The sequence below is a fragment of the Collinsella aerofaciens genome (assembly GCF_028207065.1).
GTDB lineage: Bacteria > Actinomycetota > Coriobacteriia > Coriobacteriales > Coriobacteriaceae > Collinsella > Collinsella aerofaciens_AR.
Map to the genome: position 1 here is coordinate 1 of NZ_JAQLFP010000017.1, position 56,366 is coordinate 56,366.

General features: G+C 61.4%; 37 protein-coding genes. 11 read left to right on the forward strand and 26 right to left on the reverse strand.

Going from position 1 to position 56,366, the window contains the following annotated elements; genetic code table 11:
* Positions 1 to 285 precede the first annotated feature (285 nt).
* Entirely contained in the window at positions 286 to 1,086 is an 801-nt protein-coding gene (locus PMX72_RS06105) for an SDR family NAD(P)-dependent oxidoreductase (RefSeq protein ID WP_006235414.1), read from the reverse strand.
* A 294-nt stretch (positions 1,087 to 1,380) separates the two neighbouring features.
* Here PMX72_RS06105 and PMX72_RS06110 point away from each other — a divergent pair, with 294 nt between their 5' ends.
* Positions 1,381 to 3,144 (forward strand): coiled-coil domain-containing protein, encoded by a 1,764-nt coding sequence (locus tag PMX72_RS06110; protein WP_271729652.1) that lies wholly within the window; start codon positions 1,381 to 1,383, stop codon positions 3,142 to 3,144.
* A gap of 332 nt (positions 3,145 to 3,476) precedes the next feature.
* Here PMX72_RS06110 and queA read toward each other — a convergent pair whose 3' ends face one another.
* From queA to PMX72_RS06125, 3 genes are all read right to left on the reverse strand, one after another.
* Positions 3,477 to 4,688: a tRNA preQ1(34) S-adenosylmethionine ribosyltransferase-isomerase QueA gene (queA, locus tag PMX72_RS06115; RefSeq protein WP_271729663.1), complete on the reverse strand. Its 1,212-nt coding sequence runs from the start codon at positions 4,686 to 4,688 to the stop codon at positions 3,477 to 3,479.
* 70 nt (positions 4,689 to 4,758) lie between these two features.
* Positions 4,759 to 5,334: an epoxyqueuosine reductase QueH gene (locus tag PMX72_RS06120; protein ID WP_161156292.1), complete on the reverse strand. Its 576-nt coding sequence runs from the start codon at positions 5,332 to 5,334 to the stop codon at positions 4,759 to 4,761.
* Positions 5,335 to 5,396: 62 nt separating this feature from the next.
* Positions 5,397 to 5,966, reverse strand: a complete 570-nt coding sequence (locus PMX72_RS06125; RefSeq protein ID WP_161156290.1) for a DUF3267 domain-containing protein — start codon at positions 5,964 to 5,966, stop codon at positions 5,397 to 5,399.
* 132 nt (positions 5,967 to 6,098) lie between these two features.
* On the opposite strand from PMX72_RS06125, the gene PMX72_RS06130 reads away from it, so the two are divergent.
* Positions 6,099 to 8,249, forward strand: a complete 2,151-nt coding sequence (locus PMX72_RS06130) for a class I tRNA ligase family protein (RefSeq protein ID WP_271729653.1) — start codon at positions 6,099 to 6,101, stop codon at positions 8,247 to 8,249.
* A 36-nt stretch (positions 8,250 to 8,285) separates the two neighbouring features.
* The gene (locus PMX72_RS06135; RefSeq protein WP_271729654.1) at positions 8,286 to 9,389 is read left to right on the forward strand and encodes an RsmB/NOP family class I SAM-dependent RNA methyltransferase; all 1,104 of its coding nucleotides are present in this window, start codon (positions 8,286 to 8,288) and stop codon (positions 9,387 to 9,389) included.
* Between the two features lie 24 nt (positions 9,390 to 9,413).
* On the opposite strand, the gene PMX72_RS06140 is transcribed toward PMX72_RS06135, so the two are convergent.
* Entirely contained in the window at positions 9,414 to 9,584 is a 171-nt protein-coding gene (locus tag PMX72_RS06140) for a hypothetical protein (protein WP_158558677.1), read from the reverse strand.
* A 191-nt stretch (positions 9,585 to 9,775) separates the two neighbouring features.
* On the opposite strand from PMX72_RS06140, the gene PMX72_RS06145 reads away from it, so the two are divergent.
* Complete coding sequence (locus tag PMX72_RS06145) at positions 9,776 to 10,867, forward strand: beta/alpha barrel domain-containing protein (RefSeq protein WP_117583993.1); 1,092 nt, start codon at positions 9,776 to 9,778, stop codon at positions 10,865 to 10,867.
* Positions 10,868 to 10,947: 80 nt separating this feature from the next.
* Here PMX72_RS06145 and PMX72_RS06150 read toward each other — a convergent pair whose 3' ends face one another.
* Positions 10,948 to 11,838: a DegV family protein gene (locus PMX72_RS06150; RefSeq protein ID WP_117839725.1), complete on the reverse strand. Its 891-nt coding sequence runs from the start codon at positions 11,836 to 11,838 to the stop codon at positions 10,948 to 10,950.
* Between the two features lie 320 nt (positions 11,839 to 12,158).
* On the opposite strand from PMX72_RS06150, the gene PMX72_RS06155 reads away from it, so the two are divergent.
* The 3 genes from PMX72_RS06155 to PMX72_RS06165 all read left to right on the forward strand — a co-directional run bounded on the left by PMX72_RS06155 (position 12,159) and on the right by PMX72_RS06165 (position 15,175).
* Positions 12,159 to 14,075, forward strand: a complete 1,917-nt coding sequence (locus PMX72_RS06155; RefSeq protein WP_055250890.1) for a fructose-bisphosphatase class III — start codon at positions 12,159 to 12,161, stop codon at positions 14,073 to 14,075.
* A 78-nt stretch (positions 14,076 to 14,153) separates the two neighbouring features.
* The gene (locus tag PMX72_RS06160; RefSeq protein ID WP_055250892.1) at positions 14,154 to 14,549 is read left to right on the forward strand and encodes a GtrA family protein; all 396 of its coding nucleotides are present in this window, start codon (positions 14,154 to 14,156) and stop codon (positions 14,547 to 14,549) included.
* A gap of 218 nt (positions 14,550 to 14,767) precedes the next feature.
* Positions 14,768 to 15,175 carry a GtrA family protein gene (locus PMX72_RS06165; RefSeq protein ID WP_055250894.1) on the forward strand — a complete coding sequence of 136 codons (408 nt, stop codon included), beginning with the start codon at positions 14,768 to 14,770 and terminating at the stop codon, positions 15,173 to 15,175.
* Between the two features lie 158 nt (positions 15,176 to 15,333).
* On the opposite strand, the gene PMX72_RS06170 is transcribed toward PMX72_RS06165, so the two are convergent.
* From PMX72_RS06170 to PMX72_RS06200, 7 genes are all read right to left on the reverse strand, one after another.
* A complete protein-coding gene (locus PMX72_RS06170) occupies positions 15,334 to 16,242 on the reverse strand; it encodes a DUF4430 domain-containing protein (RefSeq protein ID WP_231500726.1) in 909 nt (302 codons plus the stop codon).
* A 9-nt stretch (positions 16,243 to 16,251) separates the two neighbouring features.
* Positions 16,252 to 20,064: a DUF4430 domain-containing protein gene (locus tag PMX72_RS06175; protein WP_271729655.1), complete on the reverse strand. Its 3,813-nt coding sequence runs from the start codon at positions 20,062 to 20,064 to the stop codon at positions 16,252 to 16,254.
* Positions 20,065 to 20,495: 431 nt separating this feature from the next.
* Entirely contained in the window at positions 20,496 to 22,259 is a 1,764-nt protein-coding gene (locus PMX72_RS06180) for an ABC1 kinase family protein (RefSeq protein ID WP_271729656.1), read from the reverse strand.
* Between the two features lie 8 nt (positions 22,260 to 22,267).
* Entirely contained in the window at positions 22,268 to 22,684 is a 417-nt protein-coding gene (locus PMX72_RS06185) for a hypothetical protein (protein WP_271729657.1), read from the reverse strand.
* A 99-nt stretch (positions 22,685 to 22,783) separates the two neighbouring features.
* The gene (locus PMX72_RS06190) at positions 22,784 to 24,307 is read right to left on the reverse strand and encodes a C69 family dipeptidase (protein WP_271729658.1); all 1,524 of its coding nucleotides are present in this window, start codon (positions 24,305 to 24,307) and stop codon (positions 22,784 to 22,786) included.
* Positions 24,308 to 24,406: 99 nt separating this feature from the next.
* Positions 24,407 to 25,261: a bifunctional 5,10-methylenetetrahydrofolate dehydrogenase/5,10-methenyltetrahydrofolate cyclohydrolase gene (locus PMX72_RS06195; protein WP_271729659.1), complete on the reverse strand. Its 855-nt coding sequence runs from the start codon at positions 25,259 to 25,261 to the stop codon at positions 24,407 to 24,409.
* A gap of 2 nt (positions 25,262 to 25,263) precedes the next feature.
* Entirely contained in the window at positions 25,264 to 25,896 is a 633-nt protein-coding gene (locus tag PMX72_RS06200) for a cyclodeaminase/cyclohydrolase family protein (protein WP_271729660.1), read from the reverse strand.
* Positions 25,897 to 26,273: 377 nt separating this feature from the next.
* Between PMX72_RS06200 and PMX72_RS06205 the strand changes: the two genes are divergently transcribed.
* The 3 genes from PMX72_RS06205 (at position 26,274) to PMX72_RS06215 (ending at position 30,511) form a co-directional block, all read left to right on the forward strand.
* Positions 26,274 to 26,873 carry a hypothetical protein gene (locus PMX72_RS06205; protein ID WP_271729661.1) on the forward strand — a complete coding sequence of 200 codons (600 nt, stop codon included), beginning with the start codon at positions 26,274 to 26,276 and terminating at the stop codon, positions 26,871 to 26,873.
* A gap of 241 nt (positions 26,874 to 27,114) precedes the next feature.
* A complete protein-coding gene (locus PMX72_RS06210) occupies positions 27,115 to 27,708 on the forward strand; it encodes a hypothetical protein (protein ID WP_055250912.1) in 594 nt (197 codons plus the stop codon).
* A 304-nt stretch (positions 27,709 to 28,012) separates the two neighbouring features.
* Positions 28,013 to 30,511, forward strand: a complete 2,499-nt coding sequence (locus PMX72_RS06215) for a phosphatidylinositol-specific phospholipase C (RefSeq protein WP_271729662.1) — start codon at positions 28,013 to 28,015, stop codon at positions 30,509 to 30,511.
* A 94-nt stretch (positions 30,512 to 30,605) separates the two neighbouring features.
* On the opposite strand, the gene PMX72_RS06220 is transcribed toward PMX72_RS06215, so the two are convergent.
* Together PMX72_RS06220 and PMX72_RS06225 are read right to left on the reverse strand one after the other, a co-directional pair.
* Complete coding sequence (locus PMX72_RS06220) at positions 30,606 to 30,875, reverse strand: hypothetical protein (RefSeq protein WP_022095134.1); 270 nt, start codon at positions 30,873 to 30,875, stop codon at positions 30,606 to 30,608.
* 228 nt (positions 30,876 to 31,103) lie between these two features.
* A complete protein-coding gene (locus PMX72_RS06225; RefSeq protein ID WP_271728959.1) occupies positions 31,104 to 32,441 on the reverse strand; it encodes a TFIIB-type zinc ribbon-containing protein in 1,338 nt (445 codons plus the stop codon).
* A gap of 218 nt (positions 32,442 to 32,659) precedes the next feature.
* Between PMX72_RS06225 and PMX72_RS06230 the strand changes: the two genes are divergently transcribed.
* Positions 32,660 to 33,841 (forward strand): cation diffusion facilitator family transporter, encoded by a 1,182-nt coding sequence (locus tag PMX72_RS06230; RefSeq protein WP_271728960.1) that lies wholly within the window; start codon positions 32,660 to 32,662, stop codon positions 33,839 to 33,841.
* 110 nt (positions 33,842 to 33,951) lie between these two features.
* On the opposite strand, the gene PMX72_RS06235 is transcribed toward PMX72_RS06230, so the two are convergent.
* From PMX72_RS06235 to PMX72_RS06285, 11 genes are all read right to left on the reverse strand, one after another.
* A complete protein-coding gene (locus PMX72_RS06235; RefSeq protein ID WP_271728961.1) occupies positions 33,952 to 34,941 on the reverse strand; it encodes a chromosomal replication initiator protein DnaA in 990 nt (329 codons plus the stop codon).
* A gap of 180 nt (positions 34,942 to 35,121) precedes the next feature.
* The gene (locus PMX72_RS06240; RefSeq protein WP_271728962.1) at positions 35,122 to 36,789 is read right to left on the reverse strand and encodes a formate--tetrahydrofolate ligase; all 1,668 of its coding nucleotides are present in this window, start codon (positions 36,787 to 36,789) and stop codon (positions 35,122 to 35,124) included.
* Positions 36,790 to 36,935: 146 nt separating this feature from the next.
* Positions 36,936 to 38,003 carry a Holliday junction branch migration DNA helicase RuvB gene (gene ruvB / locus PMX72_RS06245; RefSeq protein ID WP_118079537.1) on the reverse strand — a complete coding sequence of 356 codons (1,068 nt, stop codon included), beginning with the start codon at positions 38,001 to 38,003 and terminating at the stop codon, positions 36,936 to 36,938.
* Positions 38,003 to 38,623: a Holliday junction branch migration protein RuvA gene (gene ruvA, locus PMX72_RS06250; protein ID WP_118079535.1), complete on the reverse strand. Its 621-nt coding sequence runs from the start codon at positions 38,621 to 38,623 to the stop codon at positions 38,003 to 38,005. The genes ruvB and ruvA overlap by 1 nt, the downstream gene beginning before the upstream one ends.
* Positions 38,623 to 39,144: a crossover junction endodeoxyribonuclease RuvC gene (ruvC, locus tag PMX72_RS06255; protein ID WP_035137351.1), complete on the reverse strand. Its 522-nt coding sequence runs from the start codon at positions 39,142 to 39,144 to the stop codon at positions 38,623 to 38,625. Before ruvC ends, ruvA begins: the two co-directional genes overlap by 1 nt.
* Positions 39,145 to 39,281: 137 nt before the next feature.
* The gene (locus tag PMX72_RS06260) at positions 39,282 to 41,267 is read right to left on the reverse strand and encodes an NAD(+) synthetase (protein WP_271728963.1); all 1,986 of its coding nucleotides are present in this window, start codon (positions 41,265 to 41,267) and stop codon (positions 39,282 to 39,284) included.
* A 116-nt stretch (positions 41,268 to 41,383) separates the two neighbouring features.
* On the reverse strand, positions 41,384 to 41,746 hold the full coding sequence (locus PMX72_RS06265) for a desulfoferrodoxin family protein (RefSeq protein WP_271728964.1): 363 nt from the start codon (positions 41,744 to 41,746) through the stop codon (positions 41,384 to 41,386).
* A gap of 101 nt (positions 41,747 to 41,847) precedes the next feature.
* The gene (locus PMX72_RS06270; RefSeq protein ID WP_271728966.1) at positions 41,848 to 45,321 is read right to left on the reverse strand and encodes a DEAD/DEAH box helicase; all 3,474 of its coding nucleotides are present in this window, start codon (positions 45,319 to 45,321) and stop codon (positions 41,848 to 41,850) included.
* A gap of 135 nt (positions 45,322 to 45,456) precedes the next feature.
* Positions 45,457 to 49,260 carry a DNA polymerase III subunit alpha gene (dnaE, locus tag PMX72_RS06275; RefSeq protein WP_118079527.1) on the reverse strand — a complete coding sequence of 1,268 codons (3,804 nt, stop codon included), beginning with the start codon at positions 49,258 to 49,260 and terminating at the stop codon, positions 45,457 to 45,459.
* 178 nt (positions 49,261 to 49,438) lie between these two features.
* The gene (locus tag PMX72_RS06280) at positions 49,439 to 53,062 is read right to left on the reverse strand and encodes a UvrD-helicase domain-containing protein (protein ID WP_271728967.1); all 3,624 of its coding nucleotides are present in this window, start codon (positions 53,060 to 53,062) and stop codon (positions 49,439 to 49,441) included.
* Positions 53,063 to 53,065: 3 nt separating this feature from the next.
* Positions 53,066 to 56,215: a PD-(D/E)XK nuclease family protein gene (locus PMX72_RS06285; RefSeq protein ID WP_271728968.1), complete on the reverse strand. Its 3,150-nt coding sequence runs from the start codon at positions 56,213 to 56,215 to the stop codon at positions 53,066 to 53,068.
* Positions 56,216 to 56,366 lie beyond the last annotated feature (151 nt).

The following is a 56,366-nucleotide window of genomic DNA, read 5'->3' on the forward strand; positions in this document are numbered from 1 at the left end:
GACCGATTGCAAGCGGTCGGCGTGGCCATTGTGGCTCTTGACAGCGGATTGGGTCATATGAGCGAAAACCCGCCAGATCGAGCAAGGTGCCTTCAAGCAAAATGGCGCCGCAGGTTGAGCATAAGTCAGCGAGCGGGCCGCATTTGAGACAAGGTGATGTGAAACGAAAGGGCGCTGACCTTCTGGTCGCGCCCTTGAAGTTGAACGTCAGATTGTCCAAATGCGGCCCGCGCAGCGTCGGCTGGTCCGCCGTTCGTTAGAACGGCGGAACCTGAGACGTAACCCCTAAGGCCGCTGGCCCATGCCGCCCTCAAGGGTGACAGTCTCGCCGTTCATGTACTTAAAGTCGGGGCCGCAGAGCTGAACGACCACGCGGCCGATTTCCTTCTCGACGTCGCCGTAGTGACCAGCCGGCGGCATGTGGACGTTGGCCTTGAACGCCTCGGGATAGGCATCCTGGAAGTTCTCGAGCGCAGCGGTCCAAGCAAGCGGGCAAACGATGTTGACGTTGATGCCGTCCTTGCCCCACTCGTTGGCAGCGACGCGGGTCAGACCGCGGATGCCCTCCTTGGCGGCAGCATAGCTGCACTGGCCATAGTTGCCAAACAGGCCGGCGCCCGAAGCAAAGTTGACCACGGAGCCCTTGGTCTCCTTCAGGTGCGGATAGGCCTTCTGCATGTACAGATAGGTAGCATACAGACCGGAGTAAATGGCCAGGTTAAACTGATCCATGGTGTGGTCGGCGATGGTCACGCCCGAGGCGCTGGCCTGAGCATTGTTGACGACGGCGTCGATGCGGCCGAACTCCTCAATGGCCTTGTCGATGACGTTCTGGACGACGGCCTCGTTGTCCTGACCAGCCGAGACATCGGCCTGAACAGGCAGAACCTTGACGCCGTACTCGGCCTCGAGGGATTCCTTGGCAGCCTCGAGCTTGGCGACGTTGCGGCCGGTGATGACGAGGTTTGCGCCCTCCTTGGCAAAAGCGATATCGATGCCGTAGCCGATGGAGCCAGCGGAGCCGTCCTTAAGCGTGGCCTTGCCGCCGCCGGTGACAATCACGGTCTTACCAGTGAAAAGTCCCATACAAAGTCCTTTCAAATCGCGACGGGCGAACCCGCCGACTGCGCGCATCCAAATAAACGCGCCAAAAGCTGAGATGCAACTTTAGCGTGTTCAAGCGAAAATAAAAGACCACGGTAGGCGAACGGCACCACGTCGTTCGGCGAAGGGATTGTCAAGTACAAACTGGATATAGCGACCGAGTTATTGTTATCAGATCGAGCCATCGAACACGTTTTGAAACTTTGCTGCGGCGCGCGGGATGTCGGCGCGAGACTTTATCATAGGGTGACAAACAACGATGAGGAGCACATGCCTATGACAGACGAGCTGGACCCCCAGACTCAACAGCATATTGATGATTCCGCAGACGTCACCGCAGATACTGACGCTGTGACCTGCGATGGTATCGACATCGACGACCCCATCTTGGACGAAAGCGCTACGGCGGAAACCCCCGAAACAGAAAACGCCGATGAGCAAAACGACGATGCGCCCGCTCAGGACGACGCCCCTGTACAGGACGACGCCCCGCAAGCAGCGGGCCCCATCGAGGTGTCTTCGGAAGAAGAGCTCGATGCCGTCATGGACTCCATGATGGATGCTGTCAAAGCGATGAAAGACGCCGTCGCCGATGCCGATATTGATGCCGAGGAAGAGGAGGCCGCCGAGGCGGCCTCGACCTTTGTGCCCGGAGAGACTCCGGTTGCCGACCAGGGCAGCACCATGCCCTCGTTTCTGCAGCTCGAGCACCCCACGATTGGCGCCGATGCGGTCGATCCGCACGCAGCAGGCTTTTCTGTGGTCGAGGGCGGTACCGGCAATATCGCCGCGCCGCAGGCTGCCGATGCGGACGCCGCCGACACCGCTCGCCCGACCGCCCCGCACTCCCCCGCCGCGAGCCGCGATCTGGGTACCGCCGTCTCGAACACTGCGAACGCCGTGGGCACCTTTATCGCCCAGGGTGCCTCGGCCATGCGCGAGATGAACGCCGCGAAAAAGGCACTTGCCGATGCCCGCACCCACCTGGCCGAACTTGAGCAGCGCATTGCCGATCAGGCCGAGGAACTCGAGACGCGCCAGGATATCGCAGGCCGCTACGACCAGATCGTCGCCGACCAGCGTCAGGCGATTGCCGCGGCCCAAAAGACTGCAGCGGCCGCTGAGATTGACCGTGATGCCCACGCCGCCAAGGCGACAGAGCTCAAGGGCCAGCTCGAACAAATGAAGACAGAGGATGACGCGACTGAACTCCGCTTGAAGGCCGCGCTCGACGCCGTGGAGGCCCGCGAGGCGAGCTCGCGCGAGACCGGCAACCGCCTCGTTCGACGTCTTGAGGATTCCAAGCGCATCCGCGACAAGGTGAAGGCCGAGCGAGACGCCGGCATTGCGGCCGCACAACAAACCGTCGACGCCACGCGCGCCCAGCTCGAGACGCTGCGTCATGAGTATGCCGAGCTGCAACGCAATCCCTCGGCAAATCCCGCCAACTATACGGTGCGCACCAGCGAGCTCTCGATGCAGATTTCCGACACGGCAGATGCCCTGCGTAAAGCCGAAGAAGATGTCCCGCGCATCACCGCCGACCTTGAGCACTCGCTTGCCGCAGCCGAGCAGGCCGTCGAGCAGGCTCAAGCCCCTATCGCCGACGCAAAACGCGCGCACCAAGCCGTGACGACCGAAGCCGATGCCGCGCGCGACGAGCTGCAGACGGCGAAGACCGCCGCCGCGACTCGTCAGCGCGAACTGCGCGAGAAGATCGCCGCGGAGGACAAGGCACGCCGCGAGCAGGAGCAGACCATCGCCAACGCCCAAGCAGATGCCGCACATGCACAGTCGATCATCGAACAGGCGACCGAGGTGCACGACCACCCAGAAATCACTGAGTCGCTTGCAGGATCCTTGGCCCGAGACAAAGCCGAACACGCCGAGACCGAGCAAGAAGTCGACCAGCTCGAGGCCGCCGAAGACGACGTACGAGAGCGCACCCGCGACTCACGCATCAAATTCACCGGCGCCATCGTCTGCATCGTCGCCGCAATCCTGGTGATCATCCTAGTCTGGCTGTTCGCAAGCAAGTAGTCATTGGGGACGTTCTTAAACGACTAGTCAAACAAGAACGTCCCCAACGACTAGCCCAATGACGAGAGTGGATAATCTCCCACTTTGAGCCCCCAAGCAGGCCAAAAACGGGAGATTATCCACTCTCATTCTGCAGGCACTCATTTAAGTACGTCCCCAATGAGTACCTGCCGATGCTTTGGCAAAGTCAGCGAAAACGCCCCTAAGCGAGCAAGGTGACGTGAAAGAGGGGGGCATTGACCTTCTGGTCATGCCCGACGATTGAACATCAGATTGCCGCTTAGGGGGGTTTGCAGCGTCGGCCGGTTACGGCGTTTGTAAAACGCCGTAACCTACAAAATGAGCATCGCGTCGCCAAAGCTGAAGAAGCGGTAGCGCTCTTCGATAGCAGCGGCGTAGGCATCCATGATCTGGTCGCGGGTGGCAAGCGCGCTTACGAGCATCATGAGCGTAGAGCGCGGCACGTGAAAATTCGTGATCAGCGCGTCGACCACGTGATAGGTCGAGCCGGGCATGAGGTAGAGCTGCGTCGTCGCGTTCTCGCGCACCACGATGTCACCGCGGCCGAGCGTGTCGGCGCCGTCCTCACGACCCTCAAAATAGCGCGCCGTCACAGCCGGATCGGACACCGGCGCGTCCGCGTCAAACGCGCTCTCGAGCGAGCGCACCGCCGTGGTACCGACGGCGATCACGCGATGTCCCTCGGCCTTCGCCCTATGCACGGCGTCGACAACCTCCTGCGACACGTGGTAGCGCTCGGTGTGCATGACGTGCTGCGTGGGGTCGTCCTCCTCCACCAGACGGAAGGTATCAATACCCACCTCGAGCTCGACGGCGGCAAACTTCGCGCCCTTGGCCTCGATAGCCGCCATGAGCTCGGGCGTGAAGTGCAGACCCGCCGTGGGAGCAGCGGCCGAATGCTCCTCCTTCATGGCGTAGACGGTCTGGTACTTCTCGGGGTCGCCCTCGTAATCGGTAATGTAGGGCGGCAGCGGCACGTGGCCGGCAGCATGGATGGCCTCGTCGAGCGTGCGCGGGTCGCCGGCGGCATTGCAACCGGCCGGCTCAAAGCGCACCAGACGGCCACCACGGCTATCGGTGACAAAGTCGATGACCTCGGCCGTCAGCACCACGGGAGCCCCCTCGGGCGCATGGGCGCCACCGGCTCGATACTCAATCTGAGCACCGGGCTTCAGACGCTTGCCCGGCTTGACCAGACACTCCCAAACGTGACCCAGCGGGTCAACATCCTCGCGACGCTTGAGCAGCAGCGTCTCGACCACGCCACCCGAGCCGGCTTTGCGACCGATCAGGCGGGCCGGCATCACGCGCGTCTTGTTGATGACGAGCACATCGCCCGGCTCGATATAGTCGATGATGTCGCGGAAGATGCGGTGCTCGACGGTGCCGCCATGCTCCAGCGGCGTTCCTGCCTGGGAGCCTTTGCGATCCACCACCAGCAGGCGGCAGGAGTCACGCGGCTCGGCAGGAGCCTGGGCAATCAGTTCCTCAGGAAGGTTATAGTCAAAATCATCGGTACGCATAGACACGTCGGATTCTCCTTATATAGCTAAAGTCCGCTCTACATCCTAGCAGGCTAACGTCCCAAATGAACTACTTTTTGGCAGCTTTGCGCTCGTCGCGGATGCGGGCGCGGTCCATGGCCGCCTCGACGGCCGAGAAGCGGCAACCACAGTAGTTCTGCCGATACATGCCAAGCTCGCGCGAACGACGCGTGGCCTCGGGGTAATACGGGCGAAAATCGCGGATCACCGGGGTAAGCCCACGTGCCGCCGCCAGGCGCTCGAGTACGTCATTGCAGGTGTCGAACAGCTGGTACGGCGAGACGGCGAGCGTCGTACCCACATATTCAAACCCGCGCTCCTGGGCAACGCGGCATGCCTCGGCCAAGCGCAAGGCATAGCACACGCGACAGCGACGGGGACGATCGGCACCCAACGGGGCCACGCCGGTCTCCCAGCGTTCGCGGTCCTCCCCGGCCTCGATGAGCTCGATGTCGCCGTCGGCACACCACCGGCGCAGCTCGTCCAAACGGCGCTGCCATTCATCGCGCGGCTGAATATTGGGATTGGTCCAGCAAATCGTGGGCTCAAACCCCTCCTCGCGCAGCAGGCGAACCGGCTCAAGCGAGCATGGCGCGCAACAAGCATGCAGCAACAACGGCTTCATCGACATCTCCTCCCCCGCAATGATTTTTTAATCCCCGTCCCAGAAAAATCATCCCAAAAAGACTACCTTGCGAAAAAGCGCACGCCAAAGGACGTGTCCTCGCAGGCGGCAATGCGGCGGTCGCGCAGGATCGTCCGCACGTAATACCAGTCGCCCGTGCATCCCGAAAGGTGCAAACCAGCCGCCAGGTAGCACAGCAGCGGATACCCAGAAAACGCAAATCCCAGGGCAAACGCCGCCGTCACAACAACCGTCGGCGCCAGGCAAACCGCCATATACCGCCGGCGCGAATACACAATCCCCTCGGCGCAGGCATAGATCATGCACGTCTCACGGTTCGCTCCAAAAGTCACGTGCGCACTCGCGGGCGCCAGCAGCTTAAAAAACACACCGTGCACCAGCTCGTGCACGGCAAACGACGCCATTGAGACCGCAGCCAAGCCGACTATCCAGCCCAAGACCGCCGTCCAGCCGCCCGCGTCAGCCGCATCCAAGTCTGCAGGCCCGCCCAGCAGCATAAACACCGGCACCAGGCACACGGCAAACACGCCGACTACGACCATCCCCCACACAAAGCAGGCGTGCAGAAAATCCTCGTCCTCAAACGCATGTATGTTGGAAATCTCATTCATAGCATCTTAGGATAGCGCCCCTGCCACGTACCCGTCCGCATGTGCGATAATGTCGAACGATATGCACGAATTGACCACCGCGCCGCCGAACCCCGTGCCCGGCTGCGCTCTTACAATATGCGAAGGAGTCCCATGGCATCCAAATACTCCATGAACGACCGTCCCAGCTGGCCTCGCCGCGCCATCGTTACCGCCGGCGAGCCCTACGGCAACAAGGGCCTTCACTTTGGCCACGTTGGCGGCGTCTTTGTCCCGGCCGACTTCTTCGCCCGCTTCCTGCGCGACCGCCTGGGCCGCGAAAACGTCATCTTCACCTCGGGCACCGACTGCTACGGCTCGCCCATCATGGAGAGCTACCGCAAGCTCAAGGAGAACGAAGGCTACGATAAGTCCATCGGCGAGTATGTCGAGTCCAATCACTCCCGCCAGGCCACGACCCTCAACAACTACAACATCAGCTGCGATATCTACGGCGGCTCGGGCCTTGAGCCGGCGGCCCAGATCCACAACGAGGTGACTGCCGAGATTATCGAACGCCTGCACGAGCAGGGCACCATCTCCAAGCGCTCCACGCTGCAGTTCTACGATGCCAAGGCCGGCACGTTCCTCAACGGCCGCCAGGTCATCGGCCGCTGCCCCATCCAGGGCTGCAAGTCCGAGAAGGCTTATGCCGACGAGTGCGATCTGGGCCACCAGTTTGAGCCCGAGGAGCTCATCGCGCCCAAAAGCCAGCTCACCGGCGAGGTGCCCGAGTTGCGTCCGGTCGACAATCTCTACTTTGACCTGCCGGCCTACCTCGACTTCATGAAAACCTACACCGCCAAGCTCGCCCAGAACCCGCAGGTTCGCTCCGTGGTCTCCAAGACCATGGAGGAGTGGCTGCTGCCGGCTCAGCTCTACATCCAGAACAAGTTTCGCGAGGCCTTCGACGCCGTCGAGGACCAGCTTCCCGAGCACACCGTGCTGGAGCCCGAGGGCAACAAGAGCAGCTTTACCGTCACCTTCCCCAGCTGGAAGGAGCGCGACGACGCCCACGCGGTGCTCGCCAACGGCGGCGTGCGCTTCCGCAGCGGCAAGGCGCTCGTGCCCTTCCGCATCACCGGCAACATCGACTGGGGCGTTCCGGTGCCCGAGGTCGATGGCGTCTCCGACGTCACCTGCTGGTGCTGGCCCGAGAGCCTGTGGGCGCCCATCAGCTATACGCGTACCGTGCTCGCGCGCGATGCCAAGGCAGCCGGCGTGACCGAGGGCGTCGCCGCCCAGGATGCCGCCCTCATGGGCGAGCCCGCTGCCGACTCCACGCAGGTCCCCGCGCCCACCTACCAGCACAGCTCGCTCGACTGGCGCGACTGGTGGTGCTCGGACGACGCGCAGATCTACCAGTTTATCGGTCAGGACAACATCTACTTCTACTGCATCGCGCAGACCGCCATGTGGGAGGCCCTGGGCTGGGACCTCACGCAGAGCACCGTCAGCGCCTGCTACCACCTGCTCTACATGGGCAAAAAGGCCAGCTCGTCCTCGCAGACGCCTCCCCCGCCGGCAGACGACCTGCTCAACCACTACACCTGCGAGCAGATGCGCGCGCACTGGCTGTCGCTCGGCCTGTCCGAAAAGCCGGTGAGCTTTAGCCCCAAGGCATACGACACCCGCGTGACCGGCAAGGACAAGGACGGCAACGAGGTGCGCGCCTGCGACGACAAGCGCGTCATCGATCCGGCCCTTAAGGAGAGCGCCCTTTTGACCGGCGTGTTCAACCGTCTGGCCCGCAGCTGCTTCTACGGCGTCGCCGTCAAGGAAGGCGACGAGAGCCCCTATCGCAACGGCTGCATCCCCGCCGGTGCGGCCTCTGCCGCCGTGGTCGAAGCCGCCGAGCAGGCAGCTCTCGCCTTTGAGCAGGCTATGTACAAGTTCGAGACGCACCGCGCGCTTGCCGTGTGCGACGACTACCTGCGCGCCGCCAACAAGCGCTGGAGCGACGCTTCCAAGGCCGCCAACAAGCTCGAGGGTAACGAGGCAAACGCCGCAATGACGCAGGCGCTCGTCGACGCCTTTACCGAGCTGCGCGTGGCGACCGTGCTCATGCACGGCATCGTCCCTGCCGGCTGCGAGCTCATCTGCGAGTACTTCGACATCGACCCGGTCGCCTTCTTTAGCTGGGATAACATCTTCGCCTCTACGGATGAGTTTGTGGAGAGCTTGGGCGAGAAGCCCGGCGAGCACCGCGTAAAGCCGCTGCCCCCGCGCTTCGACTTCTTTAGCAAGCACGAGAGCCAGTACTAAACACTCGACATGTAATGGAATGGGAAGGAAAGACGGATGTCCAAGCCGCGTCGTCGTAAGCAGAAAAAGCAGGTCAAGGCCGAGCTCAAGCTCAGGCAGTTTGCCGCCACCGAGCTTTCCGACCAGCTTGCCGCCCTTCCCTGCGCCGCCGACCTGCCGCGCTTTATGGTCGACACGATCGCCGGCGCCTATGCGCCCGCCGATGCCGAGCTCATGATCGAGGGCTTCGGTGCTGCAGCCACACGCCCGGTCACGCTGCGCGCCAACACGCTCAGGGCGACCGCCGAGGACATCGCTGCGGCGCTCGATGCCGCCGGCATCGCCCACAACCCCGTCGCCTGGTACCCAGACGCCTTCATCCTGCCCGACGCCCAGGTTTCCGACCTGTGGGACCTCGACATCTACCGCGACGGCAAGATCTACCTGCAGAGCTTGTCGTCCATGATGCCTCCTTTGGTGCTGGGCGCTCAGGCAGGCGAGGACATCCTGGACATGTGCGCAGCCCCTGGCGGCAAGACGACGCAGATCGCCGCCCTCACGCAGGGGCAGGCGCACCTTACCGCCTGCGAGATGAGCATTCCCCGCGCCGAGAAGCTCGAAGCCAACCTCCACCGCCAAGGCGCAAAAAACGTGCCCGTCATGCGCACCGACGCACGCGAGCTCGACGAGTTCTTCCGCTTTGACCGCATCCTGCTCGACGCTCCCTGCACCGGCACGGGCACCGTTATCAGCGGCAACGAGAAAAGCCTGCGCGGCCTGACCGAGCAGCTGCTCGTCAAATGCGCCCGCTCGCAGCGTGCGCTTCTGGACCGCGCCATGGGAGCCCTCAAACCGGGCGGCACGCTCGTCTATTCGACTTGTTCGATCTTGCCGCAGGAAAACGAGGACGCCCTGCAAGAGGCCCTCGACAAGCATATGGACTGCGAGCTCATCCCCCTCGACGGCACGCCAAGCGAAAGTGAGGCACGCCGCGCCCAGGAAGCTGGCGAGGAGCCGCGCATCGAGTCCAACGCCCTGACCGAGGCCATTGCCGCGGGTCAGGTATCGGCCATCGCCAACGGCCTGTCCGGCACGCTCACCATTCCGCCTAGCCGCGACTTTGAGGGCTTCTACATTGCCCTGATCCGAAAACGCAGCTAGCGCACGGATCCAAAACTCAACAAGCTATCTCCGTGCGCGTTTGCTCTGCTGGTCGCGATGCTGTTTAAGCGTCGCGCGCTCCTTGCGTTCGGCCCTTTTGCCCTTAATGGCCGTGACCACAAAGTAGATGACCGCGGCGGCAACGATTGCGCCCACGCACAGGCCAATCGAGCTAAACATTGCTGTCAATTCCATACCGCGTCACCTCTCTTTTAAACGGGACATTCAAGATAGCACCTCAATACCCGCCACCACAGCTCCTTCACGTTCGCCGGCCCTTCGGTCTAACGGATGGCGCGGCGGGGAAAAATCAACTCGTCAAACGATTTAGCAAGCACAACGCTGCCGGTACCCTGCCGGCCGTCATCACATAGAATCGAGCCTCCATGGATACCCTCAACGATCTAAACGAGCGCGTCGACGCCTTCGTCGGCACCAGTTCCTTCGACACGCCTGCCGCGGCAAACGACCAAGCTCCCATCGATGTGCCCGCCGAGGTTCACGAAGACATCGTCGCCTCGGTCGATTTCTCCGAGGTCGAGCTCGCAGACGAGTTCACCGAGCCCCAGGTAGCCGTCACGCCCAACGGCCTGCTCCCTATGGAGCCCCTGCCCATCGACGGACGTCTGCGCAAGGCTGCCCTTCGCATGCCCGACGAGATCGAGGAGGCCAGCGGCTTCACGCTCTTCGGCCGCCGCATCAAGTCGCTCATTTACACCACTGATGTCGCGGTTATCCGCAACTCCAACGCCGATGCCGTCTTTGCGGTCTACCCTTTCACGCCGCAGCCCGCCATTACGCAGGCGCTGCTGACCGTCGCCGAGTGCCCGGTCTTCGTAGGCGTGGGCGGTGGCACCACCACCGGCAAGCGCTCCGTTCAGATGGCAGCCGTCTCCGAGATGCAGGGTGCGGCGGGCTGTGTGGTCAACTCCCCCGCCACCGCCGAGATGGTCGAGCACATCACCAACATCGCCGACATCCCCGTCATCGCCACGGTCGTACGTTGCGACGACGATGCTCACGCCAAGGTGCGCGCCGGCGCCAAGATTCTTAACATCGCCGCTGGCAAAAACACGCCGCAGGTCCTGCGTGAACTGCGCGAGCACTATCCCAACCTGCCGCTCATCGCGCCGGGCGGCAAGACGCCCGAGAGCATCCGCGAGACCATCGCCGCCGGTGCCAACGCCATCATCTGGACACCGCCTTCGGCCCAGCAGCTACAGACCGACATGATGCAGCGCTACCGCAAGATGAAAGAAGACGCCACGCCTGTCATCTCGCACGACGATGTGCCCATTATCGACCAGGTCGCCGCCGCCGAGGTCAGCCAGGTCGAGAACATGAATCCCGACGTGCCGATTCCCGACGAGGTTATCGAGCGCGTCGCTTCGATCCACGATCATATCGAGGAGCGTCGCGCCAACCGCGGCCTCAAGCCGTCACTGCACGGCTTCTTCTTCCGCGGAAAGAAACGCTAGCAAAACATCTTGGCCCGCCCCACAAACGTGAGGCGGGCCGTTTTCGTTTGAGCAATCATGCAGCGATGTGATGGGGCAAATTAATCCACGCGCTTGTCGCCCATAAAGAAGAGCGCCACCGTGCCAGGTCCGGTATGCGAGCCAATCAGAGTACCGATGTTATTGATCTCAATCTTGCCTTTAAGCTGCGGAATCTGTTCCTCGATCAGCGCCGCAACTGCCTCGGCATCCTCGCGGCACGCCGAGTGCGACATGACGCACTTACCCGAATAATCCGCACCGTCCTGCACGTGTGCCATCATGGTCTTAGCCATCTCGGAAATCGCGCGCTTCTTAGTGCGAATCTTCTCACGTGGCGACAGCCCACCTTCGCAATCGACCGTCATAAGCGGGCAAATCTTAAGCGCCGTGCCGATGATCGCGCTCGCGGCCGAAATGCGACCGCCGCGCAGGTAGCTCGACAGATCGGTCGAGAAGAACCAGTGGTGCAGGTTGAGCTTGTGCTCCTCGATCCAAGCGGCCGTCTCGTCGAGTGACGCCCCGCTATCGCGCACGTCGGCGGCATATTCCAGCAACAGGCCAAAGCCCGAAGACGCCGCCAGCGAATCGATGACGCGCACCTTGCCGCCCTGGGGATAGCGATCCGCGAGCATCTGCGCCGCAACGCAGGCCGATCCATACGTGCCCGAAATACCCGATGACAACGTCAGGTGCAGCACGTCTTTGCCCTCGGCAACAAACGGCTCCCAAAACTCCTCGTACTCACCCACGCTCACCTGAGACGTCTTGGGCATGGCGCCCGCGGCAATCTGGGCAAAAAACTTGTCCGGCGTAATCGACTGATACAGATCGTCCGTATAGACAACATCGTCGATCTCGTAATGAAAACACACGACAGGGATATTGCGCGACGCAAAGAACTCACGGGTTCGGTCGGCGGCGGATTCACAGGTCAGGACAAAATCACTCATATGAGGCTCCTTACTCATTGCTGCGCAAATTATCGCACAGTGAGCCTACATACGGTACATATGTCCACTATTTACCAAATCGAACCAAAAATAGCGAACATCTTTACCACCATCGTCTCCACCGGCCCCACGCATAAATATCTGAGAAAACACCCTCTGTCGTCTCCACTCAACCGCCATATCTACCTCCACTAAATCGATTTACCAAACCGTTCGGCTAACAATTCGGCTGCCCATCCCCAATCGAAACAAAAGCGGCGCATACTGATAAACGTTTTACGCTGTTTATCAGTTTTACCAGCCCTATCGGAAGGTGTTTCATGGTCGCATTCGATCGCAATCCGCAAGACTTCAAGTATCTGCGCCTGCTGTCGAGACAGTTTCCCACCGAGCAATCCGCGTTTACCGAGATCATCAACCTCTCGGCCATCCTCAACCTGCCCAAAGGCACTGAGCATTTTATGAGCGACGTACATGGCGAGTACGAAGCCTTTATGCACATCCTCAACAACTGCTCGGGCGTCGTGCGCGAGCATGTCGACGAGATTTTTGGCGAAACGCTCTCCTTTGACGAGAAGGGCGAGCTGTGCACGCTCATCTACTACCCGCGCGAGAAGATCGAGCTGGTCCGCAGCCAGCGCGAGGACTCGCCCACCTGGTACAAGACGATGCTTGACCAACTCATTATGGTTGCCCGCTCGCTTTCGAGCCGTTATACGCGCTCCAAGGTGCGTAAGGCCATCCCACGCGATTACGCCTATATCATCGACGAGTTGTTGCACACGCACCCGGACGAGAACAACTATCGCGTGCGCTATCACGAGCGCATCGTGGAGTCCATCCTGGAGACCGCAAGCGCCGACGACTTTATCGAGTCGCTTGCCTCGCTCATCAAGCGCCTGGCCGTCGACCACCTGCACCTGGTGGGCGACATCTTCGACCGCGGTGGCGGCGCGGCCAAGATTATGGACCGCCTGCTCACCTACCATTCACTCGACATCCAGTGGGGCAACCACGACCTGCTGTGGATGGGCGCTGCGGCCGGTGAGCCCGCCTGCATCGCCACGGTGCTGCGCAACAACCTACGCTACGACAACTACGAGATCCTGGAGAACGACTACGGCATCTCGCTGCGTGAGCTTGTCGCCTTTGCCGATGCCACCTACACCGCCGGTGAGTCCATCACCCCGCTGATCAAGGCCATCAACGTGCTGCTCTTTAAGCTCGAGGGTCAGATTATCCAGCGCCATCCCGAGTTCGACATGACCGACCGCCTGTTACTCGACAAGATCGACCACGACACCGGCACGGTCACGCTCGCCGACGGCAGCGTGTGGCCGCTCACGACCAACGACTTCCCCACCGTCGACCCGACGGACCCCTATACGCTCACGCCCCAGGAGCAGCACATCATCGACAAGCTCGTGTCCGAGTTTGTCACCGCCGATCACCTGCATCGCCATATCGATTTCCTCTATTCCCACGGCTCGATATACAAGGTCGCCAACGGCAACCTGCTGTTCCATGGCTGCGTGCCGCTCAACGAAGACGGCACCTTTAGCAGCATGAACTGCCTGGGCACCTGGCACGCTGGCCGCGATTATCTCGATTTTTGCGACCACATCGCCCGCCGCGCCTGGCGCGTGGGCGACCGCGACGCTCTCGACTGGATGTGGTACCTGTGGATTGGCTTTAACTCACCCGCCAGCGGACGCCTGGTGCGCACCTTTGAGCGCGCCTATATCGCCGATAAGAGCACCTGGGTCGAGCCGATGGACCCGTACTTTACGCTTACCAAGTCGCCCTCGGTCTGCAATGACATCATGCGCGAGTTTGGCGTCGCGCCCATGGCATGCTCACCGACCGGTCACATCATCAACGGCCACACGCCCGTCAAGACCACCAAGGGCGAGCAGCCCATCCGCGCCGAGGGCAAGCTGCTGGTCATCGATGGCGGCTTCTGCCGCGCCTACCACCCCAAGACGGGTATCGCCGGCTATACGCTCATCTCGAGCTCGCGCGGCTGCCGCCTCAAGTCGCACCGGGCCTTTACGACGGTTGCCGAGGCACTCACGCGCAACGTGGACATCGAAAGCGAGACCAACCGTTTTGACCAAGCAGACCGTCGCCGCATGGTGAGCGACACCGATTCCGGAGCCAAGATCCGCAGCCAGATCCAAGACCTGCGCCAGCTGCTCGATGCATATAGAAACGGTGCTATCGAGGAGCGCGCCTAGCACCACCCGTGGGGATTGGCTAAACTTGCTGAGTTTATCATCCCCACGGCGTCCCGGCGCCACCCTAAGGCAGGTACCATGCAGAAGCTCCTTGCGCAGATCATGAAGTTTGGCGTCGTCGGCATCGTCGCCACGGTCATCGACTTTGGCATCATGAATCTGCTCCACTACGGTCTGGGCCTTAACATCCTAATCGCCAACACCAGCGGCTTTATCATCTCACTCATCTTTAATTACGTCGCCAGCATGAAGTACGTGTTTGCGCACAAGGAAGGCATGAGCCGCCGCCGCGAGTTCATTATCTTTGTCGTGCTGTCCGTGATCGGCCTGGCACTCAACGACGGTATCGTGTTGACACTCAACGCCGGCCTGGGACTCGAGGCCAATATCGCCAAGATCTGCGCCACCGCGCTTGTCATGGTCTACAACTTTGTGACCCGAAAGATCTTCCTGGAAGGCGATGAGACCAAGTAACTCGCAACCTTACAGCTTTACAATGCCCACGGATGACGCGCGTCAAGCGCTGTGTTGTTCGTGGGCTTTGCTCGTTTACGGGCAAATTTTCAACGTTTGCGGATTAGCTCTTGAAAATTTGGCGAGTTCGTATAGTTCTTGGCAAAGACCTTACGCTTCCCTTGCAAAAGCTCTAAAGTATCCTCTGCTCGATTCATCAACGCATTGGATGTGATTACGTGCGCAAGGCACTGGCACAACCTCATACCAAGCAGTTCCTCAAGTTCGCTGTCGTGGGTCTTATCTCCTTTGGCATCGACTGGGGTATGCTCATTGCGCTTGTCGAGCTGTTTCACCTCGACTTTTTGATGAGCACCACGGTCTCGTTTACCACGTCCGTCGTGGTCAACTACTGGCTCAGCATGAAGTACGTGTTCGACCACCGCGAGGGCATGAGCCGCAAGCGCGAGTTCACGATCTTCACCATCCTGTCGGTGATCGGCCTGGGCCTCAACGACCTATACATGTTTGTGGGCGTCACGTTTTTGAGCATCGGCTACCAGGCCATGAAGGCCATCGCCACGTTCCTCGTCACCTGGTACAACTACTTCAGCCGCCGCTTCTTCCTCGAGGGCGCACGGTCGTAGTCGATTCATTATTTGCTTGAATGTATAACCGGTTGGAATTCCCGTTCCAACCGGTTTTTGTTTGCCGAGAGACCCGGCGACCCAATCCCATTCGCATGAAAAACGGGCGGCCCGGATGTTTGTCCGAACCGCCCGTCTGGCGCGCTATGTCGAGGCCTCTAGCCTGTAACGTAATACCAGACCACGTTGTCGCCGTTGGAGAGAACGTAGTTGCTGCAGGCCGTCATGGGCGTTGTGCCGTTGACGGAGTACATCCAGCCGCTCGTACCGCCGTACTGTTTCTCGGCCAAACCACCAATCGCGGAGACATACGTGCCGTACGACGAGCCATGTGCGTTGACAGAAAGGCCCAGCGCGCACAGGGCATCGTAGACGGTAGCGCCTTCGTTAAAGGTAAAGGTGCCACCAGAAGACACAGGATTGCCCACAGCGCTCGATGTGACCGAAACCGTCACTGTTACGTAGCTGGACTCCTGCGAGCCGCTCTGGCCGCCCGAGGAGGCGTTTCCACCATTAGAGGATGAAACTCCATCAGACGACTGGCCACCGCCCGAAGAAGCACCGCCAGACGCATTGGAAGTATCACCGGCTCCCGTATTTTGGGCAGCGGATTTATCGCCAGACTTCTTGCCGTCCTGGTCCTCGGACTTCTTGTTATCCGAGTTCTTGTCCGATTCCTTGTTTGAAGACTCGGAATCGTCCTTGGACTTGGACTCATCAGAATGCTTGGACTCATCTTTTGCGTCATTCGATGACTTGGAATCCTTGGAACTGGCCTCGCCCGAAGCGGCAGACGAGCCAGACGCCTTGGTGTCCTTGGTGACGACGCTCTCCCCCGTCACGGCCTGAATGATCCAGTCGATAGACCAGGCACCGCTTGCGGAAGGATGGACGAAACCCAGCGAGACGACGATCAGAATGGTGCATGCGGCAGTCAGAACGCCGAGGAGCGCCTTGCGGCGAGGGGCGGACGCCGCCGAAGCGGCGCCCTTTTGCTTTGCATCGTCAAGCTGGATAAACGAGGAATCTGGTTGCTTGGGGTCAGCGTCCTTGGATTTATTGGACACATCCCTCACCTACCGACGTTTGGTGAACACGAACACGCCGACGATGGCGAGACCGATGACGCCGGCGGCGATGCCAACGATGGCGAGCGGGTTGGTGCCAGTCTCCTGCTCGGAAGCACTAGAGGACTTCTTAGCAGTGGTCGTGGAAGCAGCACCCGTATCGGACTTGGAATCGGACTTCTTGTCGGACTTGCTGTCCTTCTTGTCAGACTTCTTCTCGTCCTTCTTATCGGACTTATCGGAGTCCTTCTTGTCGGACTTGTTGTCCTTGGTCTCGGTCTTGGTCGACACCGTCGTCTTGGTCACCGGCTTCTGACCCGGGGCGATAGCGCCGCCGGCCTGCTGGCCCTTCGTGCCGGAGCCGGAACCCGTGCCAGTGCCAGTGCCAGTGCCAGCGCCAGCGCCGGAACCGTTGCCAGCGCCACCGTTGCCACCATTAGTGCCAGAACCGCCATTGCCGCCAGGGTTAACGGCATTCTTGGTCCACTTGGCATACAGCGTCAGATCGGCCGTCACCGGCGTACTGAAGTCATACGCCTGCGTGCAAGCCTCATCGGTGAACCAACCGCCGAAAGTGTAGCCATCGCGCGTCGGATCGGCCGGCTTGACCAGCTTGCCGTCGGCCGTAGCCACAAACTTAGTGTCGCAAGCAGACCCGCCGTTGGAATTAAAGGCAACCGTCCAAGACTCAACAGCCCCGAGCTTGAACAGCATGCCCGAATCATTGATGTAGTAGAGGTTGCCAGAAGCATCGGCAATGACCGGAGAGTCACAGTATTGGTAATGGCCGGCCGCATCATAAATCTGCGTCGCCTCTGCGTCGCCGAGCGTATAGCGATACACGCCACCACCAGCAGAGTAGTTGACGTAATCCTTGCTATCCGCGCTGTTCACGGTGAAGTACACGTAGGTCTTGCCGCCCTGAACACTCACCAGCGGAGTAGCAGCAATACCGTTAAATCCGGCCGGCAGTTCTTTACCGTCAGCAGCGGTGACCATCGTGGTCTTACCGGTCTTCAGATTATAGAGAGCCAGAGCAGAGCCAGTAGCCGTCTGTCCGCCGACAATCAAGTTTTCGCCAGCCACCGCCGGTGCGCTCATGTTATTAGTAAGACCCAGGTCGACCGTCTTCTGCTCGCTTAGTACGCCCTTCGCCGAAAGCGAAATCACATGGAGCTTTCCATCGTGCGTCATCTGATAGAAGGTCGAACCATTGGACGGATCGGCGACACAGTCGGCGTTCGCGAGAGCACCGAGCTTCATAGTCGAAACGACATCGCCCGTCGTCTTATCAATGCACTTAAGCGTGCCCGCGCTCGTAGGAACAATGGTGTACTTATCCGTCAGCGCAGCACCAGTCCAATAATAGCCCTCGGAAGGGTCAATGTTCTGCCAAGAGACTTCGCCCGTGGCAATCTTGATACGCTTCAGGGAGCCGTTGCCGTAGGTCGCGTTGTAGTTCTCGTCATACGAAATATCGATCGTACCAACATAGACGTACTCGCCATCCGAAACCACGGTGCAGGAGCTCTGCGTCAAGTCCGTCAAACCTGGCGTCAGCCACTTGCAGATCAGCTTGTCCGCAGTAATCGCCTGGACCGCACCGCCGTTGAGCGGAACGATGATAAGGCCATTGGTATAGATCGGACGAGAGGTATAGCTCACCTTGGAGGCAAGCGGCGCAGAGGCAACCTTTTTACCCGTGGACGAATCGATCTTAATGAGCTCGTTCTCGGTCGCGATGTACACAAAACCGTTAGCAATGACAGGCTCGCTGCAGTTGGCATACTGCTGGCCAGACTCGGCCTTCCAATCGAAGGCCCACTTAAGACCAGCGGCCTGCGCAGGCGTCTTGGCATCCGTTACGGTCGAACCGTTGCCACTGTTGCCGTAGCCGGCCCACTCGGCATCCCAATCAGGAGTCGTCGCACTCGGGTCCACGACAATCTTGTCGGGATCGGGCATGGGCGAATCGTCGGTGGTATAGGCAAGCGTAACCTTATCGTCGCTCTTGAGCGTAATCTGATTGGCGCAGAGTAAGGAGGGCTCTCCATTGATATACAGATGCCAGTATTTATTGGTCGCACCATCATAGCCGTACGTCTTGCCTCCGAACGGCGAGTCGATGGAATTGAGGAACCAGTACTCACCGCTCTGGGAGCCGTTGTACGTAACGCCCTTTGCCTTCAGAACCGCTTCGATAAGGTCCTGGGCCGTAGAGCCTTCGGGCAGGGAAACATTGCTTGCCGAGCCCCAGCGAGTATTGTTGCCGTTGACATCGGGACCGATAACATCGACAGACCCAAGAACCTGGCCAGGAAGGGCATCGCTGTCGCCAGCATACATAAAGGTGACGGCGTCACCCTCATGGAGCTTGTAGGCACCGGCGCCAACGTCGGCGAACTTGTACTTTACGTCGGACTTGCCCTTTACGTAGAAGCGCCAATAGCTATTGGTCGCAGCATCAGAGCCACAATAGGTCTCACCATCAAGCGGCGAGGTAATGCCCCTGAGGTACCAGCCCCAAGACTCTTCTGTAGCTTTGAGTTCAAGACCAGTCTGCTCCAACAGATCCCTAGCAGTGGATCCTGCCTTGAGGCTCGTCTGGCCCGTCGAGGCCCAAACCTGCTGTTTGCCGTCCTTGTCCTTACCAAGTACCTGAACAGAAGCATGGACAGAATCGGAGGACAGCTGGTCGCCCCAGCCACCGTAGAACCACGTAACGGTATCGCCGGCATGGATGGTGACATTGTCCGCCGTATAGTCACTCGACTTGCCGTTGATGAACAGCTGCCAACAGGTCGAATAATCGAACGGCGTACCCAGCTCAACGCCGTTGTACTTAAGGCTCAGAATGAAGGAGCCCGCAGCAACGGCGTCGATGCCATTCGCCTCGAGCGCGACCTTCGTAAGGTCAAGTGCGCTCGAGCCGGACGTCACCACATACTGCGCGTTATCGACCCAAGTCTGAGTCTTGCCCTGGGCATCGCGACCAATGACGGTCACATTAGCGGCAACCTGGTCCTTAACGACAGGGGACACGCTACCAGCCGTATAGGCAAACTCAATCTTCTGCCCCTGGGTGAGCTTGACGCTGCTCGCGCCAACCGAGGAAGACGCGCCATCGACGAACAGCTGCCAGAAGGCATAAGTCGTCGGATCGTAGGCAAGCGTGCGGCCATCGCTCGGGGATGTGATGCTTTTGAGGTAGAACCCGTATGCCGTGTTCGGATCGTAGTCCGCCTCGAAGCCCGTCTTCTCCTGCAGCTTAATAAAGGCATCCGCAGCCGTCGCGCCCTCGTCAAGCTTGAGCTGCGTAGGTGCCACCCAGGTCTGAGCCTTGCCGTCGGCATCGGTGCCGATAATCGAGAACGAGACCTCGACTTGCTTCTTGGCGACATCGCCGGTTTCTGTCGGGCTCTCCGTCTGGACGGCAGCCGCGGCGGCAGATCTTGCTTGGTCAGCGGCTACCGTCGAAGACTGCTCACTCGCGGCAGGGTTCTCCCCCGTCGCCGAGCCTTCGTCGCCAGCTGCCGCCCCTGTTGTGGCGGCACTAGCTGCGGGCGTGCTCCCAGAATCTGAAACCTCGGCGCCGCTCTGCTCGGCGGCACCGCCCGCAAGCGCTGCACCCTCGTCCGGCGTCGCAGCCTGAGCCACAGCCTCGGCAATGCCCTCGGCGCCCTCGGCCCACAGCTGAGCCGGCGTGGTGCCAAAGGCCATCGCGAAGGCCAGGAATGCCACCAGGCCGCGCTTGGCTACGCCGCGCGCAATTGCGCCTCGGCGATGCGAGACGCGCTGGCGCTCGTCCACAAACATATCCATTTGTCTCCTACTGTCTGTACTTGGAGCGTTGCCTTGAGGCTGCCCCACGTCATCGCGCATGTTGCGCTCGAGTTCCCCCATCGGGGTCCCCCTTCCCTCCAGAGCCCTATGCACACCGGCGGCATACGCCGCAGCCGCATGCAAGATGGGAGGCGATCCGACTTAACCTTAACGACTCGGGCACGTCGTCCGATCTGCGACGCGAACATCCCGAGCCAAGAGGAATTACGGTTACTGGTACAGCTGGGGACTTGCACCCCGATTCTCCCAAACGCGCAGGAAAACCGCGCATTCGTGCGTCTCCGCACCACCATCTAGGCCATCGATTATTACCGTCAAAATGGTATCACGCAAAAGGGCCTCGCACGCAGGCGAAGCCCAAGGTAAAAGCTATTGTTTGCGATAGGAAAATGCGGTGACGGCCGCAGCCTCTAGTGCTTGCCGCCGTGACTGTTGCGCCAGATCTCGCGGCCCAGCATCAGCGCCAGCACCAGCGCGCTCACGTAGCCCATAAAGCCAATGACCGGGATACCAAACACAACCGGCTCGATACGCGCGTAGTACACCACCGACGAACCGATAAACAGACCGGCGATCACAATTGCCATCGACATGCGGTCGATAATTCCACCCAGCTGTCGCAGCGCCTTATCGCTGCTCATAATCTGCGTGTTCACCTTAAGCTGGCCGCGCGTGAGCATGCGCGACGCCAAGCCCAGATACTCGGCCGCCTCGAGCGAGCCTTTTGCCGCGCGATAGCTGCTCGCGGCAAGATCGCGCCCCATATCGCGCATGCGCGCATAGGTGCTCTTCTCGTTTTTGATGTGCGTCTGGATAATCTGGATCATGTTGACGTTGGGCATGTACTCGGTCAGCAGACCCTCGAGTGTCACCATGCCGCGGGCGAACATCGTCACCACGCTCGGCAGCTCAACGTCATTCTTGCGCGCCAGGTTTAGCAGCGAGGTCAAAAACTCGCCGATATCCAGGTCCTTAAGGTCGAGGCCCGCAAAGTCGGCAACGATAAAGTCCAAATCGGACAGAAAGGCCGAATGGTCGAGCTCGGCCGAGTCGCCGCGCGTCACGGCAAAGCGCATAAGCGAATCCTTGAGCTTGGGCACGTCGCCCTCGGCCACGGCGAAAATCATGTCCTTTACGATACCGCGATCGTGGCTCGACATGCGTCCGACCATGCCCAAGTCGATAAAGTAGACAATGCCGTCCTTGAGGATGATGTTTCCCGCATGCGGGTCGGCATGGAAAAAGCCGTCGTCGAGCACCTGCGTCGAGTAGTCCTCGACAATCGCGGCACCGATCTTTTCCAAGTCATAGCCCTCGGCCACCAAGCGTTCAGGATCGGCGATCGAAATGCCGTCGACGTAATCCATGACCACCACGTGCTCGGTGCACAGGTCCAGATAGGATTTAGGGCACGTCACGCCATGAACGCTCTTATGGAACTCGTAGAAGTCGTTGAGGTTTTTGGCCTCGGCCAAAAAGTTGGTCTCCTCGCGAAACGAGGTCCACAACTCCTCGACTACGCCGTGCAGGTCAACGAATTGATCGGTGTTGACGAACTTGGAAACGATACGCACCACCGAGCGGATGATATCGATGTCCTGTGCCATAACCTGCTGCGCACCGGGGCGCTGCACCTTGACGGCCACGTCCTCGCCCGTCACCAGACGAGCGCGGTGCACCTGCGCGAGCGATGCGCTACCAAGCGGATTGGGGTCGATCGCATCGAACATCTCCCCCAGGCGCAGGCCATATTCTTCTTCCAGACAACTGAGTACGACCTCGTACGGCACCGGCTCCACGTCGGAGCGCAGACGACGCAGCTCGTCGCAAAAGCGTTGCGGCAGAATCTCGGACCGGTTGGCCAGAATCTGCCCCATCTTGACGAACATGGGGCCGAGTTCCTCGAGCAGGCGGCGCAAACGAACCGGCGTGAGGTTATCCCACACACGGTACTTTTTGACCAGGCGAACAATCTGCCCGATGCGTTCGCGACGACCCGCCGGCGTGAGCTGGTATTCCTCGTCCGGCGCCATCGCGTCGGGCTCCTCTGGCACCATATCGACAGCGCGCGGCTTCTTGCGAGCGCCCGAGACGGCGGCGTCGACCTCATCGACAACCGCCGCCTCGTCACCCAAGGGATCTAGATTGTTGTAATCGGTGGTGGAATCTGCCATCTGCGCTGCTACTCGGCCTCTTCGGTATCCTTCGCATCGTCGGGCTCAACGGACTCGACGGGCACCGAGGTCACGTTGTCCTCGACCGAATCGACGATGTCGCGCACATGGGCCAGGAAGGCCGTACGCTCGGGCGCGGTCATAACGCGGACGCGAGCCAGAATGAGCTCGTCGAGCACGCGTTGGGCCGCGGTCTCGCCCTGCACGCCCAGACGCTCGGTCAGATCGGAGATGGTACCGCCGGCCTGCTCGAACATGTCGGACACGCTGCGGGCGATATCGGGGGTGGCGGTGTCCTTGCGGACCTGCTCGCCTTTGGTGTTAAGGTCGTCGAGGACCTTCTTGCCGCCTTCGACAGCAACGGCGGCAGCGCCAAAGCCCACGTTGATGGCGCCGTTAACAAGCTGATCGAGTTTCATAACCATGGTTGTCTCCAATCACAAACAACTGCATCGGCGTTCTTGTACCCAAGATTGAGTGAAAGCGACAAAGCGTTTTAGCGCTATTCGATCGACGGGAAATCCCTATCTCACGTTGTCGTTCATCGCGAAAGAGTTCTTCATGGCACAGCTCGTGGTGTAGAGCACCTTACCCAGTAGAGCATCGGTCTCTACGCGAACACGCTCGGCAAAGGCCTCATTGGCGCGTGCAAGTTCGGCAGGTACCTCGGCCTCAGGCAGAGCGGCTACGGCAGCATCGACGTCATGGATCTGCTTGTGGCCCATGCCACCGACCTTCTCCTGATAATCCTCGACTGCGCGACCGCACTCATGGAAGCGGACGTCGGCCAGCGCGCCGATCAGGCGGTTGGCCCAGTAGAAGTTTTCGGACGTCACGCGAGCCTGCGTGTCGGCATAGTACTCGGGCATGGTCTCGACGTTGGCGTACAGCGGAACCAGCGCGTTAAACGAGTTGGAGCCAAAGGCCATCCACTGCACGGCGCGGTAGGCCGGCTGCGCATAGGGGCGCAGCTGCAACACGGCGAGCTGGCTGTTGCGGTTGATGCCGATGGGGCGATAAGCGCCACGCGTGGCGGGCGTGCCCTTGCTGCCGTAGCAGTCGTACTCCGTGCCCTGGTAGTGGCTCGAAAGCACGTACTTGATGTCCTCGATGGTCACCTTGCGCTCGGGCACGCGGCTCCAGGGGATGTCGTCGCTCTCGGGCGTGTAGTCGGCCTCGGGGCCGTCCCACACATCGCTGGGGTTGAGGCAGCGCTGCATGTACCAGGCGCGCGGCGTGTTGTAGACATGGTCGCTGTCGCTGTGCGAGCCAAAGGCCTCGCGCGGGTTAAAGATCGCAGCCGGGCCGTCGCCATCGACGCCCAGCGTCAGGTCCAGATGCCACTCGGCCATCCAGGCACGCAGGTCGGCGGAGCACATGTGGTCGGCCTGGGCGCCCTCGGCGTCATCCAGGTCAAAGCTGTCGATACCCAGCTGGTTGGGCATGGTCACATAGGCGTCATCGGGCACGCGCTTGGCGATCCAGTGGTGGCCGCCGATGGTCTCGAGCCACCAGATCTCGTCCACGTCGCTAAAGGCGATGCCGTTGTTCTCGTAGGTGCCATAACGCTCGAGCAGGTCACCCAGAATGCGTACGCCGTCGCGGGCGGATTTGGCATATGGCAGCACCAGGGTCACCATGTCCTCCTCGCCCAGGCCACCGAGCTGTGCCGGAACGTATCCGTCCTCGCCCTCGTTGCCCTTGGCGGGCACGTAGTCCACGAGCGGATCGGCGCCGCGAACGCGCTCGTTGGTGGTGAGCGTCTCGGTTGCGGACATGCCCACATTGAGCTCGTTGAAACCGGCCTCGGCCCAGATGCCGTGGCCCGGAACAACATCGGGGACGCTCGTGTAGCGCATGGGGTTATCGGGCAGTTCAACGGTCAGGTGACTCAGGACGCTCGTGTAGACGCGCGGCTGCTCGTCGGGATGCACCACGCGCATACGCTTGGGCTCAAACACCCCGTTGGACGAGTCCTCGTTGCGGGCAACCAACGTCGACCCGTCGTAGCTCGCGTTCTTACCAACCAAAATCGTTGTGCACGGCATGCGCATCCTCCTTGAGCGAAGAAATCAAACGATAACAGTGTATCGCTTCGGCGCAAAAAGGGCGAAACCACGGCCTCGGCAGCCCTTGTGGTCAAAAACCTATTTCGATGCGCGCTCGGCCGCCTCGATCACGTGTTTGGCGAGGATCGCCGTCGTCACAGCGCCCACGCCGCCCGGCACGGGCGTGATGGCGTTAACGACCGGCTCCGCAGCATCAGAATCGACGTCACCCACCAACTTGCCAGCGGCCTCGTCCCAATTAATGCCAACATCAATGATCGTCTGGCCCTCTCGAACCGCATCCACGTCAATCGTACGCGCGCGTCCAACGGCGGCAACCACAATGTCGGCAGCACGGCACTCGGCAGCAAGGTCGCGCGTATGCGTATGGCACGTCGTCACGGTCGCATTGCGCGCCGTAAGCATGGCGGCAACAGGACGCCCGATCACCAGCGAGCGCCCGACCACAGCAACCTTAGCTCCATCCAGCTCAACGCCGTAATGATCCAGCAAAGCAAGCACGGCTTCGGCTGTGCAGGGGGCAAAACCCTCGCCGCGCCCCGAAAGCGTGGTGAGCAGCGAAGCCGGCGTCATAGAGTCAACGTCCTTGGCAGGATCGAGCGCTGCGGCAACCGCGTCCTCGTCAAGGCCGGCGGGCAGCGGGCGGAACATCAGGCAGCCATGAACAGACGAATCGGTATTGATGTCCTCGATGGCCGTCAACAGCTCGTCCTGCGAAACATCGGCAGAAAGCAAAACGCGGCGAGCTTCAATGCCAACCTTCTCGCAGCGCTTGAGCGCACCGCGCTCGTAGGATAGGTCGTCCTCGCGTTCACCCACACGCACGATAGCCAACGTCGGAACAACGCCTCGCTCGCGCAGGGCTGCGCAGCGAGCAGCAAGTTCCTCAGTCAGCGCGCGAGCAACGGGAGCACCCTTCAGCAGTTCAGCCATGGCTATCCCCTCTTCCTTGCAGCGTCGGCGGCGCGGCGCGCCAGCGCATCGGCGCGCGGCAACCACGTGTCGAGCAACTCATCACACGCCGTCTCGAGCTCCTCAGCACGAGCGCGATCCTTCATAGACGTGGTGTTCGCAAAGAGCGTCAAGCTCGCGCCCTGCATAGCGGAACGGCAGAACACGGCGCCGCACGCCACATCGGACAGCAGCTGACGCGAACCCTTGTCGGCCATGTCCTCGAGCAGCGCCAGCGCACGCCCGCAGGCATCCATAATGCGATACGGCGGCATAGCGGCCACATGCAGCGCATCCTGAATCGCGGTCGCTCGAGCCGGATCGTCACGCGGAATACCGTACGCCGCGGACACCTGCCCATAGGCACGAACGTCCTCGGCAACCAACTCGACAAGCTCCTGGGCCAGCTCATCAGCACGGACAAACGCACGCGTCAGGTCATCCGCACGATCAGCAAGCGCGGGATTGGTCGCACCGTAGCGGGCAACCATTCCGCACAGCGAGGCGCCCAGCGCGCCCACAAAGGCGCTCGCGCTGCCACCGCCGGGAACCGGCTCGCGCGCGGCCAGCGCCTCGGCAAACCCGCGGCAGGTCTTGTCCATCATCTCTTGGCTCATGCACATGCACCTTCAAGTCATATACATCGGTCGGATGGCAACCGCCGACCGACCGCATCGATCACGTAATGGTGCTAAGTCTAGCCCATAAGCACATGAGCGTCAGCGCACCTGGCCATCGCGGATTTCTATGGCACACGATAGGCGGCAGCGACACAAACATGGGACACATGGCCCACCTTTCGAGACTCCCGGGCAGCACAAGCTGGGGCATATCTATAAGTAAGGAACCCGTTGGGGCACGGCCGCGCAACGGCCACAAGCGATGAACGGAGGCATAAGCCGCACAGTACACAGAGACATCCGCCGCCAGCGCAATCAGTACCCCAACAACATGCGGCGCCGTGATGTCATCGGCAGACAAGGAGGACGCCACCATGAAGAAAAAGACCCTATCGATCCTTTCCCTCTGCATCGCCCTCTTTGCCGCGTTTGCCCTTGTCGGCTGCGGCGGGAGCGCATCGGGCGGCGGCAGCGCCCCCAAGAGCGAGAGCAAGGAAAAGGCCCCCGTCGCCAAGAAGACCGACTTTATCTGGTTTAAGGTCGAGATGCCCGAGGGCGTCGGCGTAAGCGACTCCGCCGGCAAGAATGCCGACAGGGTCCAGCTCACCTTCCTCGAAGACGAGAACGCCTCGGCCGATCGCTTTATCCCCGTTTGGAAAAAAGCGCTGACGGCCGAGGAATCCCACGCCGACCAGGCGGAAAAGAAGGGGGATACGTTCCAGTGGAAGGATGACGGGTCCGTCGAGTATAACGGCAGGACGTGGCTCGTCGGAACATACGAGGACAACAGCGGCATCTCAACCATGCTTTTTACCGACGTTGGGCTGGGAAGCGTCTACGTCCTCATCTCGAACTTCGACCAGCACAAGAAAGAAGCCGAGGCGCTCCTCAACTCCATCGAGTTCCCCGATGATATGGAAGAGGCAGTTTCCGAGGCACGCGAAGTCGAGATTTCGAGCATCGAGATCAAGTAACGGGACACCCGCACGCGCCTACGCGCACCCGCGCACATGCGCCCCATTAAAACAACGGGCGCCCAACCCGGGGAGGGCCGACAGCATCGGCCCTCCCCTCTTTTACACCCGCGCATATTGCCACTTGCCGGCGCAAATCCGGCCCCCAGAATGGGACACATGGCCCACCCGAACGAGCCGCCCGCGCGTACAGTAAAGACAGGTAATCCATGGGCGGTTACAGATCGAGGAGGACACGACCATGAAAAAGAAGGCCTTTGCGATTCTCACCCTCTGCATCAGTCTCCTTGCCGCGGTTGCCCTGGTGGGTTGCGGCGGAAGCGGCGGCGCTACCGGCAGTGGCGGTGGCGGCGGCGCAGAAAAGCCAGCCGTGGATATGAGGACCGACTTCATTTGGTTTAAGGTCGAGGTGCCCGAGGGCGTCGAGATCACCGACGTTGCCGGCGACACCGCCGACAGGGCCCAGTTTAAGTTCACCGAGAGCGAGCACGCCAGCGATCGCTTCATCCCTGTCTTCGACTCTGACAAGAACGCTGACGAGCTGTTCGACTACGAGGCCAAATGGAAGGCCAACTTTGAGTGGACCGAGAATGATCCCGTCAAGTACAACGGCAAGACTTGGCGCAACGCTTCCTATACACACTCGGGCGGCGTAACGACTGAGTACTTCACCGAAGCAGGCGGCGGCAGCGTTTACGTGAGCATCGACAATGTCGAGGAGCACAAGGACGCCGTCGAGACCATGATGAAGTCTCTGGAGTTTGCCGATGACATTGCCAAGGCCAAGACCGAGGCCATGGACGTCAAGCTCGACGATATCGAGATCAAGCGCTAAGCGACTGGCGAGCGCAACGGGAAACACGGTCGCAGAGCAAACAAGCGACGGTACCCCAGCGCTTCGTACCCAGGGAGGGCCGGTAAACCGACCCTCCTTTTCTTATGCCGATAGCCGGCGAACGCGAGGGTGCCGGGCGGCAAAACCACCCCCAGCGCGGTAGCAGCACAAATAGACAAGCGCCCCAACGCGTCCGCCCGCCGATTTATGGCGCCACGCAGACAATTAAGCCAACACGTTTAGACATCCGGGCAGTATAGTGAACAAAATGAGTGCATAACCGCACCCTGCGAACGGAGGAGTTATGACCGAACACCACGCCATCAGCCGTCGAGCATTCACGTTGGGCCTAGGACTCGCAGCATTGTCGCCATTTGTAAGCCTGCCCGAAACCGCGGGATTGGGCCTTCCCGTGCGCGCGGCATTTGCAGAAGACGCTGCCACAGCGTCAGTCAGCCTCGACAATTTCGTCATTCGCCTTCGCCCCGCGGGCTATTTTCGCACCGCGAGCGTCAACCAAGACGGCAACGTTCGCGGCAACGTCTGCCACCTGTTTAACGACGGCACGTCCAGCAAGCTCATCCTTGAGAACGTAACGACCAAGAATGACGATACAAACTGGTATGCTATCCGCACCTTGCTCAATTTCGAAGAGCATAAAAAGACGGGCTACAGCATTTGGTCGGTCGACGACGACTCTGACAAAGATGGAAAGGTCATCCACGTATGGGGCGGCGAGTATGACAACAAGCCCAGCCGCGCTTTTGCGTTCGAGCGTCAATCAAACGGAACCTATATCATCCGAGACCGCACGGTCGAGAAAGAAACCGAGAAAAAAGACATTAAGTACCTGGCAATAGAATCGAACGGCGAAGACCAGGACAACAATAAGATCTGCCATAAGAGTAAGAGCATTCCGTGGGAGCTCGAACTTATCGGTTACGACATGAAAAAGAACGATGCCACGGTTAGCAGCCTCGACTGGATCACGTACAGCAGCTACGTCGATGGGCCATGTTGGATGAAATACGTCGACGACAACAAGTTCCTCGACGAGCTGAGCATCCCGGGTACGCACGATTCGGGCACCTGCAGCGTGGACAACGACACTGAGCCCCAATCCTCGCAAGTAAAATGCCAGCAGGATTACATTCCCACGCAGTTGCTCGAAGGCATTCGCTATTTTGATATCCGGCTCGGAAAGGGCGACGACCCCGGTATCGACCACGGGGATTACTACCTGCTCAAAAAAGACGCGTACTTTATGCATCTTTCCGATGTCATAGGCTACTTCAAAACGTTTTTGAACGAAAACCCGACAGAAGCGCTCATCATGCTTGTATCACGAGGCAACGACGAGGCTACCGACGAAAGTGTTACGACGGCTTTCGCCAAGGTTTTGGACGACAACCCCAAACTGTTCTATACGTCGAGCCGAATCCCCGCGCTACACGAGGTGCGCGGAAAGATCGTTCTGCTGCGTCGATTTAGGCTCGCCGGCAACAGTGTAAGCGGCCACACGTGGGGCCTCGACCTTACCGAATGGGATGACAAGATCAAGGCTCACTCCGACAGCGCCACTATGTGTCTCGTCCAAGACGCGCGGGGCTTTGAAGCCGCGGGGGAAACAGGCGACAAAGAGCCCTATTGCACCAAGGTATACGCCCAGGACAAGTACAAACTCACGGGAACCGACAAGCTCAGCTGGGTCGATAATGCGCTGAAGGAAACGACCGGGCGCACGCGCAACGAGGTAGATGTCGAGGACGATAACGGGGCCAAGGAGCAAGTCCTGGAGCGCTGCTGGTCTATCAACTACACCAGCTGCACGGGCTTGTCGCACGGAGGCAATCCTTTTACCTCGGCACGAGTAGTCAACGAGCATCTGTATAAGAGCCCGTACATCAACCCCAGCGGCACCGAGGATACAAAGTCAGATTACCTCAAGCACATTGGCATCATCGCATCCGACTTTGTTGATGCGGCGCTGGCCCGGAGCATCTACCAGCGCAATTACGATACGGAGCACAAGCAGACGGCTTCGTACTATCTCCCGTACTATCTCCCGACCCGCATGCGCATGACGTACGGCGACTCGCTGAGCGATGCCTCATTCCAGGATGGCAAGACCGTTGGCGAGGGTCATTTCCGCCTTGCTGACAGCAGCAACGCGCTCAACGCGACAGCTTCGGGCCATGCGTTTGCCATTGAATACGTGGATGTCGACGCCCTGGGCAACGAGACCGTTACGGGGCTGCAGGGCTCTGTGCCCATCGATATCGATCCACGCGCGCTGACGCCCCATTTTGAGGGACTCGAAGGCCTTAAGGCCGGCGAAGACGTGCGCGCCAAGATTGCGGCATCACTCGAGGGCAAGCTCGAAACCGATGCCTGCACGGCCCAGCTCGAGTTTGTGCACGACGCGGACGGCGCTCCGGGCACGGCAATGGCCGAGGACGAAACATTTGCCGCAGGAACGTACTGGGTGCGCGTGAACGGTCTCTTGGGCGACGCGGCGCAGAACTACACGCTCGCCAGCGACGGAGCCGCAAGCTTTACCGTAGCGGCCTCGGGCAGTGCGGGCGGCACCGGCAGCGACACGGGTTCCAACGCAGGCGGCGCCGACAAGAACGGCAAGAGCAACAAGAGAGGCCAGGGCAAGGGCTCGGGCGGAAAGCTCGCCGACACGGGCGACAGCTCTGGCGTTGCCGCCGGGCTCGCTGCCGCCGCCGTGGCGACAACGGTCGCAGGTGCAGCAATGCTTGCCAGTGACCGCGACAACGCTGGGGACGACAGCGAGTAGGCAAGCCCGCCTTTTAGACACATCGACTCAATCGGGGGCGCAGGACACCGTTCTGTGCCCCCGATTTTTACCTTGGCCCGAACGCCGCCATGGGCTACATCACCATGTTCAGCGCGTTAACAAACTCCTGGGCCTTCGCACGACTGCTCAGACTAAAGACGCAAGCGGTTAACAGTCGATTGCGCAGGAAAACGTCGCGACCCTTGATCCTGTTGACCCCAGTGATGTCCTTAAGGTAAACAATCTCGGTGTGCTTGCCACCAAACGTGCCCTTCTTGAGCACCTCGATACGGTTGGGGTAGATCTTGACGTCTTTAAACCTACCCGAGCCCTTGTCCTGAAACAGCAAGGTGTTGTTGTCCATGCATGTCACTCCCATAGGGTTCGTGAAAACTGTCTCTATTGCCACATTTTAGTCACTTCGGGAATCCTGCACGAAGGCGCTAGGCGACATTGGAATTCGAGTCCGCGCGAGGACTTTTAATGAAGTGCCCGGCACTTCCCCGCAACACAAAAACGGGGCAGTCCGCAGGAGTGCGGACTGCCCCGTTCCTCTAACTATCGCATCGCAGCGCCAACCGGCTGCACTTCCCTACTTCCCAAATATCGCAGCGAACAATCCCTTGCGTTTGGGCTTTTCTTCTCGGTAGGAACCCTCAGCTGCCGCTGCAACCTGGCGCGGTTGCTCGCCACCTCCACGGCGCACGATCTGGTAGAGGAAGGGCGATTTAACGTATTTGACCTCGATGGGCGTGGCGTGCACGGTGCTTTCTCCGGACAGATGCAGACTCGGGTTGAGCGGCGCCACCACATGCGTCTCACGCTTGTCGCTAAACACCGCCGCGGCCGCGCGGCCCGTCTGGCCGTTTACGGCAATGCGCACCTGCTCGCCATCGCGGCTGTCCGTCGCCGGGCGATCGACAAAGTAGACCGGCACCATCACCAGGCCGTCCTTATGCTTGCGAGCCTTGCGCGCCCAGGTGCGGATGCTCTTTTTATTGAGCCCCAGCACCGCCTCGGCATCGTTGCCGGCAATGTCGAGCGCCAGCTTATCAATGACCACCTGGTCCTTGGTAGACGCATCGACGGAGACAACGCGGAAGTCGCCTTCCTGCATAGCGGGATCGAACGGCCCAACCTTGGCAAAGTCCCACGGCTCCAAAATGCCCATAAGGCGAACGTCCAGGTAGTTTGCCCGCGGATACGCCCAGTCGAGCACCTCGTAGTACACCAGGGTCTCCTTGCTCAGCCCCTTGCCCGGGAAGGACGCCATCATGCGCAAATCCGCGAGCGCCATGGGGAAGTAGAAGAGCGACATGTCATTTTGAATCGCGTCTTCCACGTCGTGCCCGGCAAAGGCATCGGGATACTGGCGCACCAGCTGCAGCGCGTTGGCACGTGCCTGCTGCGGCGTTATCTCGCAAGGAATACCCTGCTCAGGCACGTACTCGGCACCAACGCCCATGGTCAGACGCTTGCTAAAGGTACCGGGCTTGAGTAGGTCGGCAACGCCGATCTTATTTCCGCAGGACGGGCACTCAAGCACGCGCTGAGTGGACTCGCCTTCAAAGGACGCTCCACAGAAGGGGCAGGGAATGCTCACGTGCGTGGCTTCTTGGAACTCCTGCGCCGTGCCGCGGTCCTCCCACAGCAGATGCTCCAGAACCGACTGATTGCGCCAGTGTGAATTAAAGAAATACCAGTCCGAGTCCTCCGGGCGCTCGAGCTGCGACACGTGGGTGAGCTTAAGCAGTCCATCGACAACCGTCAGTGGCGTATGGCGAATGCCCAGGGCGCTCTTGGGCTCCCCCGCATCGGCCTGCCACGGAACGACCGTGCCGCAATAGGCGCACTCAAAGCTGCGTTTAGCCTGGTGTGAGTACATAGGGCCGCCGCAGTTTTGGCATTTAATGGCAAACATCTCGTCCATGAATACGTCCTCCTTTGCGCAGGGGCTGTCGACATTAAGTATGTCGGGCAGGCAGGCACATGCCCATACCCATGTGGCCCAAAATGGAGCACCCGGTCGGACAAGAAGGGCCGCTCGTTAGCTCCAGCAGACCATTACTGCATTTTCTGAGCACCGGCGCACGGTGCGCCCATGCGAGCTACACTATCCCCTTAACCATGATTGTGAGGACGATCGCCATGCTATTTGTAAATCGGCTGGTACATACGCTTGTTCCCGGCAGCGAGGGCGAGCCGGTCGATACGACTCGCCGTACCAACGCGGGCTTTGCCGCAAGCCTCATTTGCATTGGCCTCAACATTACCCTGTGTCTGGCCAAGGGCATCGCGGGCCTACTCGCCGGCTCCGTCTCGCTCATCGCCGACGCCTTCAACAATCTCTCCGATGCGTCGAGCAACATCGTGAGCCTGCTCGGATTCCGACTTGCCAGCCGCCCGGCAGACGAAGACCACCCCTATGGCCACGGCCGCTACGAATACCTCGCCGGTCTGGTTGTCGCCGTCCTCGTTTGTGCCGTCGGCATCAACCTGGTGCTCGAGTCCGTTACCAAGATCATCAAGCCCTCCCCCACCGCTTACACACTCGTTTCCCTTGCGGCACTGGCTACATCCATGCTCGTCAAGTTCTGGATGGCGGCGTTCAACCGCACGCTGGGCAATCGCATCGACTCGGAGACGCTCATCGCCACGGCGCAGGATTCCAAAAACGATGTCATCGCCTCGGGCTCGGTCTTGGCGGCGGCGCTCATTTCGCAAACGACCGGCTTTGACCTCGATGGCTGGGCGGGCCTGGGCGTGGGCATCTTCATTTGCATCAGCGGCATGGGCCTGGTGCGCGACGCCATCAGCCCGCTGCTGGGACAAGCGCCCGACCCCAAACTCGTCCAGGAAATCCGCGACAGGATCATGTCGTACCCCCAGGTCCTGGGCACTCATGACCTCATGGTGCACGACTACGGCCCCGGCCGCCAGTTTGCCAGTGCACACGTGGAAATGCCCGGCGAGGGCGATGCCTTTGAGCACCACGAGATTCTGGACACCATCGAACACGATATCAAACGCCAGATGGGCATCGCCATCACGTTGCACTGCGACCCCATTGCAACAACCGGCGATGACTTGCGCGGCTGGGTCAAGCGCGGCGTAGCGCAGATCGACCCCGCGCTTTCCATCCACGACTTGCACGAGCACGACGGCTTTGTTTCGTTTGACCTGGTGCGTCCCGACGGCTTTGACATATCCGACGAGGAGCTGCTGGAGCTCGTCACGCGCATCGTGCACGAGCGCAGGCCCGATGCATCATGCGTCGTCACGTTTGACTCCGGCTTTAGCTCGCCCGAGCGTCCGGCAGAGCAGCTGTAATCGACAGCAAAACGGGACGCAGGACCGCCGACCAGCGCGCCTATGCGCCCGGTCACGCGATCCTGCGTCCCGTTTTTGTTTGCACCGCTAAGGCTCTAGCCGCTCGGCCGCTAGTTTCCCTGTGCGCCCGAAATGCCGTTTTGTAGGGCGTTCCAGGCATCCGTCGCCATGTCTCCCAAGTTCTGCGCGGTATCGCCCAGGTTTTGTGCCGTATCGCCCAGCTCTTGCGCCTTGTCTCCCAATTCCTGCGCCTTATTGCTCAGGTCCTCCAGCGTGTTGGAGCTCGAGCTGTCCGTGGTGCCTTGATCGCCGGACGCATTGCCCGACGAGCCGTCCTTGCGCGTAAGCTGGACCTCCAGGTTGCCGTCAGCGTTGTAGTAGGCAGATGTGACGACCCAGTTGGCATCGACAACAGGCGTCGAGCCGTCGTCAGTCAGAATCACAGCATTCGAAAGATCGGCGCCGCGCGACTTGAGGAGCTTCTTGGCGTTGGACCAGTACTGCCCCGGGATATCGCTCAGATCGACGGTGTTAGATGAGGCGGACTCGGTTTGCTCGGCAGTGGTATCGGCCGTTGAACTCCCCCGTTTGTTGAGCATGCCCGACACAATGGCGAATACAACCGACAGCGCAAAAAAGATCGCCAGCACAATGAGGATCTTCTTGATCACACTCGACGAACGCGACGGCGCCTCTTCCTCGTCCTCACCATACTGCGGAATCGACTTGGGGTACTCACGATAAGGCTGGCGCGCATACGGATCGCGCGACTCATAACGAGGCTGGGACTGTGCCGTGCGCGGCATATACGTCGTCTGCTGAGGCTGCGGAATGGGATTTTGCGGCAGGTTATTATAAGCGCCTGCCGCCGCATTGCCATACGGGTCCGGCGTCGCATTGCCATACGGGTCCTGCGGTGCATAATCAAACGGATCCCGCGGTGTATCGCCATAGCCCATAACTCGTGTGGGTTCGGCGGACGCCTGTGTCGCATCGGGGGCAGCATTGCCGGGGTTCGACACAATGCGGGTCGCATCGGCGCTGCCGCCAGCCTGCGCGGAACCATATCCGCCCATCACGGTCGTCTTGTCCTGGTCCATGCAACGTTTCCTCTCCGTCGCCTGTAAGCATCAAGTTATCCATGCATTCTACCCGCGCAAAAGCCTATGATGGGCAAAGCCCGCCGGTATCTACAAGACATGCGCGTGCCTAAGGATCAAAAAGCCCCGCCGGGCCTTGGTAGGCGCGGCGGGGCGGGCAAGCGGCTATGAGCAGCAGACTTAGAACAGGCCGGTGATGTTGCCGTCGTTATCGACGTCGATGTTCTCGGCCGCGGGGACCTTGGGCAGGCCCGGCATGGTCAGAACGCTGCCGGTCAGCGCGACCACAAAGTGGGCACCGGCGGAAACCTTGAGCTCGCGCACGGTGATGCGGAAGCCCTCGGGAGCGCCCAGCGCCTTGGCGTTGTCGCTAAAGCTGTACTGCGTCTTGGCGACGCATACCGGCAGGTTGCCAAAGCCGTTCTCGCGCAGCTCGGCGAGCTGGCGCTTGGCAGCCGGCGTAAAGTCGACACCATCGGCGCGGTAAACCTTGGTGGCGACGGCCTCGAGGGCGTCGGCCACATCGGCACCGTCCTCGTAGGCAAACTTGAGCTCGCTCGGCTGCTCAATCAGGCGCATGACCTCATCGGCCAGCTCGAGCGCGCCCTCGCCGCCCTTGGCCCAGACCTCGGAAAGCTTAACGTTGACGCCGAGCTTCTGGCACTCGGACTCGATGAGCTCGAGTTCGGCCTCGGTGTCCGTCGGGAAGCGGTTGATGGCGACCACGCAGGGAAGACCATAGACGTTCTGGATATTGTCGACGTGGCGCAGCAAGTTGGGCATGCCGGCCTTGAGGGCATCGAGGTTCTCGTCGTTAAGGTCGGCCTTGGCAACGCCGCCGTTGTACTTAAGCGCACGGGCGGTGGCGACAATCACGACGGCGCTGGGGCGGACGCCCGTCATGCGGCACTTGATGTCGAGGAACTTCTCGGCACCCAAATCGGCGCCGAAACCGGCCTCAGTAATGGCGACATCGCCAAAGCGCATAGCCATGCGCGTAGCCATGATGGAGTTGCAGCCGTGGGCGATGTTGGCGAAGGGGCCGCCGTGGACAAACGCGGGCGTACCCTCAAGCGTCTGCACCAGGTTGGGCTTGAGCGCATCCTTAAGCAGCGCAGCCATGGCGCCCTGAGCCTTGAGGTCGCGGGCGCGGACGGGCTCGCCGGCAAAGCTGTAGCCGACGACGATCTCGCCCAGGCGCTCCTTGAGGTCATTGATACTCGTGGACAGGCACAGGATCGCCATGACCTCGGAGGCAACGGTGATATCGAAGCCGTCCTCGCGCGGCACGCCCTGAGCCTTGCCGCCAATGCCGTCGATAACGTGGCGCAGCTGGCGGTCGTTCATGTCGACGACGCGCTTCCAGGTGATGCGCTTAACATCGATACCGAGCTGGTTGCCTTGCTGAATATGGTTGTCGAGCATGGCAGCCAGCAGGTTATTGGCGGCGCCAATAGCATGGAAGTCACCGGTAAAGTGCAGGTTGATATCCTCCATGGGGATGACCTGAGCCCAGCCGCCGCCGGCGGCGCCGCCCTTTACGCCAAAGACGGGACCGAGCGAAGGCTCACGCAGGGCCACAGCGCTCTTGACGCCGCGACGGCGCAAACCATCGGCCAGACCGATAGTCGTGGTGGTCTTGCCCTCGCCGGCGGGCGTGGGATTGATAGCGGTCACGAGGACGAGCTTGGCCTGGTGATCGGTCGGCTCGTTGAGCAGTGAATAGTCAACCTTAGCCTTGTCGAAGCCATACGGAATCAGGTGCTTTACGTCGACGCCGGCGTTCTTAGCCACCTCGGTAATGGGCAGCGGCGTGACGGAACGTGCGATTTCGATGTCAGTAGGCATGGGCGGTCCTTTCGTTACCGGATGAGAAAAAGACCAATTCAGCATAGCACGGGCGCGCAATAGTAAAACACCCGTAACCGATGAATGGCGATATGTTTATCCAATGCTCAGCGATAGCCTACAGACCAGCCAAAACAAACCCGCCTCTAAACGGCTGGCTCGATGCCCAAATGTTCAAAGGTGCGAAGCGTTGCCTGACGGCCCTGGGGCGTGCGAATCATCAAGCCGCACTGCAGCAGATAGGGTTCGTAGACATCTTCGAGCGTACCCGGGTCCTCGCCCACCGCGCTGGCAAGGGTCGTCAGGCCTACGGCACGGCCGGAGAACGTCTTGGCAAGCGTCTCCAAGATACGAATGTCCATCCAGTCCAGACCAAGCTCATCGATCTCGAAGAACTCGAGCGCCTGACGGCAAATATCAAGCTCAATAGGCCCGTTGCCGCGTACCTGCGCATAGTCGCGCACACGCTTGAGCAGACGGTTGGCCAAGCGCGGCGTACCACGCGAGCGCGAGCCGATCTCGAGCGCGCTGGGATGGTCGATCGTAACGCCCAGGATAGTCGCCGAGCGCGTCACAATCTGAGCGAGTTCCTCGACCGTGTAGTAGTCCAGGCGATACGAAATGCCAAAGCGATCGCGCAGCGGGCCGGTCAGCATACCCGAGCGGGTCGTTGCCGCTACCAGCGTAAACTTGGGGATATCCAGGCGAATCGAGCGAGCGGCCGGGCCTTTACCGATAACGATATCGAGCGCAAAGTCCTCCATAGCGGGATACAGGACCTCCTCGACCGAGCGGTTAAGGCGGTGGATCTCGTCGATAAACAGCACGTCACCCGGCTGCAAGTTGGTAAGAATAGCCGCCAGGTCGCCGGTACGCGCGATGGCCGGGCCGCTCGTCGTCTTGATCTGAGCGCCCAGCTCGTTGGCGATAACCGTGGCCAGCGTGGTCTTGCCCAGACCCGGAGGGCCCGAGAAAATCACGTGGTCGAGCGTCTCGCCACGGCTCTGCGCCGCCTCGATCAGCACGCGAAGGCTCTGCTTGATATGCTCCTGACCGCAGTAGTCGTCCAGGCGCTGGGGACGCAGGGTACGGTCGACATCGAGATCCTCGGGCGTCAGTTCCGAACCCACCATACGCTCACCGTGCGCCATGGATGCCGCCGGCGAGTTGCCGGGCGTCGCCCACAGGTCCTGAGAGTCATCGGCTTCCCACATCACGCATCCATTCCGAGTCGCTTAAGCGCCGCGCCGAGCAGATCCTCGACACGCATATCCTGCCCATCATACCCGCTCAGGGCGACCTCGGTCTCCTGCGGGCTAAAGCCCATGGAAAGGAGCGCCGCGCGGGCGTCATCGATTGCCGAGGGAGCGGCTGCGGGGACCGGCATCGCAACCTGACCGGGGATTACGTCGACCGGAACAAAGCCCTTGTCCTTGGCAAAGGTACTCTTAAGCTCCAGGATCAGACGCTGCGCGGTCTTTTTGCCCACACCGGGAACCTTGGCCATGCCCTTGTCGTCCTCGGCCATCACCAGGGAATACAGCTGCCCCACGGTATAGGTGGAAAGCACGGCAAGCGCCAGGCGTGGACCGACGCCCGAGACAGAAACGAGCCGATCGAACATCGTGCGTTCGTCCTTGGAGGCAAAGCCAAAGAGCGTCATAGCGTCCTCGCGCACCTGCATACGGGTATAAAGGCGAACCTCGCCGCCGGGCGTAGGCAGCGTGGCGGCAGTGCTGCCCGAAATACCGAGCTCAAAGCCCACGCCCGATACATCGACGACGGCCGAGCTCATCGTGGCCTCGACAAGCGTTCCATGGAGCTGGGAGATCATCAGTATCCGGTTCCTCTCTGTTGATAGAACTCGCCGCCGGTAAGTGCCCGGGTGCGGCTTAGGTTAACGTGACAGATGGCGCAGGCCAGCGCATCGGCGGCATGGTCTGGGTGAGGGTCGTGATCGAGCTGCGTGAGCGTGCGCACCATGTAGGCAACCTGCCGTTTATCTGCGGCACCGGTGCCCACCACGGCCTGCTTGATCTGCATGGGCGTGTATTCGCCAATCTCGAGCGCGCATTCCGAAAGCGCCACGAGCGCAGCACCGCGGGCATGCGCCGTGGGGATGGCCGAGCGGACGTTAGCGCCAAAGTAGATGCTCTCGATAGCCGCGGTATCGGGACGGTAGCGTTCGACGACGCCCTTGAGGTCGCGGGCGATATGCGACAGGCGCACCGCGAGCGGGCTGCCCGCGCTGGTCTCGATACAACCGTAGGCACGGCAGCGAACCTCGCCACGTCGCTCCTCGATAATCCCCCAGCCCGTATGGGCCAAACCGGGGTCGATACCCAAAATGACCAAGCCGACCTCCCCTCGTCACAAGCACAGCGCAAGGCAAGGCCCCGCGCATCATTCACGAACGTCTGTTCTAGAATAACACAACGGGGCCAAGACGCTTAGTTGAAGTATCGGGGTTGGAAGCGAATCCCATCCCATAGTTAGTTTTGGCTGAAGAATGGGAACTGCCTCGGGTCAACCGGCGGATGCGGCATCGGCGTGCCCTGGGGCCCACCCTGTGGTCCGCCCTGGCCGCCCATCATCTTGTCGATGGCGTCCTGGACCTCGCCCTCGAACTTTTTCATTCCCTCGTGCAAACGACGCTGACCGTCCTCGGAGCGCAGCTCCTCCATCTGCTCGGGCGAAATACCCAACAGCTCGCCCAGTATGCCCATCATCTCGCCGCGCATACGGTCACTCGTGTCGTCGTCGGCAAAGCGGCGCACCTCGGCGCGTGCCAGCGAATCAACCGTCATGCGCTCCTTACCGTTGAGCCCCAGATCGGACCACGCAAGCATGTACGGCCAGGAGCGCTCGACAAATGAACGGGCCGAGACGATCGGCGCCGTCGGTAGCATGCGGCGGGCGGCCTCGCCCTGGCGCACGAGCATCAGCAGCAACGAGCAGACCTCGGGCTTGGCGGCGGCCATCGGGATGTCGTCGAAAGGTCGATTGCGGTCTACGTGCGACTCAAGCGCACCATCGACCTCGCCCGGCTCAAGCCCGCCAAGCAGCTGTGCCGCACGATCGAGCATGTCAACCGGACCGGCGAGCGTCGAGAGCGCCTGCGCCAGCACGCGATCCATGCAATCCTCTACCGCGTTGAGCGTCACGAGCTCTTGGGGCACCACGGCCGAGGCGCGGTTGCGCACGCGTGCCACAAACTCGAGCGTCGACAGATACACATCGCCAAAGGGCGCATAATCGCCCTGGTAGCCACCGCAAAGCGCGGGCGCCGCCAGCGCGTACTCGGTCTTGGAAAGCGGGCTCAGCGCCATAGCGCCCAGCTCGAGCGCCGTATCCTCGAGCATCAGGCCCAGCGCACGCGAACGCAGGCGTTCGGCATCGCCCGCCGACACGTCGCGATCGAGCACGCGCGCCGCATCCGGCGCATCGCGCTCGACAGTGCGAATGTGCAAGCGCTCGGCGATTGAGCGAACAGCGGAACAACGGGCGGCCTCGGCCTCCTCCTGCGCCGGCGTAAAGATGCGATTGCGCCCCAGCACCAGGCCAATCACATTACGCGGACCCAAGGCATCGACGGCAAGTGCCGCCAACAGGGACGACGGCAAATCGCCCTCGAGCGCCACCACGGCACGCGACGCACCGCGGGCGCGGGCATTGTCGCGCACGGCAAGCACCAGCGCCTGCCACAGCCACTCCTCGGAGCGAAACTGGGGCAGCTCATGGTCCTCCAGGGCATCGAGCATCACGCCGCGCTGAATCTCCTGAACCAGCAGGCTCTCCTCAAAACACGGCGCCTGGGCCACCACGCGACCGCAGTCGTCGAGCACAAACGAACCGCCGGTATACACCGACTCGTCATAGGCACCGATCGGCGCCATGCAGGCAAACCATACGCTGCGCTTGGACGCGATCTTGCGGTAGGCACCGCTGCGCACGGCGGCGACGGCAGCTGTCTCGCGGTCGGTCATGTCAAACGCGTTGAACTGGAAATAGGCAATGAGGTCGACACCGGTCGGCAGCATTTCGAGCTCGCGGTCCAGGTCAAACACCACGGCGATGCGCACGCCGTCCACGTCAAACACCGGAGGCGCCCAACGCGCGTCGTTGCTCTCGCCACGTTGCAGGGCGATGCTTGTGCGCGCGGGCACCACGCGACCGTCTTTGAGCATCATATAGTCAAGCAGGGGCTGGCCCTCAAACGAAACCGCCGCGGGCACGATGCAGATCATGTCGAGCTCTTGGATGCGCTCGGCAACGCCCGTCAGGCCCATCAACATATCGTGCTCAAAGTCGGCAGTGCCCACCAGGCCGCCGGGCAGAGCACCCATAAAGAGCGGAGCCGGAACGCACAGTACGCGCGCCCCGCGCTCGTGGGCCAAACGGGCTTGATCCTCGATGCGACCGCAGATACCCTCAATATCACCCAGGCGCATATCGATCTGTGCAAGTGCGAGCTTCATGGCCCAGCCCTTCCCATCGTAACTGTCGTTGTCGTAGTAAAAGCGCCGGCCGCATAATGCAGCCGGCGCTCGCATGTGCATATGCTAGCTATGATACCCCGAGCGGGGGCGCGCTCCTAGAACGTCGCGGACCACAGCCCATGCAGGTTGCAGTAGGCATAGACGGTACCAGTCTTGGAGCCGCCAGCGAAAAACGTCGTGGGCTTCATGCCGGGCTCGAGGTAATGGACCTCCAGGCGCCCCTCGGCCTCAAGCGCAATCCACTCGATGTAGTGCTCGGGCAGCATAGGATGCTCCGTCGAGCCCACGCGCGCGCGAATGACGTGGCCGTCGCGCTCGATCTCGACAACAGGCACGTGCTTCTCGTGCGCCGCGTCCTCGGTGTTTGCGGTCAGCTCCGTGCAGCCGGCAGGAGTCGCAACGTCGTCGCCAAGGGCAGCGATGAGCTTACCGTCGGGGTCCTTAAAGAATTTCGCCATGATGTTCTCCTTTGCTGATGTGCCAATGTTCTTGATGGTTCTTATGCCCAAAGGCAGGCGAACCATCCACGGCATGGCAAATGAACACATAACGAGCGAGGCTAGCGACCGTCGCCACCGAGCAGCGCCAGAACATCCTCGCGCGTAAACAGTGCCGACGAGATACCATCGCCGCCGAGCACGCTGTTGACCAGATCGCGCTTGGACTCCTGCATCTGCATAATGCGTTCCTCGATCGTGTCCTTGGCGATGAGTTTGTACACGGTCACGGTGTGCTGCTGGCCAATGCGATGCGCGCGGTCAGTCGCCTGATCCTGCGCCGCCACGTTCCACCATGGGTCGTAGTGGATAACCACGTCGGCAGCCGTCAAATTAAGGCCCACGCCGCCCGCCTTGAGCGAAATCAAGAACACCGGCACCTCGCCCGCCTGGAACTGCGCAACCATCTTGGCGCGACTCTCTTTAGACGATGCGCCCGTAAGCTTAAGAAAGGCGATATCCTCCTTGGCCAGGCTCTTGCCGATGATATCGAGCATGCCCGTAAACTGGCTGAACAGCAAGATGCGGTGACTGCCGTCGAGTGCTCCGTGGACGAGCTCCATGCACGTATCGAGTTTGGCGCTTCCCGCCTTGTAGTCCGCATAGTGCAGATGCGGGTCGCAGCAGATCTGACGCAGCTTGGTGAGCTCGGCAAGCACCTTGAGTTTATCTTTCTTAAACTCCCCGGCCTCGCGGTGCTGCACCTGCTGGGCGATGCGGTCCTGGTTTGCCAGGTAGAGCTTGCGCTGCTCGCCGGTAAGCTGCGCCATCACCGTATCCTCGATCTTCTCGGGCAGGTCGGCCACCACGTCTTCCTTGACGCGACGCAGCACAAACGGCGATACGAGCGCCTGCAGACGAGCGGCACTATCGCCCTCGGCATGCTCGACGGGACTTTCAAAGCGCTTGGCAAATGAGTCGCGCGTGCCCAGAAGGCCCGGCATCAAAAAGTCGAAGATGCTCCAGAGCTCGGACAGGCGGTTTTCGATGGGCGTGCCCGTCAGGGCAAAGCGCACGCCGGCAGGCAGGCGCTTTGCGGCGCGAGCCACCTGGGTAAGCGGGTTTTTAATGTACTGGGCCTCATCGAGCACCACGCGGGCAAAATCCTGCTCGGCATACTCATCGATATCGCGCCGCATAAGGTCATACGACGTTACAACCACGTTGTGCTCGACCACGCCAGCAATTTGCACGCGACGCTGGGCCTTGGCGCCCACAATGGCGCACACATCAAGCGAGGGGGCAAAGCGCTCCAGCTCGGCGGTCCAGTTGTACACAAGCGACGCGGGGCATACCACGAGCGTGGGCTTGGTATCCCCCGCTTCCACGCGCGCCAGAATGTGCGCGATCATCTGCAGCGTTTTGCCCAAGCCCATATCGTCGGCCAAGATGCCGCCAAGGCCCAGGTGCTCGAGCGAGCCGAGCCACTGGTAGCCGTCGACCTGATAGCCGCGCAGCGTGGCCTTGAGCGAGACCGGCACCGTAAAGTCCATCTTGCCGAGCGTATCCAAGCGCTCGACGGTACGACGGAATGCGGCGTCGCGATCGGCTTCGAGCGCGGGCGTGCGCGCGAGCATAGTATCGACAAACAGGGTGCTCGACGCGGGAAGCGACACGCCATCGAGCAGGTCGACGGCATCGACGCCAAGGTCCTCGGCAAGACCAAACGCGGCACGAGCGCCCTCGTCCAGGCGCACGATATCGCCGGACGTAAGGCGCGCGAACGTCTGGTGGCGCTTATGCGAATCGAGATAGATGGCAAGGTCGGCCGCCGAAAGCCCGCTCGCGCCCAGTTCGACGTCGAGCAGGTTACTCTTGACGGTCGCACGCACCGAAAGCTTGGGCGCAGGACGGACCGAGATCTGGCGCAGGCGGTCGCTGAGCATGACCTCGCCCAGCTCGGACAGGGCAGACAGGCCCTCGGTCAGCAAGTGGAACAGGCGGGCGTCGTCGCGCTCCTCAAACGCCAGGCCGCCCTCGTAGAAATCGAAGTACAGGGCCGCCGTGTCCATAACGCGAAACTCCGCCACCGTATCGCGGGGCGGAACGCCGGGACGTTGCTCTTCGAAAGGACTGCCCGGAGCACCAAGACTAAAGAGATCTGCCGACCAATCACCGTAGGTCACCGTAATCTTGCAGGTCACAAGACCATCGTCGACGCCAATCGCCATGGCAAAGCTCGGCTCGGGCGCCACGGCGTCGAGCGCGGCGGGAGCGGTCAGGTCGGTATAGTCGCGCAAGATAGGCAGCGCCATGCGGCAGAACTCGCCCACCTGGTCGGCGGCGATATGGACCGGCGTGCGGCAGGGCAACAAGTGCGAAAGGAACGGCGCCGCATGTTGGGCAAACGCCGTGTCGGTACGGCGCGCGCGGCGCGTATCGACCAGATAGGCTACGTCGCTCGCGACAAAGCAATGCGTATCGGCCGGAAGGCGCAAGTCGTAGCTGCCTCCCGCCGCCGGTGCAACCTTGGCGGCAAGAAGCGGCGGGCGCTTAGCCGGGACTTCGCCCTCCCCCTGCGGCGACGACTCGACGGCCACCTCGTAGGAGCGATGCGTCGTCGTCCCCCGCGACCAAGCGGGCTCAAAGGACATGGTCCTGCCGCGCAGCAGGTCCAGCACGGACACGACGGAATACTCGGATACCGGCAACTGACGCTCGGCGACAAAGCCGCTGCGGGCAAAGTCATACGATGCCGAGCGCGAGCTCGTAATATCACCTAGGTAGGCGACCGTCATTGCAACAAAGTCAAGCAGCTTTGTCGACACGTCATCGAATGCCTCGGGCACATGGACAAACGTAAGCTTCTTGCCATAGGAGAACGTACCGCCGCGCACATAGGCATCGGCCATGCCGTCGATATCCTTAACCACGTAGGACACCGAACCGCAGCGAATGCGAAACTCGAGCGCCCAGTTAAAACGATCGGCAAACAGCGGATTGTAGTACGGCACCAGCGAGGGCTCCAGCACTGCCTTGGGCGCATCGGGGTCAATGGTGCCGGCGAGCTTGCGACGCATGGCCACGAGCTCGTCCATGCGCGCGTCCGAAAGATCGGAAAGCGCCGCCACAAGGCTCGGGCTCGTGGGGACGGGCGCCGGGAAGGGAAAGTTGGGGTTGACCGCAGATGCGGTGGGCACGGGGCGCGTGGGCTGCTTGGACTGTGCGGGCGGTACCGTAAACGTGCGGACCGGCGTACGCAAGCCCTCGACGGGCTCGGCGCCACTGGCATCCAGATACGCCAGCGCCGTGGCGATAACGTGCTTGCACATGCCGGAATAGCGGAAGGCGGCGGGACAATCGCAGTCGTAGTCGATAACCTCGTGCTCGTCCATATCGAGCGCCACGTGCGTCTTGTACAGGTCGCCGCGCGAGCCACGCACCGTGCCCTCGATGTTCACGTTTTTGGAGAAGCGCGAGCCGGAGTCCTCAAACGACAGCACGGCACCGTTAAGCATGAGCGAGCGCCCCTTCATAAAGGTGCTGCTAAGCGCCGCCTCCTTACGAAGCGCCTGCACAAACGTCCCCTGCGCCATCACTTCCTCCAATCTCGCATGCCAAATGATTTTTCTGGGACGGGGATGAAAAAATCATTCCCGTCCCAGAAAGACTGGTCTTCCGCCACACGTCACCCAAAATGATTTTTTAATCCCCGTCCCAGAAAAATCATTTTAGATCACCGTCACGCGGCCTTGGTTACCCACGATGGCCTTGGCCTCTGCCAGCAGCGGAATCGAGCGTGCGTTGACCTTGGCCGGCACCTCGGCACGCAGTACGCGCCCGTCCACCTGCTCGATAAAGATCTCCACGCGGTCGCCGCCCGGGTTGGCGGTAAGCACCGTGGCAAGACGCGCCATATTGCCCTGGCTAAAGCGGCTGTTGGGCACCATGACCTCAAACACCTTGGGCTTGTTGTTCTCCTCGTTAAGCTCAAGCGGCACGATCTCCTGCGCGATGATCTGGTCGCCGCGGTCCGAACGCTCGAGCTTGCCCTTAATGCGCACAAACGCATCGGACAGCTGCGCGCCGGTCTCGGGATCGACCTCGCCGTACAGGTACCCCTCAGCCTCTTTATAAGTCTTGGGGAACACCACGACCGTGGCCTCGCCTTCCATGTCCTCGAGCTGCACGATGCCCATGGGGTCGCCGTTTTTGGTCACGCGCTTGGACACGCTCGAGACCATGCCGGCCCACCACAGCGCCTTGCCCTCGGGAATCTCCTGGTTGATGGTACCGCCCGTGGGGTTTTGCACCTCGTAGCCGGTATCGATCTGCGAGAACGAGAAGTCGCGTGCCTTGGCTAGTGCATACTCAAACGGGCGCAGCGGGTGGTCCGAGACATAGATGCCCAGAACCTCCTTCTCCTGGCTCAGCTTAAGGTGGCGGTCCCATTCCTGGCCATCCGGATCGGGCACACTCACCTCAAAGCCCGAGCCCTCAACGTCGCCAAACATATCGAAGAACGACGTCTGGCCGCTCGCACGATCCTTCTGGCGCTTCACGGCGGCATCGATGATGTTCTCGGGGTTGTTCTTGTCCACGAAGTGCATCATCTGGCGACGCGGATACCCCGTGGAGTCGAAAGCACCTGCCTTGATGAGCGATTCGATCACGCGACGGTTGGCCTGGCTCGAGTCCACGCGCTCGACAAAGTCGTGCAGTGTCTTAAACGGGCCGCCCGCCTCGCGCTCGGCGATAATCGCCTGCGCCACGCCGGTGCCCACGCCGCGAATGCCGGCCAAACCAAAGCGCACGCCTTCCTTGGTAGCCGTGAACTCGGTACCGGACTCGTTAACATCTGGCGACAGCACGGGGATGCCGTCGTGACGGCACGCCGAGACGTAGTGAACGATCTTGTCGGTCTTGCCCGTGTAGGACGTCAGAACGGCCGCCATGTACTCGTGCGGATAGTGCGCCTTAAGCCATGCCGTCTGCATAACCAGGATGGCGTAGCCGGCGGAGTGCGACTTGTTAAAGGCGTAAGATGCGAACTCGAGAACATCGTCCCAAATCTTCTGGGCGACCTCGCGCGTGTAGTTATTCTTGATGGCGCCGTTCATCCAGTGGTCGTAGGTGGTCTCGTCCGAGCCATCCTCCCAGTGGAGCACCGTCGACGTGAGCAGCTTGATCTTTTTCTTAGCCACGGGCTTACGGATACGCGAGTCCGATTCGCCCTTGGAGAAGCCGCACATCTCAACGGAGATGAGCATAACCTGCTCCTGGTAGACCATGGTGCCGTAGGTTTCGCCCAGGATGTCGTCCAGGCGGTCGTCGTAGGAGACGGCCGGCTCCTTGCCGTTCATACGGTTGATGTAGGACGAAACCATGCCGGCGCCCAGCGGGCCCGGGCGGTATAGAGCGATCAATGCCACGACGTGCTTGTACTCGGTGGGCTTCATGTTCTTGATCGTGGCCGTCATGCCGGCGGACTCGACCTGGAAGACGCCGGCGGTGTGACCGGAGCCCATGAGCTTAAAGATCTCGGGGTCGTCAAAGGGAATCTCTTCCTCTTTGATGTCGATGCCGAAATTCTTTTTGATGTTTGCCTTAGCCTTGGAGATAACCGTCAGCGTGCGCAGGCCCAAGAAGTCCATCTTGAGCAGGCCCATGTCGGCAACGGTATGGCCCTCGTACTGGGTAATCTCAACGCCGCCCTTGGTATCGAGCTTGGTGGGCACATGCTCGTTGACGGGGTCGCGGCAGATCAGAACGGCGCACGCGTGCACGCCCTCGCCACGGGTGAGGCCCTCAATCGAGAGCGCCGTGTCGATGATGCGGCGGGCGTCGTCGTCCTTTTTATAGGCCTCGGCAAAGTCGGGGTTAAACAGATCCTCTTTGCCGGGTTGTTTTTCGAGTACCTGCTTGAGCTTGACCTTGGGGTCGCTCGAGACCATCTTGGACAGGCGCTGGCCCATGTAGACCGGGTAGTCCAGAACGCGCGCGGCATCGTTGATGGCCTGCTTGGCCTTGATGGTCGAGTAGGTGATAACGTGGGTGACCTTCTCGGGGCCGTAGAGCTGGCGAACGTGCTCCACGACCTCGAGGCGCCGCTCATCGTCGAAGTCCATATCGATATCGGGCATCTCGGTACGCTGCGGGGACAGGAACCTCTCGAACATCAGGCCGTTCTCGAGCGGGTCGAACGCGGTGATGTTCATGGCGTAGGCGACGATAGCGCCGGCGGCCGAGCCACGGCCGGGGCCGACGCCGATGCCGTTGTCCTTGGCCCATTGCACGTACTCGGCAACTATCAAGAAGTAGGCAGCAAAGCCCTTGTCGCAGATGACCTTGTATTCGTACTCAAAGCGCTCTTTGATGTTGACGCCACCGATTTCGCGTGTGGCCCAGTCATCGCCATAGTGTTGGCGCAGGCCCTTCTCGCACTCGCGGCGGAACTGGCTCTCGTGCGTCTCGCCGGGGTCGAGCAACGGGAAGCGCGGCAGGATGATGGAGTCCCAGTCCAGCTCCACGTAGCACTTGTCGGCGATCTCGAGCGTGTTGTCGCAGGCCTCGGGGCAATACGGGAACATCGCCCGCATCTCCTCCTCGGTCTTCATGTAAAACTCCGAGCCGGTCATGCGCATGCGGTTGGGGTCGTCGACCTTGGCGTTCATGCCGATGCACATGATGACGTCCTGTACGGGCGCGTCCTCGCGGCGCAGGTAGTGGAAGTCGTTGGTGGCGATGACCTTGACACCCACCTGTTTGGCAATGTCGATGAGCGTGCGGTCCATCTGCTCGTCGGTCAGGCCGTTGTCGGTGGTAATGCCGTGTTCCTGGATCTCGATGTAAAAGTCGCCAGGGTCGAAGGTGTCGCGGAAGGTCTCGGCCCACTTGATGGCGCCCTCCATGTCACCGCGGTCGATGTATTTGGGAATGATGCCCGCGATGCAGGCGCTCGTGCAGATCATGCCCTTGGCATGGCGACGCAGGTTGTCGAGCGTCACGCGCGGCTTGTAGTAAAAGCCCTGCACAGCGGCCTCGGAGACCGTCTGCATCAGGTTGACGTAGCCCTCCTGGTCCTTGGCCAGAAGAATCATGTGGTAGAGCTCGGGCTTATGGTCGCGGGCGAGCGTCTCGTCCGGCGTAAAGTAGACCTCGCAGCCAAAGATGGGTTTGATGACCAGGGGCGGCTTGAGCTCGTCGATGTTGCCCTTCTCGTCCCACATGGCCATGTCCTTCACATACTGGGCATGCTCGCGCGGGCTTTCCTCGGGATCGGGCTCCACCAGCTCGTCGCGGCGGTCCTTTTCCAAGAAGGCCTTGTCGTGACTCCAGGTTTTGTACTCGGGCGTGTTGTGGTTAACGGCGTCGCAGGCCAGCGCCAGGTCGGGCACGCCATACATGTAGCCGTGGTCGGTAATGGCGACGGCGGGCATGCCCAGCTCAACGGCACGGTTGACCATATCCTGGATACGGGTTGCGCCGTCGAGCATGGAGAAAACAGTGTGATTGTGCAGATGGACGAATGCCATGTAATGAGCTCCGATGCGGGTTCGTGATCTTAGGGTTACGATTCTACCGCACAGCGCGGACGGCACCCGAACCTAGCCCAAACCCACACGGCTCCTCTTGCAGTTGCGGTGAAATGCGGACTGTTTGGCGGCTTTTTTGACCAAAACAGTCCGTATTCCACCGCAAGTTATCTGAGGACTAGAGGTTGTAGGTGACCACCTGAGGCTCGCACGGGTTGGCGAGGTCGACTTGCTCCACGCGGACGAACTTGACGGTCACGGCCTCAAAGCCCGCCTTGTGCAAAACATCAGCGTAGACGCGCGCCTGCAGGGCGTGCCTCTCCTGCAGCTGTTCCGGCGTCTCGTCCGGCGTGCCACCCGTCTTGTAGTCGATGACCAGCGCGCATGACGAATCCGCCGGGTTCGTCGCCAAAGCATCGATGGCGCCCTCGGCATATGCACCGTAGCGAGCGATGTCCTCATCCTCGCAACCCAGCGAAAAGAACGGCACCTCGGCGCGAACGCACGGCCAGGCAAGCAGCTCGGCACGGACCGCCGACTTGAGCCAGCGATCCAGGGCAACGTCGAAGCGTTCGCGCTGTTCCGGCGTCAGGCGCCACAGGCGAGCCAGGGCGTCGGCACGCTCGGCGGGCAGCGCATCGGCACCCATCTCGATCAGCCACTGGCAGGCGGCATGGAACGCCGAGCCCAGCGCCATGGGGTTGCCGGCGGGCTCAACGGCGGCCACGCCTGCATCCGTCATCTCGGAACCATCCGACTCCGCATCATCGCCGGCCTCGTCCATGGGCGTGTGTGCCTCGGCGGCACGGTCCTCGGACTCGGCATGCAGCGCCGCGGCAATTGACGAGTAGCTGTACGAATCGCGCGCCGGATACGGGCAGGCGCCCATGCGCACGCCCACCGTCTGGGGATACACGAGCTCAAACGCATCGGGCTCGGGGTCGGCAGGGCCGGGAACGGCGGCGCGGGCATCTGCACCGGCGCCCTCCGGCTCCGCATCGCCGCGGACAAGCCTGCCCTCGGCATCCAGAGAAGCATTGGCCTCAAACGACTGCTCGCCAAAAGCAAAGTCAGCCAGCGAGATGAGCTCGTAGTCGCCCGACTGGGAGTTGTCGAACACCAAACGGTCGGCATCGAGCTGCGGCATGTCCAGGCCGTCCGTCGGCAGAATACGACGCAGCACGTCGTAGGTCAGATCGGTCTCGACGTCGAAGGTCGGCGCCGTCACCTTGCCGCGGCTCACGCCGACATCCATCGCCAGAATGACCAGCTCGCGCGCTCGCGTCATGGCGACATAGAGCAAGCGAGCCCGCTCCTCGAGCGAAAGCTGCAGGTCGTCGTTGCGCAGGCGAACGAATGCCTCGGCGGGAGAACCCGTCGCGCAGACATCCTCCATGAGCTCCGGCGGCAACCATAGCGACGTGCCCTTACCCTTAAACGCATGCTCAAACTGCTTTTTGACGTCATCGCCCTTCACGAAGGTTCCGTCGGCAAGCCTAACGCCATCAAAACGGGCCGGCAGCGCCACGACCTGCGCCCCACCGTCGACGCGAACCATCTGTGCCGCACCCGAGGACTTACGCACGCCAAAACACTCGGCAACCGCTACGACCGGATACTCCAGACCCTTGGACGCATGCACCGTCATGATGCGCACCGCGCCGCCGCCTTCCTCGTTAAGCGCGCCCGGCGCCTCCTTGCCCGCCAAGAAGCGGTCGAAAGCGAGCGCAATGGAGCGCGGCGAGTTGCCGAGCTCAGCCTCCGCCTCGGCAACGGCATCGAGCGCCTTGAGCACGTTGGCGGCAATCGCCTTGCCCTCGGGACCGCGCTTTGTCAGGCGTACAAACCAGCCCGAGGCATTGACGGCATCGCGCGCGATGACGGCGAACGAATCGCGCCCCACGCGACGAAGCGCATGGCGCAACACCTCGCGGGCGCGCGTCAGCAGCGGCAGGTCCCGCAGCCCCGGCACGTCACAATCGCTCATGATGCCCGCGTCGATGTTGCGGCGCGAGGTCTCCCCCGTCTGGTCGTCCAGCTTGGTCGCCAGCGCCAAAAACTCCTGGGCGCCCAGCGCAAACATCGGCGATGCCAGCAGCGGCATGAGGCCCTGCGCCGTATCGGCCGGATTGGCAAGCGCGCACACCAGAGCACGCACCGTCTGCACCTCGGCTGCCTGGGCAAAAACCGAGCCGCCCGCGATGACGCAGTCGAGCCCCTGGTCGCGAAACGCCTGTGCGTAGACATCGGCATTGGTCATGCGCCCTAGCAGCAGCACCATACCGCCCTGGGGCTGGCCCGCTTTAACGAGCGCTTGGAATCGCTCCGCAATCGCACGAGCTTTCGCCTGCGTTCGCTCCTGGGTGCTGCCGCCGGCAACGAGCAGCGCCTGGCGGCGCGAAGCCTTTGCTTTGAGCTTGTCCTCGCGATCGTCACTCGGCTCAAGATCCAAGAACCCCTGCATCAAACCACCGGTGTCGCCGTCAAAGACGCGCGCCACATAGCGCAGCACCTCGTCGTGGCTGCGGAAGTTGCGTACAAGCTTGACAAGCTCGCCGGCGGGGGCATCGGACGTGGCGACCGTCTCGGACGCCGTCGTCGAACCCACCTTGCGCTCCTGGCGACGGAACACCTCGACCTCGGCACCACGGAAGCGGTAGATCGACTGCTGTGCATCGCCCACGGTACACAGCGCACGCTCACCCGCGCCGGTCAGGTAACGGATCAGGTCGACCTGCATCTGGTCGGTATCCTGGAACTCGTCGATCATGACCATCTTAAAGCGGCCCTCATAGGCCGCTCGAATAGCCGGGTAGTCGCGCAGCGCCTCGTACGCCATACGCAGTAGGTCGTTGTTATCGAGCGCGGACTGGCCGGCCTTCAGCGCGCGATACTCAGCCTCCACGGAACGGGCCAGGCCCACCAGCGCATCGAGTGCGGGACCACCGCAGGCCAGCACGATATTGATAAACGCATCGGCAGCCTCGGCCTTGAGTAGCTCCACCTGCTCCTTAGAAAACGCCTTGCTCGCCCGAGGCATGCTGCACGACATCATGAGTCGCGCCGCATCCTCCATGGTTTTGCCGCTCGCCTCAAACGCGTCGATGGCGTCGAGTGCCACCTGTGCCTTTTCGGTCGCGGCCTTGCTCGCACCCAACGCCGCGCGATAGGCGTCGGCAAGCGCCGAGGTGTCAGCCTGGCCGCGCGCCACGCACACATCGTCCATGCCGCCCGGCAGCTGGCTCGATAGCTCCAGCAGGTCGCGCACCAGTCCTTTAATGGTGGTACCGGCGCCAAACGGCCCACCCTCGCCCGCCATGGGATACCAAGCGTAGAGGGCCTTAAGCGAAGCGGCGAGCTCGGGGGCGGCATCGGGCGCCGTCGCGCGGGCCAGCACATGCTCAACAGCCTGGTCCATAAGCTCGTCGGTATCGGTGAGCACCGTGAACTCGGGATCGATGCCCAGCTCCAACGCATGTGCGCGCAGGATACGCGAGCACATGCCGTGAATGGTCGAGATCCACGCATCGTCGACGGTCAGGGCTTCCTCGTCCATGCCCTCGTCGATGAGCGCGCGGCGCACACGGTCACGGATCTCGGCCGCGGCGTCTTTGGTAAAGGTAATGGCGAGCACCTGGTCCAGATGCTCAACGAACGGACCGGATTCGGGCGAGAGCGCGTAGACGATGCGGCGCGTGAGGGTAAAGGTCTTGCCCGAACCGGCACCCGCCGAGACAAACAGCGGACGGTCGAGCGTTTTGACGATCTGCAGCTGTTGCGGCATCAAAGTCGAAAGATCCATGGTCTACACGTCCCTCCTTACAAACGTTCCTTCGTGGTTATACGAGCAGCGCGCATGCGCGGCCTGAGCCGACGTCGGGTCGACGGCGGCAACGTCGCCTGCCTCGAGTTCGTGCAGGCGCTCGGCGATGCCGGCCTCCACGCGATCGAGCAGGGCGTCGAAGTCCATGCTGCCACCCTCGCCGGGAAAGCCCTTCTTAAGCCCCGGGATGCGGCCGTCACCACGCTCCTCCTCGAGCAGCTCGGCACTCGCGGCGCCGCGCAGCGCCGGTTTGCCGCCCTTGGTCGAAAAATAGAGCGCCGCACGGGCATCCAGATCCAGCGCCCGGCGCATAGCCTGCGCATAGATAAGCGTCTGGGTATGGGGCGGCAGCCACCGCGGGTCGTCGATGGCGGCCTCGCCCGATTCCTCGTCGCGCACCGTGGGGTCGGCGAGTTTAAACTCCTCAACGCCCGTGCGATGCTTGTAGTCGATTACCACGGCGCGATTCTCGGCATCCACATCCACGCGGTCGATGCGCCCGCCGAGCGGCCAGCCGGCATACTCGACCTGGAGCTCGTTGAACGCAAACTCCAGATAGCGCGGCGCGAAGGGCGCGAGCGCCTCGGACTCGTAGGCAAGAACGCCCTCCAGCTGCGGCAAAATCTCGGCCACCTGGCGCTCCTCCACCGGGGAGAGCGGCACGAGCGGGCCCTCGGTACCGCGCTTGCCCGCATGCTCGGCCAAGGTCTCGTCAAAGACCTCGCGCAGCAGCTCCTTCGCGCGTGGCAGATTCATGGGTGTCACGCGCTCCATGCCCTCCTGGGGCAGACGGGCATGCAAGTGTTCCAGCACGTCGTGGACAAAGTTGCCCTTCTCCATATTGCCAAAGCCAGCGTCGATCGACTGGGGCTTCACGCGGTACGAGACGAACCAGCATAGCGGGCAGGTCGAATAGGCCTCGATCTGCGAGGCAGACGTCAGGCGCGGCACCAGCGGCGCATCCTCGCCCTCGCCATCGCGACGACGCAGGACCAAATACGGAATGGCTTCATCGCTCAGATGCTGAGGAGCTTCGCAGGTCACGCGCTCGCGCCTAAGACCTTCGCCTGCCGCGGGATCGAAGTCCCTTACGATATCGCCCTCACCCACACACTTCGCCTTGTCGGCGCCAGCGGCTTTAGCGTCACCAGCGGTCTTAGCGTCGTCAGCGATCTTAGCGCCGTCAGCCTCGGCATGCGCCCGCAACTCGGTCCACACGGCAGCCGGATAGCACTCGCGCGCCTGGCGATCGTGGGTCACACGGGCGAGCGTAACCGGGCCGCGTGACGCCTGCATCGCGTGGCCAAAGCGCGCGCGCAGCAAGGCCGCGGGCTCAAGCGTCACGCCCTCGCGACCAAGGCTCGCCGTCAGCGTGGCCAGCGGCCCCTCCTCGTGCGAGAGCGGATAGCTGTCCAGATCGACATCGGCAAACAGTACGGCATCGTAGCTGCCGGGGCGCAGAGCTGCCGCATCGGCAAGCGAAGCAAAACGAACCTGAGCACGTGGCGCACGGTCAACCTCGTAGGTCTCGTAATCGTAGGCGGTGCTACGCTTGTCCACCTTGGTGCGAATGCCATCGAGCACGGGCACGGTCGCGGCCTGCGACACGTCGAGCACGCGGGCGCCATTCATAAGGATGTCGATGGCGTGGCGCAGCAAGGCCACCTCCGCCTGGCGACGAGCCTGACCGTCAAGGCCTCCAAGGGCGCGATCGGGCAACGCCTCGGCAACGGCAAGCATGGCCTTGAGCGCCGTCACGGGCTTGTCACGCCACAGAGCCTGGAACACGTCCGAGACCACACACGGTACGTTCTTAAACCAGTTATCGTCGCTCGCCGCCTTGCGCGCGCCCCTCACCTGGCCTTGGACACTCTGCAGCAGGCTCTTAACGCCCGCGGTAGTCTTGCTGCGCGAGAGACGCATATTCTTATCGAAGGTACGGGCATTGACGGCATCAGCGCCCGAAAGCGGACTGTAGATCCAGTCGGTAAGCTCCGGCGCGGGCCACCACTCGGTCTTTGACGCCATGCCCTCATCGGCGGCCTTCATACGCTCGATCAGACCGGCAAGCGCCGCAAACTGCCTGCCCGCAATGGATTGGGAAAACGCCGTGAACTCAGCTGTCTCGGCGGCGATATGACGAGCCGCCAGACGAGAGGCGAGCTCACCGAACAGCTGGGGTGCCCGGGCAGAAACAACGAGCACGCGCACGGGGTCGGCGGGCGTTGCAGTAGCTTTATCGGCCTTGGACTCCTTGTGCACTTTCACCAACTTATCGATGGCGTCCGCATAGACATGAGCACGGGCATGGGGCCCGGCGACCTCAATAAAGGCAGGCTGAGCGGCGGTCCCGCAAGCGGCATCAGACGCGCCGACACCCTCCCCCAGCGGCCCGACCTCAAACAGCACACCGCGGGCATCAAATGCCGTGGCAAGCTCATCGCGCATAGCCGCCTGCTCGTGGGCAAGCAGCACGACGACCTCTCCCCCATTGTTCGCCACGGCAGACAGCAGCTCGAGCAGTCCGTACGTAAACGACGTGACACCACGTACGCATACGGCGCGGGTGCACGCCGGCAGGTTATCGGCCAGGACACCGGCCATAATGTCAGCTGCCTCGCAGGGCTCGACCATATCTCGACGGTCCAAACCGCCCGCGTAGGCACGCAAAAGCTCGAACACGCGAGCCTCGGCATCGCTTTTTGGCTCAGGCTGGCAATTGTTGCCACGGCATCGCTCGGCCGTCGTCCCCGCCACACCCGGCAGTACATCGCGGGCCATACGCGCGAGCATGCGCACCGTGCCCTGGCTGCGCGAAAGCGGCTGCAGGTCGGCATCATCGAGGCGCGTGACCATGTCCGAAAACAGCATCTGGCGCTGCAGGTTGTCGACGAAACCGCGCCCGTCGCCCAAAAGCTCCCAAAGCGAGCGAAGCCACGATGTAGGCGTCTTGTAGTCGATACCCAGCGAAATCCCGGCTTCCGCCGCATCATGACGGCACAGGTCGAGCTCGGCAAACGTTGGCGCCAGCAGCACGGCACGCCCGTGGCGGGCAATAAGGTCGGCAAGCAACGCCGACTCGGCATCGCTCAAATCCGTGCCGGCATTGGTGGTATAGATTCGAACAGGCATGGTCCTCCGCTCAAACTGTTCGCAATAATCAATGTATCCATCCTACCCGCCCAAGCGGACAGATTTGCCCCACGCCAACAGATTTGATCCCCTGGGGACGGAGGAAAACGGATCATCGAGGGGGTCAGTCTAACCCGGTGATCCGTTTTCC

Coding starts and splice junctions, on each gene's coding strand:
- PMX72_RS06145 (WP_117583993.1), top strand. CDS start 9,776: ATGGATACCCTCAACGATCTAAACGAGCGCGTCGACGCCTTCGTCGGC.
- PMX72_RS06220 (WP_022095134.1), bottom strand. CDS start 30,875: ATGGACAACAACACCTTGCTGTTTCAGGACAAGGGCTCGGGTAGGTTT.
- PMX72_RS06285 (WP_271728968.1), bottom strand. CDS start 56,215: ATGCCTGTTCGAATCTATACCACCAATGCCGGCACGGATTTGAGCGAT.
- PMX72_RS06105 (WP_006235414.1), bottom strand. CDS start 1,086: ATGGGACTTTTCACTGGTAAGACCGTGATTGTCACCGGCGGCGGCAAG.
- PMX72_RS06135 (WP_271729654.1), top strand. CDS start 8,286: ATGTCCAAGCCGCGTCGTCGTAAGCAGAAAAAGCAGGTCAAGGCCGAG.
- PMX72_RS06215 (WP_271729662.1), top strand. CDS start 28,013: ATGACCGAACACCACGCCATCAGCCGTCGAGCATTCACGTTGGGCCTA.
- PMX72_RS06155 (WP_055250890.1), top strand. CDS start 12,159: ATGGTCGCATTCGATCGCAATCCGCAAGACTTCAAGTATCTGCGCCTG.
- PMX72_RS06195 (WP_271729659.1), bottom strand. CDS start 25,261: ATGGCTGAACTGCTGAAGGGTGCTCCCGTTGCTCGCGCGCTGACTGAG.
- dnaE (WP_118079527.1), bottom strand. CDS start 49,260: ATGGCATTCGTCCATCTGCACAATCACACTGTTTTCTCCATGCTCGAC.
- PMX72_RS06140 (WP_158558677.1), bottom strand. CDS start 9,584: ATGGAATTGACAGCAATGTTTAGCTCGATTGGCCTGTGCGTGGGCGCA.
- PMX72_RS06130 (WP_271729653.1), top strand. CDS start 6,099: ATGGCATCCAAATACTCCATGAACGACCGTCCCAGCTGGCCTCGCCGC.
- PMX72_RS06180 (WP_271729656.1), bottom strand. CDS start 22,259: ATGGCAGATTCCACCACCGATTACAACAATCTAGATCCCTTGGGTGAC.
- ruvB (WP_118079537.1), bottom strand. CDS start 38,003: ATGTGGGAAGCCGATGACTCTCAGGACCTGTGGGCGACGCCCGGCAAC.
- PMX72_RS06120 (WP_161156292.1), bottom strand. CDS start 5,334: ATGAAGCCGTTGTTGCTGCATGCTTGTTGCGCGCCATGCTCGCTTGAG.
- PMX72_RS06190 (WP_271729658.1), bottom strand. CDS start 24,307: ATGCCGTGCACAACGATTTTGGTTGGTAAGAACGCGAGCTACGACGGG.
- PMX72_RS06185 (WP_271729657.1), bottom strand. CDS start 22,684: ATGGTTATGAAACTCGATCAGCTTGTTAACGGCGCCATCAACGTGGGC.
- PMX72_RS06160 (WP_055250892.1), top strand. CDS start 14,154: ATGCAGAAGCTCCTTGCGCAGATCATGAAGTTTGGCGTCGTCGGCATC.
- PMX72_RS06270 (WP_271728966.1), bottom strand. CDS start 45,321: ATGGCGCAGGGGACGTTTGTGCAGGCGCTTCGTAAGGAGGCGGCGCTT.
- PMX72_RS06175 (WP_271729655.1), bottom strand. CDS start 20,064: ATGGATATGTTTGTGGACGAGCGCCAGCGCGTCTCGCATCGCCGAGGC.
- ruvA (WP_118079535.1), bottom strand. CDS start 38,623: ATGATCTCCCAGCTCCATGGAACGCTTGTCGAGGCCACGATGAGCTCG.
- PMX72_RS06260 (WP_271728963.1), bottom strand. CDS start 41,267: ATGAAGCTCGCACTTGCACAGATCGATATGCGCCTGGGTGATATTGAG.
- PMX72_RS06150 (WP_117839725.1), bottom strand. CDS start 11,838: ATGAGTGATTTTGTCCTGACCTGTGAATCCGCCGCCGACCGAACCCGT.
- PMX72_RS06230 (WP_271728960.1), top strand. CDS start 32,660: ATGCTATTTGTAAATCGGCTGGTACATACGCTTGTTCCCGGCAGCGAG.
- PMX72_RS06210 (WP_055250912.1), top strand. CDS start 27,115: ATGAAAAAGAAGGCCTTTGCGATTCTCACCCTCTGCATCAGTCTCCTT.
- PMX72_RS06110 (WP_271729652.1), top strand. CDS start 1,381: ATGACAGACGAGCTGGACCCCCAGACTCAACAGCATATTGATGATTCC.
- PMX72_RS06225 (WP_271728959.1), bottom strand. CDS start 32,441: ATGGACGAGATGTTTGCCATTAAATGCCAAAACTGCGGCGGCCCTATG.
- PMX72_RS06200 (WP_271729660.1), bottom strand. CDS start 25,896: ATGAGCCAAGAGATGATGGACAAGACCTGCCGCGGGTTTGCCGAGGCG.
- PMX72_RS06125 (WP_161156290.1), bottom strand. CDS start 5,966: ATGAATGAGATTTCCAACATACATGCGTTTGAGGACGAGGATTTTCTG.
- PMX72_RS06280 (WP_271728967.1), bottom strand. CDS start 53,062: ATGGATCTTTCGACTTTGATGCCGCAACAGCTGCAGATCGTCAAAACG.
- PMX72_RS06205 (WP_271729661.1), top strand. CDS start 26,274: ATGAAGAAAAAGACCCTATCGATCCTTTCCCTCTGCATCGCCCTCTTT.
- queA (WP_271729663.1), bottom strand. CDS start 4,688: ATGCGTACCGATGATTTTGACTATAACCTTCCTGAGGAACTGATTGCC.
- PMX72_RS06235 (WP_271728961.1), bottom strand. CDS start 34,941: ATGGACCAGGACAAGACGACCGTGATGGGCGGATATGGTTCCGCGCAG.
- PMX72_RS06240 (WP_271728962.1), bottom strand. CDS start 36,789: ATGCCTACTGACATCGAAATCGCACGTTCCGTCACGCCGCTGCCCATT.
- PMX72_RS06265 (WP_271728964.1), bottom strand. CDS start 41,746: ATGGCGAAATTCTTTAAGGACCCCGACGGTAAGCTCATCGCTGCCCTT.